Source organism: Aeromonas sp. 2MA4, from assembly GCF_029237305.1.
Taxonomy (GTDB): domain Bacteria; phylum Pseudomonadota; class Gammaproteobacteria; order Enterobacterales; family Aeromonadaceae; genus Aeromonas; species Aeromonas salmonicida.
Map to the genome: position 1 here is coordinate 55,173 of NZ_JAACFY010000018.1, position 42,365 is coordinate 97,537.

A 42,365-nucleotide genomic window follows, 5' to 3' on the forward strand; every position below is an offset into this window, starting at 1 on the left:
CCGTTACACCGAGTTGCTCTCCATGGTGAATGATGAGCTGGTGCGGGTACAAAGCGAGTTGAAAGCGCAGGGGGTCAAGCATCAGCTGGCAGCTGGTGTGGTCTTGACCGGCGGCGCTGCCCAGATCGAAGGCATTGTGGAGTGTGCAGAGCAGATCTTCCAAAGCCAGGTCCGGGTGGGAGAGCCCATGAATATACGGGGATTGAGTGATTATGTGCAGGCGCCTGTGTACTCGACCGCGGTCGGGTTGCTGCAGTACGGCCGCACCCATCAATCTTCAGGCAGTAGCAAGGAATATGCCGCCAAGGCAAGCGTAGGTGGGCTGGTCAAACGGGTCAGCAACTGGTTGCGTGGCGAGTTCTAAAAGATTTTGCTGAGTCAGGCAAATAAAGCGGAGAGACAACATGTTTGAATTTATGGATAGCCACACTGACGAAGCCGTCATTAAAGTGATTGGTGTGGGTGGCGGCGGCGGTAACGCAGTCGAGCACATGGTTCGTCAAAACATCGAAGGTGTCGAATTCATTACCGTCAACACCGACGCCCAGGCTCTGCGTAACTCCAGCGCCAACACAACTCTGCAGATCGGTGGTGGCATCACCAAGGGTCTGGGTGCCGGAGCCAATCCGGAAGTGGGTCGTGATGCGGCCATGGAAGACAGGGAAGCGCTGCGTGAGCTGCTGACCGGTTCCGACATGGTGTTCATCGCCGCCGGCATGGGTGGTGGTACCGGTACCGGTGCTGCACCGATCGTGGCCGAAGTGGCACGCGAGATGGGTATACTGACAGTTGCTGTCGTAACCAAGCCGTTCTCCTTCGAAGGGAAAAAACGGATGGGCTTCGCCGCCCACGGCATCGAAGAGCTGTCCAAGAACGTCGACTCCCTGATCACCATCCCCAACGACAAGTTGCTGAAGGTGCTGGGTCGTGGCATCTCCCTGCTGGACGCCTTCAAGGCAGCCAACGATGTGCTGCTGGGTGCGGTACAGGGGATCGCCGAGCTGATCACCCGTCCGGGCCTGATCAACGTCGACTTCGCGGACGTGCGTACCGTGATGCGTGAAATGGGTACCGCCATGATGGGTACTGGTTCCGCCTCCGGTGATGACCGTGCCGAAGAAGCGGCCGAGAAAGCCATCTCCAGCCCGCTGCTGGAAGACGTGGATCTGGCCGGTGCCCGTGGCATCCTGGTCAACATCACCGCCGGCATGGACATGACCATCGAAGAGTTCGAAACCGTGGGTAACGCGGTCAAGGCCTTCGCTTCCGAGAACGCCACTGTGGTGGTGGGTACCGTAATCGACCCGGAAATGCACGACGAACTGCGTGTGACCGTGGTGGCTACCGGTATCGGTGCCGAGCGCAAGCCCGACATCACGCTGGTCAAAAACAACATGGTACAAGAGCGTCCGGCCCGTCAGCCCCTGATCAGCGAAGCCCTGCAGTCTCGCGTGATGGAAGAGGCCCCGGCCAAGGTGGTCAACGCCGAGCCGCAAGCTCGTCGTGAACCGGATTATCTCGATATTCCTGCGTTCCTGCGCAAGCAAGCTGACTAAGCCTCTAATGGCACTAGTTTGTTTGTTGCTTAAGGAATGTGCTAAGATGGCCTGCCAACGACCATCTGGTCCGGAATATGAGCTGTTAAGCGGATACGCCCATGATTAGACAAAGAACCTTGAAAACGAGTGTCCAGGCCACTGGTGTTGGCCTGCATTCGGGCCGGAAAGTCACAATGACGTTCCGTCCGGCGCCTGTTAACACAGGGATCGTTTACTTGCGTACCGATCTTGATCCTGTGGTAGCGCTGCCAGCGAATGCCGATCAGGTGCGCGATACCGTGCTTTGTACCGCTTTGGTCAACGAAGCCGGTGTCCGTGTCTCTACCATTGAGCACCTCTCTGCCGCGCTGGCCGGGATGGGGATCGACAACCTCTATGTGGAGGTTGACGCACCCGAGATCCCGGTGATGGACGGCAGTGCGCACCCCTTTATCTACCTGCTGCAAGAAGTCGGTATCCGTGAGCAAAATGCTGCCAAGCAGTTTGTGAGGATCAAGCAGAGCATCCGGGTTGAAGACGGCGACAAGTGGGCGGAATTCCACCCCTATCGCAACGGCTTCAAAATGGATCTCGAGATCGACTTCCAGCATCCGGTATTTGAAGGACGCAATCAGCGTTGCGTGCTGGACTTCTCCGGTGCTTCTTTCGTGAAAGAGATCAGTCGTGCCCGTACTTTTGGCTTCATGCGTGACATCGAGTACCTGCGTTCCCAGAACCTGGCATTGGGCGGAAGCCTGGAAAATGCCGTTGTGCTGGATGACTACCGGGTACTGAACGAAGATGGCTTGCGTTATGAAGATGAATTCGTCAAACACAAAATGTTGGATGCGATCGGTGACCTTTATATGTGCAACCGCAGCATCATCGGCGAATTCCGTGCCTACAAGACCGGCCATGCTCTGAACAACAAGCTGCTGCGTGCCTTGCTGGCCAAGCAGGAGGCCTGGGAACTGGTGACCTTCGAGGGTGAGGGTGCGAAAGCGCCTATCGCTTACTACGATAACGGTCTGGTTCTGGCCTGATAGCTGTGCAACAGGACGTCGGTCATCTCTCCGCACCGACGTCCTGTCATTCATTTTTCCATCCTGATACCGATACCGATTATCTCCCGGTTTTATTTCCCGTGCAGGCTCCTGGCCTCACCTGACCGAGCAGACAGATTTCTATGAGCATTACCCTGATCCTCAACGGCAAGCAGCGACGCAAGTTGCATTTGCCCAAACAACGTCTGGCCTGGGTCGGCGGAATCCTCTTCTCTGTATTGGCCCTGGGTGGCGGCTGGCTCTGGCAGAGCTGGCACCAGAAAATGGATGCGCTCGAAGTGGCGCTGGCCATGGCCGAACAACAGACATCCACTCAAGGGGCAGATGAAGCCCGCGAACAGCTTGCCATGCTGGCCGCCCAGGTGGGCACCATGCAGGGGCAGTTGGGTCGTATCAATGCGCTCGGTGAACGCTTGACCGAGCAGGCAGACCTCGATCCCGAGGAGTTCAATTTCAAGGAACTGCCCCCTATGGGCGGTCCTTCCTATGATGTGGATCTGGAAGTCAACCTGAATGAATTGCAGGATTCCATGAAGCATCTCAGCCAGCAGCTCAGCAGTCGTGAAGAGCAGCTGTCGGTACTTGAATCTTTCATCATGAATCACCATATAGCCGATGCCGGCTTTATTTCAGGCTCGCCTGTCAAACAGGAGCGGGTCTGGATCTCGTCAGGCTTTGGTGGTCGGGTCGACCCGTTCAACGGTCGCGCCAAGATGCATAAAGGGGTCGATTTCCGTGGCAAGCCCGGTACCCCTATTTTGGCGACGGGCCCGGGCATCATCAGCTGGGCAGGCCGCCATCCGGAATTTGGCAACATGGTGGAAGTGAACCATGGCAATGGTTTGGTGACCCGCTATGCCCACAACTCCAAGTTGCTGGTTGAAGTGGGCACGCTAGTCGATCAGGGTCAGAAGATTGCCTTGATGGGACGCACCGGTCGCGCGACCGGGGTCCATTTGCATTACGAAGTATTGAAAGACGGTCGTCAGGTCAACCCCGCACGCTTTCTCAACGCCAGACGGGGTTAGGTTTTTTTCTCCAGGTTCCAGTGACGGAACACTTATATAACCAGAAATAGTTGGTACCCATGATTAGCACACTGCTTACCAAGATTATCGGCAGCCGGAACGACAGAACGCTCAAGGCTTTGCGCAAAATTGTAAAACAGATCAATGCGATGGAGCCTCAGTTCGAGGCTTTGTCCGATAGCGAGTTGCAGGCCAAGACAGCTGAATATCGTCAGCGTCTGGAGCAGGGTGAGACGCTGGATCAGTTGCTGCCGGAAGCATTCGCGACCGTGCGTGAGGCCTCCAAGCGGGTGTTTGGCATGCGTCACTTCGACGTCCAGCTGATTGGCGGCATGGTGCTTGACTCCAACCGCATCGCTGAAATGAAAACCGGTGAGGGCAAGACGCTGACTGCTACCTTGCCGGCCTATCTGAATGCCCTGAGCGGTCGTGGTGTGCACGTGGTGACGGTGAACGACTATCTGGCCAAGCGTGATGCCGAGGCTAACCGCCCCCTGTTCACCTTCCTCGGCATGACGGTCGATTGCAACGTGCCCGGTATGGATGCGTCCCAGAAGCGTGACGCTTATGCTGCAGATATTACCTACGGTACCAACAACGAATTCGGTTTTGATTACCTGCGTGACAACATGGCGTTCTCGCCCGAGCAGCGTGTCCAGCGTCCGCTCAACTACGCGCTGGTGGATGAAGTCGACTCCGTGCTCATCGATGAAGCTCGTACCCCGCTGATTATCTCAGGCCCGGCCGAAGACAGCTCCGCCCTCTACATCCAGGTCAACAAGCTGATCCCGCAACTGATCAAGCAGGACAAGGAAGATACCGAGGAGTACACAGGCGAGGGTCACTACACGGTTGACGAGAAGAACCGTCAGGCCCTGTTGACCGAAAATGGTCAGATCTTTGTGGAAGAGCTGCTCAAGCGAGAAGGGCTGCTGGCCGAAGAGGACTCTCTGTTCTCCGCGACCAACATCAGCCTGCTGCACCACGTCAACGCCGGTCTGCGTGCCCACACTCTGTTTGAGCGCAACGTCGACTATATAGTGCAAAAAGACGAGATCGTCATCGTTGACGAACACACCGGCCGTACCATGCCGGGTCGTCGCTGGTCTGATGGCCTGCACCAGGCCGTCGAGGCGAAGGAAGGGGTCAAGATCCAGAACGAGAACCAGACTCTGGCCTCTATCACCTTCCAGAACTACTTCCGTCTCTATGACAAGCTGGCGGGCATGACGGGCACGGCGGATACCGAAGCCTTTGAATTCCAGCAGATTTACGGCCTGGATACCGTGGTTATCCCGACTAACAAGCCGATGGTGCGCAAAGACATGGGCGATCTGGTCTATCTGACTGCCCAGGAGAAATACGCCGCCATCGTCGAAGACATTCGCGGTTGTGTCTCCCGTGGTCAGCCGGTACTGGTGGGTACAGTCTCCATCGAAAACTCCGAGCTGCTCTCCGGCATCCTGACCAAGGAGAATATTCCGCACAAGGTACTGAACGCCAAGTTCCACGCCATGGAAGCGGAAATCGTGGCTCAGGCAGGTCAGCTTGGCGCCGTTACTATCGCCACCAACATGGCCGGTCGTGGTACCGACATAGTGCTGGGTGGCAACTGGCAGGCCGAGATTGCCCAGCTGGATAACCCGACCGACGAGCAGATCGCCGAGCTGAAAGCGGCCTGGCAGGTGCGTCACGATGAAGTACTGGCCGCCGGTGGTCTGCACATTATTGGTACCGAGCGTCACGAATCCCGTCGTATCGACAACCAGCTGCGCGGCCGTTCCGGTCGTCAGGGTGACCCGGGCTCCTCCCGTTTCTATCTCTCCATGGAAGATACCCTGATGCGGATCTTCGCCTCCGATCGCGTGACCGGCATGATGAAGAAGCTGGGCATGGAAGAGGGCGAGGCCATCGAGCACCCCTGGGTAACCAAGGCCATCGAAAATGCCCAGCGCAAGGTGGAAGGCCGCAACTTCGACATCCGCAAGAGCTTGCTTGAGTTTGATGACGTGGCCAACGACCAGCGCAAGGTGGTCTATGAGCAGCGCAACGAGCTGCTGGATACCAACGACATCTCCGAGACCATTCACGTCATCCGTGACGACGTCTATGGCGCCGTGATCGACGAATACATTCCGCCCCAGTCTCTGGAAGAGATGTGGGATGTACCGGGTCTGGAAGCGCGTCTGAAAGCCGATTTCGGGCTGGATCTGCCATTGCAGCAGTGGCTGGCGGAAGATGACAAGCTGTATGAAGAGAAGCTGCGCGAGCGCATTCTGGACGAAGCCACCAAACTCTATGCCCACAAGCAGGAACTGGTCGGTGTCGAGGTGCTGCGCAACTTCGAGAAGGCGGTGATGCTGCAAACCCTGGATGGCTTGTGGAAGGAGCATCTGGCGGCCATGGATCACCTGCGTCAGGGCATCCATCTGCGCGGCTACGCCCAGAAGAACCCCAAGCAGGAGTACAAGCGCGAGTCTTTCGATCTGTTCACCCAGATGCTGGAAACCCTCAAGCGCGACGTGGTCAGCATACTGAGCCGTGTTCAGGTGCAGGAGCGTGACGTGGAAGCCCTGGAAGAGCAGCAGCGCCAGCAGTCCGAAGCAGCTCCCCGCACTTACACCCATGCCACCGCAGAGAGCCAGTTGGCCGATGAAGAGGCTGCTGCCGAAGAGGGTCACACCACCTTCGTGCGGGATGAGCAGAAGATCGGTCGCAACGATCCCTGCCCCTGCGGCTCCGGCAAAAAATACAAGCATTGCCACGGTCAGTTGACCTGATTGGATCGGGCGATGACAAGGCGGGCCCGGTGCCCGCCTTGTTTTTATGAAACAGGTGAAGACGATGAGGCGCTAGCCTCGGTTTGCAGGTTCGATGGGCGAAGTGTCATTGGATACCGGGCATCATCGAGTGGTCCGATCAAGCCGAGGGCGCAGGGGTAACAAGATGGAACAGAAAAAACGGATCTGGGTGGCGGTTGGCGTCATCGAGAATGAGCAGGGCGATATCTTCATCGCCAAGCGCTCTTCAGACCGCCATCAGGGCGATCGCTGGGAGTTCCCGGGTGGCAAGGTAGAGGCGGGGGAAGACCTGCTCACCGCGCTGGACAGGGAGTTGTGGGAAGAGATCGGTATCCGGGTGCTGGATTGCGCTCCCTTCATGGAGCTGCATCATGACTACCCCGAGAAGCAGGTGTTGCTGGATATCTGGAAGGTAACCCGCTTTAGCGGTGAGCCGTTTGGCAAGGAGGGGCAGGAGTGCCTGTGGGTGCCGCTGGCATCACTGCATGAATACCAGTTCCCGGATGCCAACGGTCCTATCGTGGGGCGGCTGCAAGCCTCTCTGGCGATCTGATTGACCCCGGCTAAGTCATTGCTACGGATTTGACAGCAATTAAAAAAGGGCCTTGTCGGCCCTTTTTTGTGTGCGGCTCACTGCCACTGCTCACCTTCATCCGGGTAAGGCAGCAGGTCCGGGTTGATGGGGCCCGGGATTCGCTTCTCTTCATCAGCCCATTCGCCAAGATCGATCAGCTGGCAGCGTTTGCTGCAGAAGGGGCGAAACGGGCTCTGCGGCCCCCATTCCAATTCGGTTTTACACGTCGGGCACTTTACTTTGGTGACCATGGTTACTCCTTAGCAGCAGGCGAGCTGGAAGGGAACGTCGCCAATCTGTTGCTCTGTAGTGGGCAGGAAGCGCAGCGCGAAACGGTTCTTGTGGCCGCTCAGCGTCGGATAGCACTGCTGGGCATCGGGCAGGCGGATGCGGATCAGTTCCGCATTCTCGGCAGTATCCTGGAAGAAACCATTGGTAGCGAGCTCGTTACTGAAGTTGCCGGATTCACGCCATAGCCGCAGCAATAGGGTAATGGCATTCATCAGCAGATTGATGTCGCTGAGCCAAAGTTGCATCTGCTGGTTGCGAACAATCGTCGGCGTACCTAGCCAGTGGTGCAGTTGCGGTACATCGAAGGCGCACAGACCCCCCGGAATGGAGAAGCGCTGACGGATGGAGCCGAGCAGTCTATCCTCTTTCAGCCGAGCGCCGGGGCGTGAGGCACTGAGCAGGTTGCGAGAGAGCTGGGTGCTCTCCTGCTGCATCTGTTTGATCTGTTCCAGATCGACATCCGGCAGACTGGCCCAGTGGCTCAGACGCTGGCCGAGACGCTCCAGATCCTTGATGAGATCGGCTCGCAGGTCTCCGCGCTCCAGCAATTCTTGCAGATCGAACAGCCCCTTGAAAAAGGCGATGTGTGCCCAGGACTGGTCACTGTCCAGATTGTCGCGGATCTGGGAAAAGAGAGACTCCAGACGAAGATAGGTCCGGCTTTTTTCATTGAGGGGAAAATCGTAAATCATGCCTAATCCTGGCCAGCCATAAACCGGCCTAGTGTACTCACACTTGACTGGCTTGTTGAGAGGCAAATGCCATATATGTCTCGTGCAGCGCTAAAATCCGGCGCTTTATGGTCTCGGCTGCGTCATTTTGGTTGTCCAGCACGTCATCGGCTGCCGCGAGCCGCTCGGCACGGCTTGCCTGTGCAGCGAGAATGGCCTCTGCTTGCGCCCGGCTAACGCCATCCCGGCGGCAGGTCCGCTCAATCTGGGTTGCCTCATCCACATCGATCACCAGCACCCGGTTGGCCAGCTGGGTCAGTCTGTTCTCGATCAGCAGCGGCACCACCAGCAGGCAATAGGGCGAGCGTGCGTTGGCGCACTGGCGCAGCATCTCCTGGCGGATCAGCGGATGGAGCAGGCCATTGAGCCAGGCCTTGGCGTCAGGATCGCTGAATACCCGCTCCCGCAGGCGGCGCCGATCGAGCTGCCCCTGCGGATCCAGCATCTCGGGGCCAAACTGGGCGGCGATGGCGGCTAGGGCCGGTGTGCCGGGCTCCACGACTTCGCGAGCGATGACGTCCGCATCCACTATGTCTATGCCAAGCTCGGCAAACTGGTTGGCAATGGTGGTTTTGCCGCTGCCAATACCACCTGTGATTGCAACGATATACATGGGTCAGTGCACCCTTTTTCAGAGGACAGTGGAGAGATACCAGCGGGTGATGCTATCGCCCCAGAGCAGTGCGATCCAGCCTGCGATGGCGAGATAGGGGCCAAAGGGGATGGGTTTACTCTGGTGATGGTTGCGCAGCAACATGAGGCCAATGCCGAAGACGGCGCCGACCAGAGAAGAGAGCAGCAGTACTATGGGCAGCGCCTGCCAGCCAAGCCAGGCTCCCAGCGCCGCCAGCAGTTTGAAGTCCCCATAGCCCATGCCCTCCTTGCCGGTAAGCAGCTTGAAGGCCCAGTAGAGGCTCCACAGCACCAGATAGCCTGCCATGGCGCCGATGACCGCATCGCCGAGAGGCACGTATCCGCCAAGCAGGTTGAACAGCAGCCCGCCCCACAGCAGCGGCAAGGTGAGCTGGTCCGGCAGCAGCATCTTGTCCAGATCGATAAAGGTGAGCGCCACCAGCACCCAGGTCAGCAGGAGGGCAGCCAGCGTGCCCCAGCCAGGGGTGAGCGTCATGGCAACCACCACAGAGAGCAGAGCGGTCAGCAGCTCCACCAGCGGATAGCGAGCCGAAATGGCGGCCTGGCAGCCCCGGCAGCGACCTTTGAGCCAGAGCCAGCTCAGCAAGGGAATGTTTTCCAGGGCCGTTATGGGGTGATTGCAGTGAGGGCAGCAGGAGCGCGGTACCATCAGATTGTAGCGTTCGTCATCTTCTGGCTGCGGCGTGTCTGAACTGAAATAGCTGCGATATTCGGCCTGCCACTCCCGTTCCAGCATGATGGGCAGGCGATGGATCACCACGTTGAGAAAGCTGCCGATCATCAGGGAGAAGAGAAATACCAGCGAGAAGTAGAGCCATGGCAAGCCGTGTGCCAGCTCGAGAAGAAGTGTCATAACCAACCGTCAGTGTTGAAAAACCATATATGTAGCGGCCGCAGGATACTTGCGGCGCAGCCTCGTAGGTTCGATTAGCGCAGCGTAATCGGACATAGGCGCCATCAGAGAGGCGTCTTTTGCCTCCTTAACCTACCACGTCACCCAGCTTGAAGATGGGCAGGTACATGGCAACGACCATGCCGCCGACCAGTACCCCCAGCACCACCATGATGAGAGGTTCCAGCAGGCTGGTGAGGCCGTCGACCAAGTCATCGACCTCTTGCTCGAAGATGGTCGCGACCTTGGAGAGCATATCATCGATGGCGCCTGACTCCTCACCGATCATCACCATCTGGATCACCATGTCGGGGAAGAGATCCACGGTGCGCATGGCCACGTTGATCTGCATGCCGGCTACCACCTCGTTGCGAATGGCCATGACGGCGGTGCGATAGACATAGTTGCCTGAGGCACCGGCGGCCGAGATCAGTGCATCCACCAGGGGTATGCCCGCCGAGAAGGTGGTGGAGAGGGTGCGGGCGAAGCGGGCCATGGCCGCCTTGTGCAGTATCATGCCCACCACGGGAATGGTGAGGATGAACTTGTCGGTGTTGTCTTTGACCTTCTGGGATGCGCGCCAGGCTCTTACATAAAGGAAAATGCCAAGCCCTATCCCGCCAAAGATCACATACCACCAATCCTGCATGAAGCGGGAGATGCCGATGACAAACTGGGTGAAGATGGGCAGCTCGGCGCCAAAGCTCTTGAAGATGTCCTCGAACTGCGGGATGACGAACAGCAGCAGTATGGAGGTGACGACGATGGCGACCAGGATGACCATGGCAGGATAGAACATCGCCTTCTTGATCTTGGACTTGAGCGCTTCCGACTTTTCTCTGTAGGTGGCGATGCGATCATAGATGGTTTCCAGGGCGCCGGATTGCTCGCCTGCTTCCACCAGATCGCAATAGAGTGCATCAAAGTGGCGAGGGTGGCGGCGCAGGGCATCTGACATCGGGGTGCCTGTCTCCACATCGGCAGCGATCTGGCCCATCAGCTCGCGCATCGCGGCTTTTTCATGGCTGCGGGCTATGATTTGCAGGCTTTGCACCAGGGGGACGCCGGCTGAAAGCATTGTGGTGATCTGACGGGAAACGATGGCGATATCCATCGGTTTGATCCTGGCGCCACCCTTGGAAAAAAGCCCCTGGTTCTTTTTGCTCACCCTGGTGACATTGACCCCCTGCTTGCGCAGTTCGGCCTTGACCGTATTGATGCTGTCGGCCTGCAGCTCGCCGGATACCTTCTGACCCTTGCGATTTACCCCGCTCCAGCGGAAGGCAAAGACTTTCTTGGGGGCATTCTGTTTTTGCGTTAGCGTTGCCATCACTGCATCCTGCAATTGGGCGCTGGCATCCGAGCCACTCTCTTGTTGCCTGGATGCCCTGGCCTGATGGGAATCGTCAAGGATGCCGGTTCGGCATCACCTGGATCAGTCAGTTTGATTGGAAATGGTCTGTCAGTTGGTGGTCACCCGGTTGATCTCTGCCAGGCTGGTCACCCCCAGGCGGGCCTTCTCCAGGCCCGAGACACGCAGGGTTCGCATCCCCTCTTTTTGAGCAATCGCTGCAATTTGCAGGGAGTTGGCCCCTTGCATGATCAATTTTGCAATGTTTTCAGACATTAGCATGATTTCGTAGATACCGACCCGACCCTTGTAGCCTCCCGAGCACTCTTTGCAGCCTACTGGCTTGAACAGGCGCAAGCCGGCGGCCAACTGCTGCTGGGTGAAGCCCAGCTCCAGCAGTTCAGCCTCGGGCACCACTTCCGGCGCCTTGCAGTGATCGCAGAGCTTGCGAGCGAGGCGCTGGGCCATGATGAGGGTTACCGAAGAGGCGATATTGAAGGCCGGAACCCCCATGTTCATCATCCGGGTCAGGGTTTCGGCAGCCGAGTTGGTGTGCAGGGTGGAGAGCACCAGGTGGCCGGTCTGGGCGGCTTTGATGGCAATCTCGGCGGTTTCCAGATCCCGGATTTCCCCCACCATCACCACATCGGGATCCTGGCGAAGAAAGGAGCGCAGGGCGCTGGCGAAGGTCAGCCCCGCCTTGGGATTGACTTGTACTTGGTTGACGCCGGGCAGGTTGATCTCCACCGGGTCTTCGGCGGTAGAGATGTTGACCTCTGTGGTGTTGAGAATATTGAGGCCGGTATAGAGAGAGACTGTCTTGCCAGAGCCTGTCGGGCCTGTCACCAATATCATGCCCTGGGGCTTGGAGAGGGCACGCAGATACTGTGCCTTCTGCCGGTCGTCGAAGCCGAGCTGTTCGATATTGAGCCGCGCTGCGGAAGAGTCCAGCAGACGGATAACGATCTTCTCGCCCCACATGGTGGGCAGGGTGTTGACCCGCATATCCATGGATTTGTTGCGCGACAGCTTTAACTTGATGCGACCATCCTGGGGCAGCCGTCGCTCTGCGATATCGAGTCGCGCCATCACCTTGAGGCGGGCCGAAAAGCGGTTGGCCAGATTGACCGGCGGCGTCGCTATTTCGTGCAGTATGCCGTCTATACGAAAGCGGATACGGTACTTGGTCTCATAGGGTTCGAAGTGCAGATCCGAGGCGCCGCGCTTGATGGCATCCATCATGATTTTATTGATGTATTTGACGATGGGGGCATCGTCATCGGCGGTATTGACGCTCTCATCGAGGCGGGAGTTTTCGTCCGAGACTTCCAGCTCGGAGATCTCCGACTCGTCGATCTCCTCCATGCCGAGGGCATCCTGCTCGCTTTCCAGCAGCTTGCCGATGGCGGCGGTGAGCTTGTTCTCTTCCACCAGCAGGGCTTCGGTATGGAGTCCGAAGCTGAAGCCAAAATCCTCCAGTGCCGACACATTGGTCGGGTCCGACATGGCGATATAGAGGGTGTGGCCCTGGGTGTAGATGGGCAGCACATGGTGTTTCTCAATCAGCTTCTGATTGAGGTACTTCTGCGGGATCTCGGCCAGGTCGAAGGCGGCAAGATCCAGCAGAGGTACCCCATATTCCAGCTCGCAAAAATCCGCCAGCGCCTTGCTGTCGAGGATCTCGTTTTCAATCAGAAATGTCACGAAGGGTTTGCGCTGGGCCTTGGCTTGGCTCAGGTAACGCTGTGAGTCGGACTCACTGAGCAGGGATGAGGCGGCCAGGCTTAACGCCAGGCCGCTATTGGGGCTAGAGGTCATAATAAATTGTTATGAGCAATTATTTGTGGCCCCAGAGGTGGGTCCCCATAATACACGGCCATTATCAAGAACTGGCGTTAAGCTAATAGAACAACCTGTTCCACCAGTTCCTGTATCCGCAGTTCCTGTTCCAGAAATAACACCATTTGTGACGCCCATCGTCGCTACTTTACTGGTTCCACTGGCTCCTGATATTGCAGCAGGTATCCCGTTTGTACCTGCATTACATCCCGTGAGGGTTTGAGTTGATTGTGCGCAAACTTCTACACCAGTTTTATATCCCCCAGTAGCGACGACAACTTCGGTAGCCCGAGCTCTGCGTGTGTAGTCCTGATACGCCGGCAGCGCGATGGCAGCCAGGATGGCGACGATCGCGACCACGATCATCAGTTCGATAAGGGTAAAGCCTGATTGCTTCTTCATGTCAAATATCCTTTTGTCCTTGGTTCCTGAGACGTGCTGGTGGAAAACTATCCACACGTCAGTATCTTATCCGAGCTGTTCGACTTGGCAACAGAGCGCATCGCCTTTGTTAACTACTTTCCTGTCATTTGCGAAGAACTTGATATAAATCATGGATGAAGAGCCTCTACTGGCTCTTTTGGACTGGCGGGATGGGGTCCATCATCACACTCCTTTGCTGAGGGATCCTGCATAAAGAAAAGGCGCCCGTGGCGCCTTTTGCAAGTCCTTCATCTTCTTATATGTCAGGCGAGCCATGATGAGATCGCGAGTCTTTCTCAGCTAGCCTTTTCAGCTAAACAAAGCGCATGGAGAGATCCAGTGCCCTCACATGCTTGGTCAGTGCCCCTACCGAGATAAAGTCGACGCCGGTGGCGGCATATTCTGCCAGCGTGTCCAGCGTCACATTGCCGGAGACCTCCAGCTTGGCACGGCCCTGATTGAGGGTCACGGCTTCGCGCATCATGGGTACATCGAAGTTGTCCAGCATCACTATATCGGCGTTGGCGGCCAGTGCCTGTGCCAGCTCGGCCAGGGATTCGACCTCCACCTCCACCGGTTTGCCCGGATTGAGGCGGCGGGCTTCTGTGATGGCTTCGCTTATGCCGCCGCAGGCAAGGATATGGTTCTCCTTGATGAGATAGGCGTCGAACAGGCCGATTCTGTGGTTCTTGCCACCGCCACAAGTGACTGCGTATTTTTGAGCGGTGCGCAGCCCCGGCAGGGTTTTGCGGGTATCGAGCAGACGGCAGTCGGTGCCCGCCAGTTCGGCCACGTAGCGGGCGGTGAGTGTGGCTACACCCGAAAGGGTCTGCACGAAGTTCAGTGCGTTGCGCTCGCCGGTCAGCAAGACGCGGGCCGGGCCGTGCAGGTGAAACAGCTCCTGATTGGGAGAGAGCTGTTCGCCATCTTGCACTTTCCACTCCACCTTGACCTCACCGCCGAGCTGGGCGAACACTTCATCCACCCAGGGTTGGCCACAGAAGACGCCCGCCTCCCGGGTGATGACCCGGGCGCTGGCAATGCGATCCGCCGGGATCAGCTGGGCCGTGATATCGGCGCTGGCATCCGGTTGATCGAGCGTGGTGAGGGCCTGACCTAGGTCTTCGAGTAGCGCGGCGCGCACGGCGCGGCTGATATCCTGTTGAAACATGCTTTTATTCCTGCAAGGGTCTGAGAAGCAACTGCCTGTCTTTTTGGCGCAATTCCAGCCGGCCGAGGGCATTCATGCCCACCAGGATTTCGTCCCCGCCGGCCGCTGGATTGATAAAGATGGGCAAATCGTACAAGGTCAGCGGACCCATCGCCAGGGTTTCGATCTGACCGGTCTGAACCTGGATGGTGCCGGCTGCCGTGTTGACACGGCTATGGCCGCTCGGGGTCAGTCCGATGCGCTCGGCCACATGCAGCGGCACTGTGACCCGGGTTGCGCCCGTGTCCAGCAGCAGTTGCACCGGTTGGCCGTTGATGGCACCCTCCAGACGATAATGGCCGCTGGCATCGGCTTTGAGCAGCAGGTCGCCGCTGGCGGTCACGGTCGGTTGCGAGCTGTGGTGGAAATAGAGGGTCAGCAGCCCCATCAGAGAGAGCCAGGCCAGCAACCAGAAGCGGCGTGCCATAGGGTGCATATCCTTTCCTGCGTTGGGCAACAGAGGGCTCAGCCTATCACAGTTGCCTGACTGGATTCAGGCGATTGCGGCGACCGTGAGAGGCGGATCATCTTGCTGCCCAGTCTCCCTTGTCAAATGCGCAATTCCATTGCAGAACGAGTAGATGATGACCCAGCCTAAAGCAGTTTTTTCCATTGATTCAGACGGTTGGTGTGAGCAGGCACGCAAGGTGCCGTCACCGCACCACAACGAGCGGGCCAGTGTGGACGATATCTCCCTGCTGGTGGTACACGGTATCAGCCTGCCGCCAGGGGAGTTCGGCGGTCCCTGGATTGACGATCTCTTTCTGGGCCGGCTCGATCCGACCGCGCATCCCTATTTCGCCGGCATTCATCAGCTGCGGGTCTCGGCCCACTGCCTGATCCGGCGGGACGGTGAGCTGGTGCAATACGTGCCGTTTGGCGCACGCGCCTGGCATGCCGGTGTATCGAGCTGGGAGGGGAGAGAGGCCTGCAACGATTTTTCCATCGGCATCGAGCTGGAGGGGACCGACGAGCAGCCCTACAGCGATGCGCAATATGAGGTACTGTCAGGGCTCAGTCGAACCATATCTCGCCATTATCCTGCCATTACTGCGCAACGGATTGTCGGTCATTGTGATATTGCCCCCGGGCGCAAGACGGATCCGGGTGACAGTTTCGAATGGCAGCGCTATCGGCAAATGCTCAACTTTAAGTAAATATTCTAAAGATAAGTTAGTGTTTTTAAAATCAATGGCTTGCCTTTGTGGCAGGCCGTTTTTTCCTGCTGTTGATCAAATGTTGCCTGTGAGCCAGCTCAAAAATATTGGTCAGACCAATTTCTATGAGCTAAATCATAAATCCCTCTTTTTACCCCTTAAGTGGCAAGGTTGAACCTTGATTCAGATCATCTTTTGGGTGGACTTTTTCCAAGCCCTCTGCTAATTTTCGCCCCATTCATGAAATTGGTAATACCAATTTAACAAAGCAGCCTCATGCCCTATCTCAAGATTACTCAACCCAAGCTGGCCGACGCCATTGTCGCCGAGTTGGAACAGATGATTCTGGAAGGCAGTTTGCAACCGGGCCAGAAGTTGCCGCCCGAGCGGGAACTCGCCATCCAGTTTCAGGTATCGCGCCCCTCCCTGCGCGAAGCCATCCAGCGCCTGGAAGCCAGAGGACTCTTGTATCGCCGTCAGGGCGGTGGCACTTACGTACAAAATGCCTTGAGCAAGGGGATCGCCGATCCCCTGTTCGAGCTGCTCAGCACCCACCCGGAAGCCCAGTATGACCTGCTGGAGTTTCGTCACGCGCTGGAAGGCATCTGTGCCTACTATGCTGCGTTGCGGGGAACCGATGCCGACTTCGAGCGGATACGCAATGCGCAGTCCGCCATCGAGGAGGCTGGCCAGCAAGGTTCGCTGGTCACCGAATCCGCCGCTGTTACCCAGTTTTATCTGGCGGTGGCCGAGGCGTCCCACAACGTGGTGCTGCTGCACCTGTTGCGGGCCATGGGCCCCATGCTTGAGCAGAACATTTTACGCAATAACGAAATTTTGAATCGCCGTCCGGGAGTGGTAGCCAAGATCCGTCGCCATCGTGCGCATCTGATCGAGGCTATCCTGTCGGGGGCTCCGGAGCGGGCCAGGGCTGCTTGTCATGAGCACCTGGCCTTTATCGAGGACACCTTGTTGGATATGCAGAGGGAAGACAGCCGGATCCAGCGATCCATGCGTCGGATCCGTCAGCAGGAAAACTAATCCCACAAGGCTTTATTGTCGAATGCTTGCGCCCTTCGCCGTGCAATGCCGTGCAATCACAACAAAATAGGAACCAGCCATGTCTGATATCCTGAAGAACGATGTGGACCCGATAGAAACGCTGGAGTGGCTTGCCTCTCTGGAATCCCTGCTGCGTGAAGAGGGTCCGCAACGCGCTCAGTTCATTCTTGAACAACTGGCCGAGAAAGCCCGCGTGAGCGGTGTGGACGTGGCTGCCAAGGCGAATCGCGACTACATCAACACCATCCCGTCCAGTGACGAACCGGCTTACCCGGGCGATCTGGAGATGGAACGTCGCATCCGCGCCATCATCCGCTGGAACGCCATGATGATAGTGCTGCGCGCCTCCAAGAAAGACCTGGACCTCGGCGGTCACATGTCTTCCTTCGCTTCCTCTGCGACCATCTACGAAGTTTGCTACAACCACTTCTTCCGCGCTCGCAGCGAGAAGGACGGTGGTGATCTGGTTTACTTCCAGGGTCACATCTCCCCGGGCATCTACGCCCGTGCGTTCGCTGAAGGTCGTCTGACCGAAGATCAGCTGGACAACTTCCGTCAGGAAGTGGACGGCAAGGGTATCCCTTCCTATCCGCACCCGAAACTGATGCCGGACTTCTGGCAGTTCCCGACCGTTTCCATGGGTCTGGGCCCTATCGCCGCCATCTATCAGGCCCGCTTCCTGAAGTACCTGACCGACCGTGGCATCAAGGATTGCTCCGAGCAGACCGTTTACGCCTTCCTGGGTGACGGCGAGATGGACGAGCCGGAAGCCAAGGGTGCCCTGACCGTTGCCGTGCGTGAAAAGCTCGACAACCTGGTCTTCGTGGTCAACTGCAACCTGCAGCGTCTGGATGGTCCGGTCGTAGGTAACGGCAAGGTCATCAACGAGCTGGAAGGCCTGTTCGCAGGTGCCGGCTGGGATGTCACCAAGGTTATCTGGGGTCGCAAGTGGGATGAGCTGCTGAAGAAAGACACTTCCGGCAAGCTGATCCAGCTGATGAACGAAACCGTGGACGGCGACTATCAGACCATGAAGTCCCGCGATGGCGGCTACGTGCGTGAGCACTTCTTCAACCGTTACCCGGAAACCGCCGCGCTGGTCAAAGACATGACCGACGAGGAGATCTTCGCCCTGAACCGCGGTGGTCACGACCCCCGCAAACTGTTCGCCGCTTTCTCCAAAGCCGCAGCGACCAAGGGCAAGCCGACCGTCATCCTGGCCAAGACCATCAAGGGTTACGGCATGGGCGACGCGGCCGAAGGCAAGAACATAGCTCACCAGGTCAAGAAGATGGATCTGGGCTCTGTGCGTCACCTGCGCGATCGTTTCAGCCTGCCGGTCACCGACGAGCAGCTGGAAAACCTGCCGTACCTGAAGATCGAAGAGGGTACCGAAGAGCACAAATACCTGCACGCCCGCCGTGCCGCGCTCAAAGGCTATGTACCGACCCGTCTGCGTGAGACCACCACCAAGCTGGACATCCCGGCGCTGGAGACCTTTGGTCCCCTGCTAGGCGAGCAGGCTCGCGAGATCTCCACCACAATGGCGTTCGTGCGTTCCCTGAACGTGCTGCTGAAAGACAAGTCCATCGGCAAGCGCATAGTGCCGATCCTGGCTGACGAAGCCCGTACCTTCGGTATGGAAGGTCTGTTCCGCCAGATCGGTATCTACAGCCCGCACGGTCAGCAGTACACCCCGCAAGACCGCGACATCGTCTCCTACTACAAGGAAGACAAGCAGGGTCAGGTTCTGCAAGACGGTATCAACGAGCTGGGCGCCATGTCCTCCTGGCTGGCTGCTGCGACCTCTTACAGCACCAACGATTGCCCGATGATCCCGTTCTACATCTACTACTCCATGTTCGGCTTCCAGCGCGTCGGCGACATGGCGTGGGCAGCCGGTGACCAGCAAGCCCGTGGCTTCCTGCTGGGCGCGACCTCGGGTCGTACCACCCTTAACGGTGAAGGTCTGCAGCACGAAGATGGTCACAGCCATATCCTGGCGAACACCATCCCGAACTGCATCTCCTATGACCCGTCCTACGCCTATGAAGTAGCGGTTATCGTCCAGGACGGCCTGCGTCGCATGTACGGTGAGAAGCCGGAGAACGTCTTCTACTACATCACTACCCTGAACGAAAACTATGCCATGCCGGCCATGCCGGAAGGTGCAGAAGAGGGTATTCGCAAGGGTATCTACAAGCTGGAAACCGTTGCCGGCACCAAGGGCAAGGTACAGCTGCTGGGTTGTGGTTCCATCCTGGGTCATGTGCGCACCGCCGCCCAGATCCTGGCCAGCGAATACGGCGTGGGTTCCGACGTGTTCAGCGTCACCTCCTTCAACGAACTGGCCCGTGACGGTCAGGACGTGGATCGCTGGAACATGCTGCACCCGACCGCCGAGGCTCGCGTACCCTACATCGCGACCGTACTGGGTTCTGAAGCCACCATAGCCGCGACCGACTACATGAAGTCCTTCGCTGATCAGGTGCGTGCCTTCGTACCGACCGAGCACTACCGTGTGCTGGGTACCGACGGTTACGGCCGTTCCGACAGCCGTGCCAACCTGCGTCGTCACTTCGAAGTGAACGAATTCTACGTGGTTGTTGCTGCCCTGACCGAACTGGCCAAGCGCGGCGAGATAGACAAGCAGGTTGTGGCTGACGCCATCGCCAAGTACGGCATCGATGCCGACAAGGTCAACCCGCTGTACGCGTAAGAGGATCGAGTGCAGTGCCGGGACACATTGCCCGGCACTGCCTTGCAAAGGTTAACGCGACAGACGCGTAAGAGGATAAAGCACTATGTCCAAACAGATTATGGTTCCGGATATCGGCGCCGATGAAGTTGAAGTCACCGAGATCATGGTGGCCGTGGGTGACAAGGTCGAGCTTGACCAGTCCCTGATTGCCGTGGAAGGTGACAAAGCCTCCATGGAAGTACCGGCACCGGCTGCCGGTATCGTCAAAGAGATCCTGATCAAGGTGGGTGACAAGGTTGCCACCGGTTCCCAGATCATGATCTTCGAAGCGGAAGGCGCTGCTGCGCCGGCGCCTGCCCAGGCTGCCGCCCCTGTTGCTGCTGCCGCTCCCGCTACCCCTGTGGCCGCCGCGCGCAAAGATGTGCACGTACCGGACATAGGTGACGACGAAGTGGACGTGACCGAAATCATGGTTGCCGTGGGCGACATGGTTGAAGCCGACCAGTCCATCATTGCCGTGGAAGGTGACAAGGCCTCCATGGAAGTGCCTGCGCCGTTCGCGGGCCGCGTGGTCGAGATCAAGGTTGCTGCTGGCGCCAAGGTGTCTACCGGTTCTCTGGTGATGGTATTTGAAGTGGCGGGTGCCGCGCCTGCCGCCGTTGCTGCGCCGGTTGAGACTGCTGCTCCCGTGGCTGCTGCCCCTGTGGCCGCCGCTGCCAAAGAGGTCAATGTACCTGACATCGGCGGTGACGAAGTCGAAGTGACCGAGATCATGGTCGCCGTGGGTGACAAGGTCGACGCCGACCAGTCCCTGATCGCCGTGGAAGGTGACAAGGCCTCCATGGAAGTGCCTGCACCGTTCGCCGGCATCGTCAAAGAGATCAAGGTGAAGGCGGGTGACAAGGTCTCCACCGGTTCCCTGATCATGGTATTCGAAGTGGCAGGTGCTGCTCCGGCCGCTGCCGCTCCGGTTGCTCAGGCCGCCGCCCCGGTCGCGGCTGCCCCTGTTGCCGCTGCTCCGGCTCCGGTTGCCCAAGCTGCTGCCGCTTCCGACTTCGTTGCCAATGACGCTTACGTACATGCCGCACCGGCCGTACGTCGCCTGGCCCGTGAGTTCGGTATCAACCTGGCCAAGGTGAAAGCCTCCGGTCGCAAGGGTCGCATCGTCAAAGAAGACGTGCAGGCCTATGTGAAGGATGCGGTCAAGCGTGCCGAGTCTGCCCCGGCAGCCGGTACCGGCACTGGCATGAGTGTCCTGCCATGGCCCAAGGTTGACTTCAGCAAGTTCGGTCCGGTCGAAGAGCTGGAACTGACCCGGATCCAGAAGATCTCCGGTCCTGCCCTGCATCGCAACTGGGCCATGATCCCGCACGTCACCCAGTTCGACGAAGCCGATACCACGGATCTGGAAGCGTTCCGCAAAGAGCAGAACCTGCTGGCCGAGAAGCAGAAGCTGGATGTGAAGATCACCCCGCTGGTGTTCATCCTGAAAGCCGCCGCCAAGGCCCTGGAAGCACACCCACGCTTCTGCAGCGCCCTGTCCGAAGACGGCAGCAAGCTGATCATGAAGAAGTACATCCACATCGGTGTGGCGGTAGACACTCCGGGGGGCCTGGTGGTTCCTGTGGTGCGTGACGTCAACAAGAAGGGTATCTACGAGCTGTCTCGCGATCTGGCCGAGATCTCCAAGAAGGCTCGTGCCGGCAAGTTGACTGCTGCCGACATGCAGGGCGGTTGCTTCACCATCTCCAGCCTGGGTGGCATCGGCGGTACCAGCTTTACCCCGATTGTCAACGCGCCGGAAGTGGCCATCCTCGGTGTTTCCAAGTCCGAGATGAAGCCGAAGTGGAATGGCAAGGAGTTCGTGCCTCGCCTGATGCTGCCGCTGGCCCTGAGCTATGACCACAGGGTCATAGACGGTGCTGACGGAGCCCGCTTCGTCACCACTTTGAGTGGTGTGTTGTCCGACATTCGTCGATTGGTCCTGTAAGTGAGAGGGCGGGCCCAGAGCCTGCCCTTTTTACTTCTCATTTCATTAACAGGATTGTAAACTTGCCCCGTTTTTTCACGGTTGCAGCCGCCTTGTTTGGCATTGAGTTGGCATAAGACTGCGCCGTCCGGGGATATATAAGAACGACAAAGAGGTCATGATGAGTAAAGAAATCAAAACTCAGGTCGTAGTACTGGGTGCTGGCCCTGCCGGTTATTCCGCTGCTTTCCGTGCCGCCGATCTGGGTCTGGATACCATTATCGTCGAGCGTTACTCCACCCTGGGTGGCGTCTGCCTGAACGTGGGTTGTATCCCGTCCAAGGCACTGCTGCACGTCGCCAAAGTCATTGAAGAAGCCAAGGCACTGTCCGAACACGGCATCATCTTCGGTGCCCCGCAGACCGACATCGACAAGGTTCGCCTGTGGAAAGAGAAGGTCATCAACCAGCTGACCGGCGGTCTGGCTGGTATGGCCAAGATGCGTAAAGTTCAGGTGGTCAACGGTTTCGGCAAGTTTACCGGCCCGAACACCCTCGAAGTGGAAGGTGCTGACGGCAAGACGACCGTGACCTTCGACAACGCCATCATAGCGGCCGGCTCCCGTCCGGTGAAACTGCCGTTCATCCCCCATGATGACCCGCGCGTATGGGATTCAACCGATGCGCTGGAACTGACTTCCGTACCGGGCAAGCTGCTGGTGATCGGTGGTGGCATCATAGGTCTGGAGATGGGTACCGTTTACTCCTCCCTGGGTTCCGAGATCGACGTGGTGGAATTTGCCGACCAGCTGGTACCGGCTGCCGATAAAGACATCGTCAAGATCTACACCAAGCGCGTTGCCAAGAAATTCAACATCATGCTGGAGACCAAGGTCACCGCAGTTGAAGCCCGTGCAGACGGCCTGTACGTCTCTTACGAAGGCAAGCATGCTCCCGCCGAGCCGGTACGTTACGACAACGTGCTGGTCGCCGTAGGCCGTGTGCCGAATGGCAAGCTGATGGATGCCGAGAAGGCCGGCGTTGCCGTGACCGAGCGCGGTTTCATCGAAGTGGACAAGCAGCTGCGTACCAACGTCGCTCACATCCACGCCATCGGTGACATCGTCGGTCAACCTATGCTGGCTCACAAGGGTGTTCATGAAGGTCACGTCGCGGCCGAAGTGATCGCCGGCAAGAAGCACTACTTCGACCCGAAAGTGATCCCGTCCATCGCCTATACCGAGCCAGAGATGGCCTGGGTTGGCCTGACCGAGAAGGAAGCCAAGCAACAGGGGCTGAACTTCGAAGTCGCCACTTTCCCGTGGGCTGCGTCCGGCCGTGCCATTGCGTCTGATTGCTCCGACGGCATGACCAAGCTGATCTTCGACAAGGAGAGCGGCCGCGTCATCGGTGGTGCCATCGTGGGTACCAACGGTGGTGAACTGCTGGGTGAAATCGGTCTGGCCATCGAAATGGGTGCTGACGCCGAAGACATCGCCCTGACCATCCACGCTCACCCGACTCTGCACGAGTCCGTGGGTCTGGCTGCCGAAGTGTTCGAAGGTTCCATCACCGACCTGCCGAATGCCAAGGCCAAAAAGAAGAAGTAATTTTCTTCTCGCAGCCAACATGAAAAAAGCCGCTCTCAGGAGCGGCTTTTTTGTTTTTGATGAATAAAGAGATTTGTTCGGGGCCGATTGCTATGCTGAGGGCTGTTACTTCACGCGATGGATCCTGCGATGCAAACACCGGCCACTCCTGACAACGAACGCCTGCGCCTCGATGTGCTGCGCCGTATGGCCATTCTGGATACCTCTGCCGAAGAAAGATTCGACCGGATAACACGTATGGCCCGCAACATGTTCGATGTGCCCATCTCGCTGGTGTCACTGGTGGATGAGGATCGGCAGTGGTTCAAATCCTGCTGTGGTTTGCCTGTGCCGGAGACGCCGCGGGACATCTCCTTCTGTGGTCATGCCATTCTCGGCGATGAGCTCTTCGTGGTGGAGGATGCGACCCGGGATCTGCGCTTCGCCGACAATCCGCTGGTATCCGGGGATCCCCACATACGTTTCTATGCGGGCAGCCCGTTGCAGATTGGGGAGGGGTACAAGTTGGGGACCCTGTGCATCATAGATCGCAAGCCGCGCCTGCTGGATGAGCGTCAGCGGGACTTGCTGACGGACCTGGCCGGCATGGTGGAGCGCGAACTCGCGGCGATCCAGCTGGCCACCATGGATGAGTTGACCGGCATCACCAACCGGTGCGGTTTCATGCTGCTGGCACACAAATGCCTGCAACTCGCCCATCGTCAGGGGAGAGCGGCGACCCTGCTGTTTCTCGACCTCAACTGGTTCAAGGAGATCAACGATCGGCTGGGGCACGACGTCGGTGACGATGCCCTGCGACAGATGGCGAGCCTCATGTGTGGCGTATTTCGTGATGCAGACATCTTTGCCCGGCTGGGCGGGGACGAGTTTGCGGTATTGCTGCCGGGTACTGGGCCGGCAGAGGTGCCACGGGTGCTGGCACGGCTCGATGAGGCCCTGGCCGGGTTCAATCGGGAGAGCGGCAAACCCTATCGGCTGAGCTGCTCGGTCGGGGTGGGGCACTATGATGCGCTCTCGCCACCGGCGCTGGACCTGCTGCTGCAACAGGCGGACAAGCAGATGTACGATTGTAAAAAAGGGCGCTAGCAGCGCCCTTTTTTGGCCTGACCTGGAGGGCAGAAGGTTCCATTGCCCCCATTGCTGCCATCACTGACCCGGATCCGGGTATCGTCCACGCTGACATCGGCCCCGTGCACCCGCACTGGCCCGCTGCTGCAGGCGCAGAGCAGACTCCCCAGCAACATAGTCACCACCAGCTTGCTCATGATACCTCCTGTTATTTCCCTGATTATGGGGCATTTCCAGGCAGGGGCGGAGGCGAGTTTGCGGGTGTGCGTCATGGCTTGCCGCTGATATGACGAGGAGCGCCGCGGCGCTCCTCGTGTGAGGGGAAGAAGGGGTTACAGCCGGAAATTGCCCACCAGCTTGTCGAGCTCGCCGGAGAGTTGTTGCAGGCTGCGGCTGGCGTCGGTCAGCTGGTGGGCTATGTCGGCAGTTTCCATGGTGAGCTGGTTGATGTCCTCCACGTTGCGATTGAGCTCGCCGACCACGCTCGACTGCTCTTCGGTGGCGGTGGCGACCTGGATGTTCATGTCGTTGATCTGGGTGATGTAAGCGGTGATCTGACCGAGTGCGCCATTGGCCTCGTCGGCCTGGGTCACTACCGCCAGGCTCTGGCTGCGGCCCTGAGTCATGGCGCTGACAGCACGGGCACTCTGATCCTGCAGCCGGTTGATCATGCCCTGAATTTCGGCGGTGGAGGCGGCGGAGCGGTTGGCGAGGTTGCGCACCTCGTCGGCCACCACGGCGAAGCCGCGGCCCTGTTCACCGGCGCGGGCTGCCTCGATGGCGGCGTTGAGGGCCAGCAGGTTGGTTTGCTCCGAGATGCTGCGAATGGTCTCCAGGATGCTTCCGATGGAGTCGGTCTGCGTCGCCAGCGACTCTATCACGCCCGCCACCTGTGCAATCTCGTCGGAGAGACCGACTATGCCGTGGCGGGCCTGGGCCACCACGCCAGCGCCTGCTTCAGCCTGGTCGTTGGCCTGTCTGGCCACCTCGGCGGCTTGGGAGGCGTTGCCCGCTATCTCGCTCACGGTTGCCCCCATCTCGTGGATGGCGGTGGCCACCTGCACAGTGCGGTCACGCTGGGCGGTGCAGTTTTGCTGGGTCAGCTGCGCCTTGCTGGCCACTTCGTCGGCGGTGGCGGCGAGCTGGTGGGAGTTTCTGGCGACCTGCTCGATGGCGCTGTGGATCTTGCTGACGAAGTGGTTGAAGCTCTCAGTGATCTCCGCCAGCTCGTCGTTGCCAGTGAGCTTGGCGCGGGAGTCCAGCGCCAGATGCTCGGCGGCATAGCCGATGTACTGTTGCAGGAAGCCGACCCGACGCTTGAGGTTGATCAGGATGAGCACCGAGACCAGCAGCGAGATGAGGATGGCGCCGCTGATGATGGTGATCATCTGCATTCGTCCGCTGGCATAGCTCTGCTCACCGCGCTGATGGCGCTGCTGTGCCTGCTGGATCAGGCCGTCGAGCAGGGCGTTGGCATCCTTGCGCATGGTGCCATAGGTGACCGTATAGCGATCCCGATAGATGCCTCTCGCCGCTTCCATGTCCCCTTTTTCCAGCGCCTGCAGCATGGGGTTCAGCTCGTTGCTCTCCATTCCTTCAAACTGGCTCAGCAGTTTTTGCGCATCCGCTCTGGCCGCCGGATCCGTCTGGGCGGTTACCGCTTGCTGCATGGCCTGACGCATCTCGGGAATGTCCTCGTCACGGGCATCTTTGACCCGACTGAGTACGCCTCGTTCATCCTTGAGGGACGTATCTTGCAGCAGCATCATGTCGATCCCTACCCGCATGCGGGGGATACGTGATACCACTTCCGCCATGGCGCGCATGGGGGTGGCCGTGTTCTGGTAGAGCTCGGTGGATTGCTGCTGGATGGAGCCCATGCTTCGCAGGCTGGCGCCACCCACGAGCAAGAGGGCGAGACAGGGCACTGTGACAGCCAGGATCAGCTGCAATTTGAGCGTCAGTTTACCTTCTAGCAAGGGAGTGCTCCTTCATGGCTGGCCATGATGTGGTCGATGAGGGTTGCTGCCAGTATAGATATGAATTGGCCGCCTCTCGGGCAAAGGCACGGGGAATGGGCCGCAAGCCGCATAAAAAGGAGCGCCATGGCGCTCCTTTTTAGGTGTGACTCCCGACGCCGCTTACAGGCGGAAGTTGCCGACCAGCTTGTCCAGCTCGCCTGAGAGTTGTTGCAGGCTGCGGCTCGACTCGGTCAGTTGGTGGGCTATGTCGGCCGTCTCCATGGTGAGCTGGTTGATGTCTTCCACGTTGCGATTGATCTCGCCCACCACGCTGGATTGCTCCTCGGTAGCGGTGGCGACCTGGATGTTCATGTCACTGATCTGGGTGATGTGGGCCGTGATATGGCCAAGGGCGGCATTGGCTTCATCAGCCTGAGCCACCACTTCCAGACTCTGGCTGCGACCCTGGGCCATGGCACTGACCGCGCGGGCGCTTTGTTCCTGCAGCCGGTTGATCATACCCTGGATCTCGGCGGTGGAGGCGGCGGATCGGCTCGCCAGATTGCGTACCTCGTCGGCTACCACGGCAAAGCCCCGGCCCTGTTCACCGGCCCGTGCCGCCTCGATGGCTGCGTTGAGGGCCAGCAGGTTGGTCTGCTCCGAGATGCTGCGGATGGTGTCGAGTATGCTGCCAATGGAGTCGGTCTGGTTGGCCAGGGATTCAATGACACCGGCGACCTGCTCAATCTCGCTGGAGAGGCCGACGATGCCGTGGCGGGCCTGGGCGACGACGACAGCACCCGCATCCGCCTGCTCGTTGGCCTGTCTGGCTACGTCCGCCGCCAGGGAGGCGTTGCCGGCGATCTCGCCTACCGTCGCCCCCATCTCGTGAATGGCGGTCGCCACCTGGACGGTACGGTCACGCTGGGCGGTACAGTTGTGCTGGGTCAGCTGCGCCTTGCTGGCCACCTCGTTGGCTGTAGCGGCCAGTTGGCGGGAGTTGCTGGCGACCTGCTCGATGGAGCCGTGGATCTTGGCGACGAAGTTGTTGAAGCCGGTGGCAACCTGGGTCAGCTCGTCGTGGCCTTCTACTTTGAGGCGCTGGGTGAGATCGCCATCGCCACTGCCCAGTTCACGGAACAGGCGGGCCAGCTCGTTGAGCGGGCGGCTGACGGAACCGGCCAGCAGCATGCCGAGCAAGCCCATGCCGGCGGCGATGGCCAGGCTCACCAGCACAATGTGCAGTCGTGCCTTGTCCAGCTCGGCATAGATCTCGGCTTCCGGCACCTGGGCCACCAGATACCAGTCGAGCATGGGGATGTAGCTGGTGGCCAGTATCACGGCCTGGCCATCGACCTCGGCCTGGGTGGCTGCGAACGCTTGCTTGGTCAGAAGGTTGGTTGTGGTGCCGCTGGCCAGTTGGGTCAGGTTGTCCCGATCGATGCGGGCGGCATCCGGGTGCAGCTTCACCTTGCCGCTGCCATCTGTCATGAACACGAAGCCGCTGTCACCGATCCGGAAGTTGGCGAGCATGCTGACCATGCTGTCGAGGGACTTGGCGAGCCCCGCCAGACCGCGGCCGTTGAGCTGCTGGAAGTTGACGAACAGCTTCACCTCGCCATTGGTCTCGCGAAAGATGCTGAGCATCAGGTCTTGCGGGCTCTTGGTATATCCGTAGAACCAGGCGTCCTGCTCCGGGGTCAGGTTGCGCAGGAAGCCATCCTGGTTGTAGTAGGCCGCGCTCTGCCGATCGGCGAAGGAGGCGGTCACCAAACCATACTGGGCCGTCATGTCCTTGAGCTGATCGATGAGGATGGACTCCTGCTCCCTGGGCATGCCGCGGGCGACCCAGTCCAGTACGAAGCGGTCGTTGGCCAGCTGTCTGGCGGCATTGGCGACCGAAGTCAGATCCTTCTCGATCTCCTTGCCGATACGCTGGGTCAGGTTGGGCAACTCCTGCTCGAACATGCGGGTTTCGATCAGTTGTTGCGCCGAGCGCTGGCTGAAGTAACCCACCAGCAGGCAGGAGAGCACTACGGCCAGGGTGACGGTGGCCAGAATTTTCTGTTTGAGTGTCAGGCGTGCAAGCATGGGAGTGACTCAGAAGTGTGGAGACGGGATTGAGCACATATTAACGGCAGTATGGTGATGCCCTTGAGGGGCTAACCGGTTTTATTGATGGATTGCGTTTGCGCTCACAGAGGCGCGCTGGTGCAGCTCCGGTTTATCAACGAACAGCGCCTCCATCGCAGCCCTATATTGCTGTCGTGGCTGTTGCGGTTAGCTTTTCGCACTTTATAGTAAGCGTCACTGCTTACTTGGCTCGTACTGGATTCAATGGAAAATCATATGCGCATCTTTCGTCGGGGATGGACCCACCTGTTTCTGATTTTGCTGGCCAGCTTGCCACTCATGGCGGCGGCCCAGTCCGAACGGCCCAGGATTGCCCTGGTGCTGAGCGGTGGCGGTGCCAAGGGGTCGGCTCATATCGGCATCCTCAAGGTGCTGGAGGAGAAACGCATTCCGGTGGATATCATAGTGGGCACCAGCATGGGCTCCTACGTGGCGGGCATGTACGCCATGGGGCTCAGCGCCGAGGAGGTGGAGCGCACCACCCTGGCCATCGACTGGAACAAGGGATATCAGGACAAGGTCGGTCGGGACGAGCTATCCCTGCGCAAGAAGCAGCAGAGCGAGAAGTATCAGCTGCGCACCGATATCGGTGTCAACGGTGATTCGGTTCAGTTCCCGGATGGATTCTTCCAGGGGCAATCCATGGCCAGCCTGCTGCGCCATGCTACCTCCAACCTGCCGGTGCAGAAGAGCTTTGACGACTTGCCTATTCCCTATCGCGCCGTTGCCACTGATATGGAGACTGTGACGCCCTTCGTACTGGAAGGGGGCAGCCTTGCCAAGGCGATGCAGGCATCCATGTCCATTCCTGGCGCCCTCAAACCGGTGGAGTGGGAGGGGCATATCCTGGCGGACGGCGGCACAGTCAATAACATGCCGGTCGATGTCGCCAAGGAGATGGGGGCTGATGTGGTGATAGCGGTGGACATAGGCGCCAGGTTGCGCACCCGGGAATCCCTCAAGTCCGGCCTCGCCATGATAGACCAGCTCACCACCTACATGACCCAGGTCGGCACCGACAAGCAGAAGGCACTGCTGGGGCCGAAAGACATATTGCTGACCCCTGAATTTGGCAACATGGGCATTGCCGACTTTGCCCTGATGCCGGAAGGGATCAAGCAGGGGGAGGCGGTGGCCTACCGTGCCGCTACCCAGCTCGATGCGCTCTCTCTCTCTCCCAGGGAGTACGCCGCTTATCGCAACCAGAAGCTGAGCCGCCGTGCCGAGCGCAGCGGTCAGTCCGCCTACTACATCGACAAGGTGGAGATCCTCAACAAGTCACGCCTTTCCGACGAGACGGTGCGCGCCATGTTGAAGGTGAAACCCGACAAGATACAGACCAACGAAAGCCTGGAGGCGGGCATTCGCCGCCTCTACGCACTGGAGTCGTTTGACCGCATCACCTATGAGGTGGAAGAGCGCGACGGAGAGAACGTGCTGGTGGTTGATGCCAGCGAGAAAAACTGGGGGCCGGGCTACCTCAACTTCCAGTTTGGCTTCTCCGACGACTTCGAGAGCAGCTCCAACTACAACGTCGGCATGTCCTACACACTCACCAACTTGAATGAGTGGGGCGCCGAGTGGCTGACTGAGGCTTCCCTGGGCACCGCCAAGCACCTCAAGACCAACTTCTATTCGCCGCTGGAGCCTTCCCAGACCTTCTACGGCGAGGCCAGCTTTGCGTATGACAAGACCCTGCGAAGCCTTTTCAACCCGGATCCGGAAGATCAGTCTTTTAACTATCTCGATACTGAGTACTCCTTCTTCAGTACCGATCTGGCTCTGGGCTGGAATCTGCAGCCCTGGAGTCGCCTCTCGCTGGGGGTGGACGGCAAGATGGGCAGTATCGATGTCAGGAACTTGAATGGCGTGAATTCGGATGCCATCTCTTGGGGGCCTTATGTCCGTTTCGAGCACGATACCCTCGACAGCCGCTACTTCCCCTATGAGGGGGTTTTCTGGGACATCAAGGGTGGCTATTCCCATGTCCGGCTGGATTATCACAATGATGATGAAGATAACGATAACGAGCGAAATGAAGGGGTCAATTATCACCTCTCTATGATCAAGCCCTGGTCCTGGGACAGACACAGCCTGAACTTGATACTGGAAGGGGGTGGCTCCACCTCCCAGGAAGAGGTGCCACTGTTGGTGCAGGATCTGGGCGGGCTGTTCCGTATGTCAGGTTTCCAGCGCTACCAGCTGAGCGGTCGCTACAGTCTGTTTGGCGGGCTGCGCTACATCTATCGGGTGGTTGACAACGACTTTGGTGCGCTCCGGGCGCCGCTCTATCTTGGGGGCTCCCTCGAGCAAGGAGGGGTGTGGGATAAGGGGGAAGACATCAGTATCGAGAGTTCCTTCACCGGAGGATCCGTCTACGTGGGGATAGAGAGCTTCCTCGGCCCCATCTTCCTCGGTTATGGCATAGCGGAGGGAGGCAACAACATGTTCTATCTGCAATTGGGCACCACATTCGAATAACGGCCAAATGATGCCTTTTTGTTAACTTATTTCTTGCCTGGCTTTTATGTGGCGACAAAATGTGAGCAAGTTTAATTGGTTAGCCTGGATTGTCGAATATCTGTACAGGGTTTGGATTTTAATTACTCGTTAAAACTTATATAGTGAGGGGCACCCTACGGGTGTCCCGCAAGGACGATCGCCGCGAGCCTGGGCGAACCCCAAAAAAAGACCAAAGAGGAATTAGTCGTGCTTGAAACATACCGTAAACACGTCGCAGAACGTGCCGCCGAGGGCGTGGTTGCCAAACCTCTGGATGCAGAGCAGGTCGCCGCCCTGGTTGAACTGATCAAGAACCCGCCCGCTGGCGAAGAAGACTTTCTGAAAGAGCTGTTATCCTCCCGAATTCCACCAGGTGTTGATGAAGCGGCTTATGTCAAAGCCGGTTTCCTCACCGCCATCGCCAAGGGCGAAGCCCATTCTCCCATCCTGACCGCCGCACAAGCCGTTGAGCTGCTGGGCACCATGCAGGGTGGTTACAACATTCAGCCGATGATCGACCTGCTGGACCATGCCACTCTGGCCCCTCTTGCTGCCAAGGGGCTGTCTCACACCCTGCTGATGTTTGACTCCTTCCACGACGTGGAAGAGAAGGCCAAGGCGGGCAATGCTCACGCCAAGCAGGTGATGCAATCCTGGGCCGATGCCGAGTGGTTCCTCTCTCGCCCCGAGCTGGCCGAGAAGATCACTGTGACCGTGTTCAAGGTGACCGGTGAAACCAACACCGATGACTTGTCCCCTGCGCCGGACGCCTGGTCCCGTCCCGATATTCCGCTCCATGCCCTGGCCATGCTGAAAAACGCCCGTCCCGGCATCACTCCGGACAACGACGGCACAGTCGGCCCCATCAAGACCATAGATGCCCTGAAAGAGAAGGGGTTCCCGCTGGCGTATGTCGGCGACGTGGTCGGTACCGGCTCTTCCCGCAAATCTGCCACCAACTCTGTGCTCTGGTTCATGGGTGACGACATTCCGTTCGTGCCGAACAAGCGCGCCGGCGGTGTCTGTCTCGGCGGCAAGATTGCCCCAATCTTCTTCAACACTATGGAAGATGCGGGCGCCCTGCCCATCGAAGTGGACGTCTCCAAGCTGGAGATGGGCGATGTCATCGACATCTACCCCTTTGCCGGCAAGATCTGCAAGCACGGCACCGATCAGGTGCTTGCCCAGTTTGAACTGAAAACCGAGGTGCTGATCGACGAAGTGCGCGCCGGTGGCCGTATTCCGCTGATCATAGGTCGTGGCCTGACCGACAAGGCCCGCGAAGCAATGGGTCTGCCGTTCTCCACCGTATTCCGTCGTCCTGTGCCTGTGGCCGATACCGGCAAGGGTTACACCCTGGCCCAGAAGATGGTGGGCAAGGCGTGTGGCGTGCAGGGCATTCGCCCCGGTACCTACTGCGAGCCCAGAATGACCACGGTCGGCTCCCAGGACACCACGGGCCCCATGACCCGCGATGAGCTCAAAGACCTGGCCTGCCTCGGCTTCTCCGCCGATCTGACCATGCAGTCCTTCTGCCACACAGCTGCCTATCCCAAGCCCATCGACGTGCAGACTCACCACACTCTGCCGGACTTCATCATGAATCGCGGTGGTGTGAGCTTGCGTCCGGGTGATGGCGTCATCCACTCCTGGCTGAACCGCATGTTGCTGCCGGATACCGTAGGTACCGGTGGTGACTCCCACACCCGTTTCCCCATCGGTATCTCCTTCCCGGCGGGCTCCGGTCTGGTGGCCTTTGCCGCCGCGACCGGCGTGATGCCGCTGGACATGCCGGAATCCGTGCTGGTGCGTTTCAAGGGCGAGTTGCAACCGGGCATCACCTTGCGTGACCTGGTTCATGCCATCCCTTATGCCGCCATCCAGAAAGGGCTGCTGACCGTCGAGAAAGCGGGCAAGAAGAACATCTTCTCCGGCCGTATCCTCGAGATCGAAGGTCTGCCGACTCTGAAGGTGGAGCAGGCGTTCGAGCTGGCTGACGCCAGCGCCGAGCGTTCCGCCGCCGGTTGCACCATCAAGCTGGATCAGGCGCCGATCACCGAGTACCTCAAGTCCAACATCGTCATGCTGAAATGGATGTTGTCCGAAGGCTACGGCGACCCGCGCACCATCACCCGCCGTATCCGGGGGATGGAGGAGTGGCTGGCTAACCCTGTGTTGATGGAAGCGGACAAGGATGCCGAGTACGCCGAAATCATCGAGATCGATCTGGCTACCATCAAGGAGCCCATCCTGTGTGCGCCGAACGATCCGGACGATGCCCGTTTGCTGAGCGACGTGGCTGGCAGCAAGATCGACGAAGTCTTCATCGGTTCCTGCATGACCAACATCGGCCACTTCCGTGCCGCCGGCAAACTGCTCGAGAAGTATCAGGGCGAACTGCCGACTCGCATGTGGATCGCACCGCCCACCAAGATGGACAAGGATCAGCTGACCGAAGAGGGCTACTACGGCATTTTCGGTCGCGTCGGTGCTCGTATCGAGATCCCGGGTTGTTCCCTGTGCATGGGCAACCAGGCGCGCGTGGCGGAAGGGGCTTCTGTGGTCTCTACCTCCACTCGTAACTTCCCGAACCGTCTGGGCAAGGGTGCCAACGTCTACCTGGCCTCTGCCGAGCTGGCTGCCGTTGCCGCCATCCTTGGCAAGATCCCGACCGTTGCCGAGTATCTGCAGTACGCCAAGGCGCTCGATGCCACTGCGGCAGATACTTACCGCTACCTCAACTTCAACGAGATCGCCTCCTACACCAAGAAGGCCGATGCGGTGATCCTGCAGCAAGCGGTATAAGATTCCGGCATTCGCCGTCATCTGATGCAACAGAGCCCCGGCAGTGCCGGGGCTCTTTTTATTGGGTAACAGGGCTGCATACGATGCATACAGACACAAATATTTATTCAGGATAAGTGGTTCGGATGGCAAGCTGAGGTAAGCTGCACCCCTCCTTTTGTCCTGCATTGCCAGAAAGAAGAGAGGGGGATCCCCGCGACAGTCACTGCGGGAAAGCAGGGGGAAGGCCCGGTCAGCGCAGACTGGTGGGGCTTGTCGTCATAACCACATTGCCGTTTGCCTGATGCTCACCTGATTCGGGCTGGCGGGCCGTTTCTTTGGATGAATCGGTTATGCATTTTTTTTATATCGATCTCTCCCGCCGCTGGCTTCGGCTCTGCTGCGCTTTCATGGTGTTCATCCTGCCGCTGCTGGTGGGAGGATGGGCAACACACAAAAACTACATGCAGGAGCTGGAATTCGGTTCCGCCGCCGCCGCCCACAAGGCGATGACGCTCATGGAAAACATGCTGGATCACGCCGAGCGGGCCAATCGTCAGGTGCTGCCGCTGGTGGGCGCGCCTTGTGACGAGATAGATTTTCAGCTGCGTGAGCAGGTCGCACTGGTGCCTTTTGTTCGCTCGGTCAATCTGATCAAGGAGGGGATGCTGTACTGCACCTCCCTGTTTGGCTCCGTGCGTGAGGTCGATGATGCCAGCCCCTATATAGCGCGCAAGTTGCTGCTGATGCGTGGCAATCAGGTGCGGGCCAATCATCCCTTGCTGATAGTGCGCAGTGAGCAGGGAGGGCATGCGGCCTTGAGCGCCATCGATGGGGAATACCTGAGCGTCATGCTGACCCTGAGCCATCACGCCGGCAATCTCTTCATGCGGGTGGGCAGCACCTGGTTTGATGAAGCAGGCCACTATCTGGACAAGGCCCCCGACCTGCATACTCTGGCCAGAACCGAGCTGACTTCACCACATTACCCCTTCTCCATTCATGCCGGTTACGTGACCCTGGCTTACTGGCATTCGCTGTGGGATCACAAATCTCTGATCCTCTCTCTGCTGTGCGGTCTCTCGTTAGCCTTTGCACTGCTGGTATGGTGGCTGCTGGGCCGCCCGGGTTCCCCGGTCGGCGAGTTGCGCAGAGCGCTGCGGGCCAAGGAGTTTGAACCCTATCTGCAACCTCTGGTTACCACGAGTGACACCAGGTTGATGGGGGTGGAAGTGCTGATGCGCTGGCAGCATCCCAATTCAGGTCTTATCCGTCCCGACCTCTTTATTCCCCAGGCGGAGGAGTCCGGGCTGATAGTGCCCATGACGACCCTGATCATGAAGAAGGTGGCCCAGGTGTTGAGCCGGGAGCAGGCACGCCTGCCCGATGGCTTTCACATCAGTTTCAATATCAGCGCGGCCCACTGTCGCGACCTGGCTTTGCTGCAGGAGTGTCGCACTTTTCTGGCGCAGTTTGCCCCCGGCAAGATAGTGCTGGTGCTGGAGCTGACCGAACGTGAGCTGCTGGTAGTGGATCCGAATACCCTCTCCCTGTTCCGGCAACTGGATCAGATGGGGGTCAAGCTGGCCATCGATGACTTCGGAACGGGTCACTCCAGCCTCTTCTATCTGCAGCAGTTCCACGTGGATTATCTGAAGATCGACCAATCCTTTATCGGCCGTATCGGTACAGAGTCACTCTCCGAGCACATAGTGGCGAATGTCATCGACCTGGGCGCCAGACTGGGCTTGTTACTGATAGCGGAAGGGGTCGAGAGCGAATTGCAGGCCGCCTATCTGAGAGCCAAGGGAGTCGACTACCTGCAAGGCTACCTGTTTGGTCGCCCCATGCCGCTCCAGCACTTCTGTGACGATTTGCCACAGGGAGAGGCCTTGGCCGGCAGCTTGCCCGAGCTGGCGGATCCTCATCTGGGCTGAGCGGCTCATGCTGTTGTAATCCCTATTCTTTAGAACAACAGAGTATCGGATTCATGTTGCCCAAGCAGGGAATGGGCGCTTTGAGTGACGATACCAGAAGGGCGGAACAGGTTTTTTCCCCACGAGCAGACTCGCGCAGCGGTATTGCTCAAAAAAAGACCCTCCTTTGAATCAAAGGGGGGTCTTTGGCTCAGCAATCGGCTCCCGGACCAGTGCAGAGACTACTTATGGCTACTGGGAGGCTGATCCACGTGGTCAGGCGGAGAAACCACCGTCTATGGTCAGGCTGGCGCCTGTGATATAGCCCGCTTCGGGCCCCGCCAAGTAGGCGACGAAGCTGGCGATCTCCTCATCTTTGCCGTAACGGGCCAGTGCCATCATCCCCTTGAGCTGCGCCGCCGATTCCCCGTCAGCCGGGTTCATGTCGGTATCGACCGGGCCTGGCTGGACGTTGTTCACCGTGATGCCCTTAGGGCCCAAATCCCGTGCCAGGCCTTTGGTCAAACCGACCAGGGCTGACTTGCTCATGGCGTAGACGGAACCCCCCGCCATGGGAATGCGGTCTGCGTTGGTGCTGCCGATGTTGATGATGCGCCCCCCCTTGCCCATGTGGTGTGCTGCTTCCTGGCAGGCCACGAACACGCTGCGGATGTTGACGGCCAGGGTGCGATCGAGATCGTCCAGGGTCAGCTCTTCAATGTTGCCCCATACCAGCACCCCGGCGTTGTTGACCAGGATGTCCAGCCGACCAAAGGTGGTGACTGTCTGGCGGATGGCGTGCTGTACGGCGATGGCATCTGCACTGTCGGCACGGATGGCCAGCGCCTTGCCACCTGTAGCCGTGATGGTCGCGACTATCTCTTCTGCCTTGCTGGCCGAGGAGACATAAGTGAAGGCAACTGCGGCACCGTCGCGGGCGAGGCGTTTTACAATGGCGGCACCAATGCCGCGTGAACCACCCTGTACGAAGGCAACTTGTCCACTGAGGGATTTAACGGTCAACATCTGGTCTCTCCTGTCTGGTCATGAAGTCATGTCTGAGCGAGTTGGGAACTCAAGGGCATCCAATCCATCACCTGCAAGATGCGGCGTTGAATGAGCCTGTAAACAGTGTGATTGATTCCTTGAAATTGATTAAGTGGCTATTATTCCAATCTCTATTTCCTTCAGGGACTGAATCCGTGGCACTACAAGACCCGTTTCTGAGTGTCAGACACTTTGTCGCCGTGGCGCAGTCGGGCAGCTTTACCGTGGCGGCATTGGCGCTGGGGCTGACCGGCTCGGCGTTGAGCAAGAGCATAGTGCGGCTGGAGGCGCGACTGGGGGTCAAGCTGTTGCACAGAACAACCCGTCGGGTGAGTTTGACCCAGGAGGGGGAGGCGTATCTGGCCAGTTGTCTCCAGGCGATCAGAGTTTTGGAGGAGACAGAGAGCAGTTTTGCATCGGAAAAGCAGAGTCCGTCGGGTCGCGTTCGTATCGATCTTCCTTCTGCGTTCGGCCGCCGGCATGTACTGCCGATCCTGCTGGATCTGGCTGGCAGCCATCCGCAGCTGGATCTGTCGGTGACCTTCAATGAGCGCAAGGTCGATCTCATTGAGGCCAACATCGATCTGGTGGTGCGCATAGGTGCGCTGGAGGATCAGGCCGATCTCGTTGCGCGTCGGCTGGGAGAGCAGAAGCTGGTCATCTGCGGGGCCCCTTCCTATCTGGCACGACGCGGGGTTCCCCTGACCCCGGATGAGTTGTCACGGCACGACTGCATCATTGACTGGCGCTCTGGGCATCGCCATAGCTGGCTGCTCCGAAATGGCGCAGGCCGGACTGAGGCTTACGACATCCCGGTACGCTATGAAATGGGGGATGGTGAGGCTGTGTTGGCAGCGGCGCTGGCTGGTCTTGGCCTGGTTCAGGTGCCGACCTGGCTGGTCAACGAACAGCTGGATTCGGGAGCGCTGGTCTGTGTGCTTCATGACCAGTCCGGTGGCGAGATGCCGATCAATGTCATCTGGGCCAGGAGCCAGCACATGCAGCCCAAGCTGCGCGTAGTGGTCGATGCTTTGTTGCTGGCGGCGCAAAAGAGTGGCAGTGGTTTCCGGGCCCGCTGAATCTGTGTCGTCACTGTCCGGCAGTCACATGCGAGCCAGGGAGGCATCTTGTGCCCGCCAGGTGTCGTGACCTGTCAGCGCAGAGCCGGCAGCTCTCCTTATCCACCCCCGACTGTAGGGGCTTGTTTTTCATGCCTTGTGGTCCACTTTTCGGTAGAATTGCCGCTCATTTAGAAGTCAGATGAGGCGCGGTATGACGGTCAAGTTCCAGGCATTTCACAGCATCAAGGCGATCAACAATCGGGAGGTGCTGTTCAACTGGTCCAAGACCAACCCCCTCGGCGCCCTGGATCAGGTGTGGCGCCCGAAGAACCGCGACGAGCTGCAGGCGCTGCTGCGTGAATACCCGGAGCGCAAGCTGCGGCTGATCGGCTCAGGCCTCTCCTTCGAGCCCATTCACAGCGTCTATGCCGAGGGCAGTCAGGCGCTGCTGGTGGATTTGTACCTGCTGCGCGGCCAGCTGGCGAAAACCGCCGATACCGTCACCTATCAGGCGGGCACGCCGCTCGATACCATCTACGCCGATCTCATCGCCATGGAGCGGATGCTGCCGGCATCCCCGGGCGTCATCGGCATCCAGACGCTGGGCGGTGCGCTCAGCACAGGCACCCACGGCCAGGGGCTGCACCAGTCCGCCCTGTGCGATGCCGTGGAGGCGATGACTGTGATGCTGGCCAATGGCGACATCATCCGGGTCGATCGCACCGATCCGCGCTTCGGTGCCTTCGTAATGGGGATGGGCATGCTCGGCATATTGCTCGACGTGCGCCTTCGCACCGTGCCTAACCGCATCATGCGCTGCACCAAGTTCACCACCGACTATCCCTTCCTGCTCGAGCACAACGAGCGGCTCAATCGCGAGCACGGCTTCGTGAAGAGCTGGTGGTTCGCCTGGACCGGCGAGAGCCACATCTGGCTGGTGGATCCCGCTTCCGAGGAAGAGGTGGCCCGTTACCGTGCCGCCGGCAGCGAGCCGCTGCTGCTGGAGGGCGACATCGATGCCCGCATGAACGCCACCATAGATGCCACCCTGCAGAAAATGGCGAAAGACACCAAGGATGAGGCGCTGGCGGGGGAGCACTTCGAGACGGTGCGCCGCTTCAAGGATGCCTCCGATCTGGTGGGCAACGTCTACCAGATCCTCTGCAAGGGGATTCCGGCTCCCCAGATCAACTGCGAGGTGGCGGTGCCGCTGCACCGCATGAATGAGGCGCTGGAGACCCTGCAAGCGTGGCAGCAGGCCAACCCGGGCGTATTGCACTACCCCTTTATCCTGCGTTGTACCGGTCCCTCCGAGGCCTGGCTCAGCGCCGCCTACGATAAATCGGTCTGCTGGGTCGGTTTTCTGGTCTATCTGGCGGCGGACGGCACCTTCGTCAACGGCTCCATGGAGCAGATGCGGGAGTTGCAGCAACTGCTGGTGCCCCTCGGCGGCATTCCCCACTTCGGTAAGCATCTGGCGATGGATCTCTACGACTTCCCGGCCCTGCTGCCGCGCTGGAACGACTTCCTGGCCCTCAAGGGCGAGCTCGATCCCCATGGCCGCTTCGAGAACCGCTGGCTCAGCGATCTGTTCGCCAACCGGTAAGGATTGAACATGACCCATATGCAAGATACCCGCGCGCTCATCACCCTGCCGACCAAGGGGGAGTCATCGATATGACAGATATGCAAGACACCCGGATCCCCGTAACCCTGCTGACCGGTTTTCTCGGCAGCGGCAAGACCACATTGCTCAACTACTGGGTCAAGCAGCCGGAACTCGGTGAGTGCGCCGTGCTCATCAATGAGTTCGGCTCTGTGGGGCTGGATCACCATCTGGTGCAGCAGGTTGACGAGCAGGTGGTGCTGCTCGACTCCGGCTGCATCTGCTGCTCGGTGCAGGGTTCCCTGGTGGAAGCGCTGCAGGGGCTGTTCATGCGCGCCATCCAGCGCAAGATCAAGCCGTTCAAAAGGCTCATCATAGAAACAACCGGTCTGGCCGATCCGGCGCCCGTGCTTTTTACCCTGCGCGAAGAGGGCTTTATCGCCCAGCGCTACCGCTTCGATGGCACAGTGACAGTGGTGGATGCTGGCCATATCGAGCAGCAGCTGGCGGCTCAGTATGAAGCGGTGAAACAGGTGGCGCTGGCGGATCTGCTGGTGGTGAGCAAGGGGGATCTGGTGGATGGCGATCAGCTGGAGCGCGTCGAGGCCCAGCTGGCCGCCCTCAACCCGGCGGCCCCCATCGAGCGGGTCACCAACGGCGAGCTGTCGCCTGCGGTGCTGGAGAAGCTGGGTGCCTACAACGAGGCGGCGGGGCGCGACGTGCGCCAGCTGCTGGCCTGGCTGCGCACCGAATCCCCCAAGCAGGGGCTGGCCTCGCCGATGCAGCCGAAGATGAAGCCGTTCGCCGCCAAGGTGGGCACGGCCGCGCCGACCCACTTCGAGCACGGCAACATAGAGAGCTTCTCCCTGCGCATCGGTGAGCCGCTCAAGCCATCCCGCCTGCTGGCCGCCATCGATGCGGTGCAGGTCCAATATGGCGATGCCCTGCTGCGGCTCAAGGGGATCTTGCAGCTGGAGGGAGAGAGCCAGCCCGTGGTGATCCACGGCGTCCACGGCCAGCTCTATCCGCTGCAGGCATTGGGAGATTGGCCGGAGGGCAAGGCCCAGTCCCGGCTGGTGTTTATCGTGAAAAGTCAGGACAAGGCGGGGATAGAGCGGTTGTTCCTGGATACGCTCAAGGCCCCCGAGCCCAGTCTGGAAGAGCAGCTCAGAGCCATGCTCGGCCAGCCGGATGCCTGACAGGCTGATATGACCCGCTTTCGTGCGGGTCTTTTTTTATCTGAAGAGGAGGTGGCTGCTCATGCCCGATAGCACACACATGGTTACGCCTGCCCAACGCAAGTGGCTGCCGCCGCTGGCGGCGGTCGGCTTCTTCATGCAAACCCTGGATGGCACCATCCTCAATACGGCCCTGCCCAGCATGGCCGAAACCCTGGGGGAGAGCCCGCTGCAGATGCAGTCGGTGATCATCGCCTACATGCTGACGGTGGCGTTGCTCATTCCCGCATCTGGCTGGTTGGCGGACCGATTCGGCACTCGCCGTATTTATCTGGCGGCTATCCTGCTGTTTACCCTGGGGTCTCTGGCCTGCGCCGCCGCCAATACGCTGCCCATGCTGGTGGCCGCACGGGTGTTGCAGGGCATAGGCGGCGCCCTGCTGATGCCGGTGGGGCGCCTCGCCGTGCTGAGGGTCTACAGCAAGCACGAGCTGTTGCGGGTGATGTCGTTCGTCACCATCCCCGGCCTGGTGGGGCCCTTGATCGGCCCGGCACTGGGCGGCTGGCTGGTGGAGGTGGCGAGCTGGCACTGGGTGTTTCTCATCAACCTGCCGGTGGGGATACTCGGCTTTATCGCCAGCTGGCACTTCATGCCCGACCTGCGTCAAGGCACGGCAAAGTTCGACTGGCAGGGCTTCGTGCTGTTCAGCGCCGGCATGGTGCTGGTGTCGGTGGGCTTGCAGGGGCTGGGTGAGCACAGCATCTCCACTGGTTGGGCGCTGTTTGCGTTGCTGTCCGGCCTGGCCGCCATGGCGAGCTACTGGCTCTATGCCGCCAATGCCGAGCAACCGCTGTTCAGTCTGGCGCTGTTCAAGACATCCACCTTCGCCATCGGTGTCTGGGGCAACCTGTTTGCCCGCCTCGGCAGCGGCGCCATGCCCTTCCTCACGCCGCTCTTTCTGCAACTGGGGCTGGGGTTCTCGCCGAGCAAGGCGGGGATGACCATGATCCCCACTGTACTCGGCGCCATGCTGACCAAGACGCTGGTGAACAAGCTGATTCCGCTCATCGGTTATCGCCGCATCCTGATCGGCAACACCCTGGCACTGGGGGCCATGATCGCCAGTTTTGCCCTCATCGATAACCAGCTTCCCTATGGGGTGCTGCTGGGCTGGCTGATGGTGTTTGGCGCCATCAACTCATTGCAGTTTTCCGCCATGAATACCCTGACCCTGCAGGATTTGAGCCCGGAACATGCCAGTAGCGGCAATGGACTGCTGTCTGTGGTGATGCAGCTCTCCATGAGCTTGGGGGTCGCCATCGCCGCCAGCCTGCTGGGGCTCTTCTCCGCCGGTTCGTCAGCCTCGGGTGGGCAGTGGCTGGCCGGTTTCCACCTCACCTATTTGTGCATCGGTCTCATGTCCATGCTGGCGGCTCTCATCTTTGCCCAACTGGCAAGCGACAAGGCGTGATCCGGTCGCTGTCGTCAGCAATCAGGCTTGAATCGTGGTGAGATAGCTGACCTGGCAGGGTAACTGGGCCAGCACTCGGGGCAGATGCTCGGTCGCCAGGATAAAGGTCTGCTCCGGGTGGCCCGGCGTCCAGGTGAAGGCATCATGGGTCAACAGGGCAGAGTCCACCAGCAAGGGAATATCAGCCCTCGGCAGGAAGGGGCAGACGGCTCCCGGCAGGCAGCCAATCTCTGCCTGCATTTCCTCGGCGGTGCAGATAGACGGCTTGGCACCGAGCGCGGCCTTGACCGCCTTGTTGTCGAGTCGCCCCCCTTGATGGGTCAGCAGCAGGGCGAAGCGGCCATCCTTGAATTTGAGAAACAAGGTCTTGCTGAACACCGCCTGCCAGCCAAAGCGGGCCCTGACTCTTTCATCGGTGGCGTAGTCGAGGATGGGTTCGTGCTGATAGCGCTGGTGAGGCAATTGGGCCAGTAGCTGGTAGTTGAAGTCGTGAATGGTATCGAGCGGCATGGGGGTCTCCTGTGGCGAGCCCGATCCTGCCAGCCATGGGGGGTCGGGCCCAATCACACTTTCTTATGGCGGATAAGCCGCCTTGCAAGATGCAACAAGGGCACCCTAGGGCTGTCTCTTGATCACATCTGTTGATGCTCAAGAGACAGTGCCAGTTCATAGCCTTCAAGGAGGGTCTGTAACCTAAACCAGCCCTCCCATAACACCGCTATCGAGGCTCGCCCCGTTCTCTTG

The 42,365-nt window shown here is 59.2% G+C and carries 33 protein-coding genes (1 of these 33 only partly in view); 19 read left to right on the top strand and 14 right to left on the bottom strand.

Annotation, left to right across the window (positions count from 1 at the left end):
- The 6 genes from ftsA to mutT all read left to right on the top strand — a co-directional run.
- Positions 1-364, top strand: the final stretch of a protein-coding gene (ftsA, locus tag GWQ31_RS17145; RefSeq protein ID WP_005314183.1) for a cell division protein FtsA. The gene continues 896 nt to the left of window position 1, outside the view; the window shows 364 of its 1,260 coding nt (coding positions 897-1,260); its start codon lies off the left edge, out of view; its stop codon occupies positions 362-364.
- A gap of 40 nt (positions 365-404) precedes the next feature.
- Positions 405-1,556 carry a cell division protein FtsZ gene (gene ftsZ / locus GWQ31_RS17150; protein ID WP_005305686.1) on the top strand — a complete coding sequence of 384 codons (1,152 nt, stop codon included), beginning with the start codon at positions 405-407 and terminating at the stop codon, positions 1,554-1,556.
- A 101-nt stretch (positions 1,557-1,657) separates the two neighbouring features.
- Complete coding sequence (gene lpxC / locus GWQ31_RS17155; protein WP_017412296.1) at positions 1,658-2,581, top strand: UDP-3-O-acyl-N-acetylglucosamine deacetylase; 924 nt, start codon at positions 1,658-1,660, stop codon at positions 2,579-2,581.
- A 143-nt stretch (positions 2,582-2,724) separates the two neighbouring features.
- Positions 2,725-3,630: a M23 family metallopeptidase gene (locus tag GWQ31_RS17160; RefSeq protein WP_021140334.1), complete on the top strand. Its 906-nt coding sequence runs from the start codon at positions 2,725-2,727 to the stop codon at positions 3,628-3,630.
- Positions 3,631-3,689: 59 nt separating this feature from the next.
- Positions 3,690-6,410 (top strand): preprotein translocase subunit SecA, encoded by a 2,721-nt coding sequence (gene secA / locus GWQ31_RS17165; protein ID WP_021140335.1) that lies wholly within the window; start codon positions 3,690-3,692, stop codon positions 6,408-6,410.
- Positions 6,411-6,576: 166 nt separating this feature from the next.
- The gene (mutT, locus tag GWQ31_RS17170) at positions 6,577-6,984 is read left to right on the top strand and encodes an 8-oxo-dGTP diphosphatase MutT (RefSeq protein WP_099994491.1); all 408 of its coding nucleotides are present in this window, start codon (positions 6,577-6,579) and stop codon (positions 6,982-6,984) included.
- A 77-nt stretch (positions 6,985-7,061) separates the two neighbouring features.
- Here mutT and yacG read toward each other — a convergent pair whose 3' ends face one another.
- The 9 genes from yacG to GWQ31_RS17215 form a co-directional block, all read right to left on the bottom strand.
- Positions 7,062-7,256, bottom strand: a complete 195-nt coding sequence (gene yacG / locus GWQ31_RS17175; protein ID WP_005314167.1) for a DNA gyrase inhibitor YacG — start codon at positions 7,254-7,256, stop codon at positions 7,062-7,064.
- A gap of 9 nt (positions 7,257-7,265) precedes the next feature.
- Positions 7,266-7,988, bottom strand: coding sequence for a cell division protein ZapD (zapD, locus tag GWQ31_RS17180; protein ID WP_162626251.1), 723 nt, complete (start codon positions 7,986-7,988; stop codon positions 7,266-7,268).
- A 37-nt stretch (positions 7,989-8,025) separates the two neighbouring features.
- Entirely contained in the window at positions 8,026-8,640 is a 615-nt protein-coding gene (gene coaE / locus GWQ31_RS17185) for a dephospho-CoA kinase (RefSeq protein WP_005314164.1), read from the bottom strand.
- A gap of 18 nt (positions 8,641-8,658) precedes the next feature.
- The gene (locus GWQ31_RS17190) at positions 8,659-9,534 is read right to left on the bottom strand and encodes an A24 family peptidase (protein WP_275909878.1); all 876 of its coding nucleotides are present in this window, start codon (positions 9,532-9,534) and stop codon (positions 8,659-8,661) included.
- A 127-nt stretch (positions 9,535-9,661) separates the two neighbouring features.
- The gene (locus tag GWQ31_RS17195; protein ID WP_275909879.1) at positions 9,662-10,903 is read right to left on the bottom strand and encodes a type II secretion system F family protein; all 1,242 of its coding nucleotides are present in this window, start codon (positions 10,901-10,903) and stop codon (positions 9,662-9,664) included.
- A 132-nt stretch (positions 10,904-11,035) separates the two neighbouring features.
- Entirely contained in the window at positions 11,036-12,742 is a 1,707-nt protein-coding gene (gene tapB, locus GWQ31_RS17200) for a PilB family type IVa pilus assembly ATPase TapB (protein ID WP_058394588.1), read from the bottom strand.
- Between the two features lie 9 nt (positions 12,743-12,751).
- Complete coding sequence (locus tag GWQ31_RS17205; protein ID WP_275909880.1) at positions 12,752-13,165, bottom strand: prepilin-type N-terminal cleavage/methylation domain-containing protein; 414 nt, start codon at positions 13,163-13,165, stop codon at positions 12,752-12,754.
- 334 nt (positions 13,166-13,499) lie between these two features.
- Positions 13,500-14,357, bottom strand: coding sequence for a carboxylating nicotinate-nucleotide diphosphorylase (gene nadC / locus GWQ31_RS17210; protein ID WP_275909881.1), 858 nt, complete (start codon positions 14,355-14,357; stop codon positions 13,500-13,502).
- 4 nt (positions 14,358-14,361) lie between these two features.
- On the bottom strand, positions 14,362-14,832 hold the full coding sequence (locus tag GWQ31_RS17215) for a retropepsin-like aspartic protease (RefSeq protein ID WP_275909882.1): 471 nt from the start codon (positions 14,830-14,832) through the stop codon (positions 14,362-14,364).
- A 148-nt stretch (positions 14,833-14,980) separates the two neighbouring features.
- On the opposite strand from GWQ31_RS17215, the gene ampD reads away from it, so the two are divergent.
- From ampD to GWQ31_RS17245, 6 genes are all read left to right on the top strand, one after another.
- Entirely contained in the window at positions 14,981-15,553 is a 573-nt protein-coding gene (ampD, locus tag GWQ31_RS17220; RefSeq protein ID WP_212539623.1) for a 1,6-anhydro-N-acetylmuramyl-L-alanine amidase AmpD, read from the top strand.
- Between the two features lie 276 nt (positions 15,554-15,829).
- Positions 15,830-16,594, top strand: a complete 765-nt coding sequence (gene pdhR / locus GWQ31_RS17225; RefSeq protein ID WP_005314150.1) for a pyruvate dehydrogenase complex transcriptional repressor PdhR — start codon at positions 15,830-15,832, stop codon at positions 16,592-16,594.
- 79 nt (positions 16,595-16,673) lie between these two features.
- Positions 16,674-19,334 carry a pyruvate dehydrogenase (acetyl-transferring), homodimeric type gene (aceE, locus tag GWQ31_RS17230; RefSeq protein WP_265420986.1) on the top strand — a complete coding sequence of 887 codons (2,661 nt, stop codon included), beginning with the start codon at positions 16,674-16,676 and terminating at the stop codon, positions 19,332-19,334.
- Between the two features lie 85 nt (positions 19,335-19,419).
- On the top strand, positions 19,420-21,306 hold the full coding sequence (aceF, locus tag GWQ31_RS17235) for a pyruvate dehydrogenase complex dihydrolipoyllysine-residue acetyltransferase (protein ID WP_275909883.1): 1,887 nt from the start codon (positions 19,420-19,422) through the stop codon (positions 21,304-21,306).
- Positions 21,307-21,466: 160 nt separating this feature from the next.
- Complete coding sequence (lpdA, locus tag GWQ31_RS17240; RefSeq protein WP_059113464.1) at positions 21,467-22,894, top strand: dihydrolipoyl dehydrogenase; 1,428 nt, start codon at positions 21,467-21,469, stop codon at positions 22,892-22,894.
- A gap of 129 nt (positions 22,895-23,023) precedes the next feature.
- The gene (locus tag GWQ31_RS17245; protein ID WP_275909884.1) at positions 23,024-23,980 is read left to right on the top strand and encodes a sensor domain-containing diguanylate cyclase; all 957 of its coding nucleotides are present in this window, start codon (positions 23,024-23,026) and stop codon (positions 23,978-23,980) included.
- On the opposite strand, the gene GWQ31_RS17250 is transcribed toward GWQ31_RS17245, so the two are convergent.
- The 3 genes from GWQ31_RS17250 to GWQ31_RS17260 form a co-directional block, all read right to left on the bottom strand.
- Positions 23,977-24,159: a hypothetical protein gene (locus GWQ31_RS17250; protein WP_005314145.1), complete on the bottom strand. Its 183-nt coding sequence runs from the start codon at positions 24,157-24,159 to the stop codon at positions 23,977-23,979. The genes GWQ31_RS17245 and GWQ31_RS17250 overlap by 4 nt on opposite strands.
- 135 nt (positions 24,160-24,294) lie before the next feature.
- A complete protein-coding gene (locus GWQ31_RS17255) occupies positions 24,295-25,941 on the bottom strand; it encodes a methyl-accepting chemotaxis protein (RefSeq protein ID WP_256685959.1) in 1,647 nt (548 codons plus the stop codon).
- Positions 25,942-26,103: 162 nt separating this feature from the next.
- Complete coding sequence (locus tag GWQ31_RS17260; protein ID WP_059169246.1) at positions 26,104-28,014, bottom strand: methyl-accepting chemotaxis protein; 1,911 nt, start codon at positions 28,012-28,014, stop codon at positions 26,104-26,106.
- A 258-nt stretch (positions 28,015-28,272) separates the two neighbouring features.
- Here GWQ31_RS17260 and GWQ31_RS17265 point away from each other — a divergent pair, with 258 nt between their 5' ends.
- The 3 genes from GWQ31_RS17265 to GWQ31_RS17275 all read left to right on the top strand — a co-directional run bounded on the left by GWQ31_RS17265 (position 28,273) and on the right by GWQ31_RS17275 (position 35,279).
- Positions 28,273-30,537: a patatin-like phospholipase family protein gene (locus GWQ31_RS17265; RefSeq protein WP_275909885.1), complete on the top strand. Its 2,265-nt coding sequence runs from the start codon at positions 28,273-28,275 to the stop codon at positions 30,535-30,537.
- Positions 30,538-30,765: 228 nt separating this feature from the next.
- Positions 30,766-33,363 carry a bifunctional aconitate hydratase 2/2-methylisocitrate dehydratase gene (gene acnB, locus GWQ31_RS17270; RefSeq protein ID WP_275909886.1) on the top strand — a complete coding sequence of 866 codons (2,598 nt, stop codon included), beginning with the start codon at positions 30,766-30,768 and terminating at the stop codon, positions 33,361-33,363.
- Positions 33,364-33,695: 332 nt separating this feature from the next.
- Positions 33,696-35,279 carry an EAL domain-containing protein gene (locus GWQ31_RS17275; RefSeq protein WP_275909887.1) on the top strand — a complete coding sequence of 528 codons (1,584 nt, stop codon included), beginning with the start codon at positions 33,696-33,698 and terminating at the stop codon, positions 35,277-35,279.
- A 255-nt stretch (positions 35,280-35,534) separates the two neighbouring features.
- Here GWQ31_RS17275 and GWQ31_RS17280 read toward each other — a convergent pair whose 3' ends face one another.
- Positions 35,535-36,284, bottom strand: coding sequence for a 3-oxoacyl-ACP reductase family protein (locus GWQ31_RS17280; protein ID WP_275909888.1), 750 nt, complete (start codon positions 36,282-36,284; stop codon positions 35,535-35,537).
- Between the two features lie 176 nt (positions 36,285-36,460).
- Here GWQ31_RS17280 and GWQ31_RS17285 point away from each other — a divergent pair, with 176 nt between their 5' ends.
- The 4 genes from GWQ31_RS17285 (at position 36,461) to mdtD (ending at position 41,621) form a co-directional block, all read left to right on the top strand.
- A complete protein-coding gene (locus GWQ31_RS17285) occupies positions 36,461-37,384 on the top strand; it encodes a LysR family transcriptional regulator (protein ID WP_275909889.1) in 924 nt (307 codons plus the stop codon).
- A gap of 193 nt (positions 37,385-37,577) precedes the next feature.
- A complete protein-coding gene (locus tag GWQ31_RS17290; protein WP_275909890.1) occupies positions 37,578-38,972 on the top strand; it encodes a D-arabinono-1,4-lactone oxidase in 1,395 nt (464 codons plus the stop codon).
- Between the two features lie 71 nt (positions 38,973-39,043).
- Entirely contained in the window at positions 39,044-40,171 is a 1,128-nt protein-coding gene (locus tag GWQ31_RS17295; protein WP_275909891.1) for a GTP-binding protein, read from the top strand.
- A 61-nt stretch (positions 40,172-40,232) separates the two neighbouring features.
- On the top strand, positions 40,233-41,621 hold the full coding sequence (mdtD, locus tag GWQ31_RS17300) for a multidrug transporter subunit MdtD (RefSeq protein ID WP_275909892.1): 1,389 nt from the start codon (positions 40,233-40,235) through the stop codon (positions 41,619-41,621).
- 21 nt (positions 41,622-41,642) lie between these two features.
- On the opposite strand, the gene GWQ31_RS17305 is transcribed toward mdtD, so the two are convergent.
- Positions 41,643-42,131 (bottom strand): YbaK/EbsC family protein, encoded by a 489-nt coding sequence (locus GWQ31_RS17305; RefSeq protein ID WP_275909893.1) that lies wholly within the window; start codon positions 42,129-42,131, stop codon positions 41,643-41,645.
- Positions 42,132-42,365: the final 234 nt, after the last annotated feature.

What these genes read in the sequence shown, in the direction of transcription:
- ftsZ (WP_005305686.1), top strand. Translation starts at nt 405, where the DNA reads ATGTTTGAATTTATGGATAGCCACACTGACGAAGCCGTCATTAAAGTG.
- lpxC (WP_017412296.1), top strand. Translation starts at nt 1,658, where the DNA reads ATGATTAGACAAAGAACCTTGAAAACGAGTGTCCAGGCCACTGGTGTT.
- GWQ31_RS17160 (WP_021140334.1), top strand. Translation starts at nt 2,725, where the DNA reads ATGAGCATTACCCTGATCCTCAACGGCAAGCAGCGACGCAAGTTGCAT.
- secA (WP_021140335.1), top strand. Translation starts at nt 3,690, where the DNA reads ATGATTAGCACACTGCTTACCAAGATTATCGGCAGCCGGAACGACAGA.
- mutT (WP_099994491.1), top strand. Translation starts at nt 6,577, where the DNA reads ATGGAACAGAAAAAACGGATCTGGGTGGCGGTTGGCGTCATCGAGAAT.
- yacG (WP_005314167.1), bottom strand. Translation starts at nt 7,256, where the DNA reads ATGGTCACCAAAGTAAAGTGCCCGACGTGTAAAACCGAATTGGAATGG.
- zapD (WP_162626251.1), bottom strand. Translation starts at nt 7,988, where the DNA reads ATGATTTACGATTTTCCCCTCAATGAAAAAAGCCGGACCTATCTTCGT.
- coaE (WP_005314164.1), bottom strand. Translation starts at nt 8,640, where the DNA reads ATGTATATCGTTGCAATCACAGGTGGTATTGGCAGCGGCAAAACCACC.
- GWQ31_RS17190 (WP_275909878.1), bottom strand. Translation starts at nt 9,534, where the DNA reads ATGACACTTCTTCTCGAGCTGGCACACGGCTTGCCATGGCTCTACTTC.
- GWQ31_RS17195 (WP_275909879.1), bottom strand. Translation starts at nt 10,903, where the DNA reads ATGGCAACGCTAACGCAAAAACAGAATGCCCCCAAGAAAGTCTTTGCC.
- tapB (WP_058394588.1), bottom strand. Translation starts at nt 12,742, where the DNA reads ATGACCTCTAGCCCCAATAGCGGCCTGGCGTTAAGCCTGGCCGCCTCA.
- GWQ31_RS17205 (WP_275909880.1), bottom strand. Translation starts at nt 13,165, where the DNA reads ATGAAGAAGCAATCAGGCTTTACCCTTATCGAACTGATGATCGTGGTC.
- nadC (WP_275909881.1), bottom strand. Translation starts at nt 14,357, where the DNA reads ATGTTTCAACAGGATATCAGCCGCGCCGTGCGCGCCGCGCTACTCGAA.
- GWQ31_RS17215 (WP_275909882.1), bottom strand. Translation starts at nt 14,832, where the DNA reads ATGCACCCTATGGCACGCCGCTTCTGGTTGCTGGCCTGGCTCTCTCTG.
- ampD (WP_212539623.1), top strand. Translation starts at nt 14,981, where the DNA reads ATGACCCAGCCTAAAGCAGTTTTTTCCATTGATTCAGACGGTTGGTGT.
- pdhR (WP_005314150.1), top strand. Translation starts at nt 15,830, where the DNA reads ATGCCCTATCTCAAGATTACTCAACCCAAGCTGGCCGACGCCATTGTC.
- aceE (WP_265420986.1), top strand. Translation starts at nt 16,674, where the DNA reads ATGTCTGATATCCTGAAGAACGATGTGGACCCGATAGAAACGCTGGAG.
- aceF (WP_275909883.1), top strand. Translation starts at nt 19,420, where the DNA reads ATGTCCAAACAGATTATGGTTCCGGATATCGGCGCCGATGAAGTTGAA.
- lpdA (WP_059113464.1), top strand. Translation starts at nt 21,467, where the DNA reads ATGAGTAAAGAAATCAAAACTCAGGTCGTAGTACTGGGTGCTGGCCCT.
- GWQ31_RS17245 (WP_275909884.1), top strand. Translation starts at nt 23,024, where the DNA reads ATGCAAACACCGGCCACTCCTGACAACGAACGCCTGCGCCTCGATGTG.
- GWQ31_RS17250 (WP_005314145.1), bottom strand. Translation starts at nt 24,159, where the DNA reads ATGAGCAAGCTGGTGGTGACTATGTTGCTGGGGAGTCTGCTCTGCGCC.
- GWQ31_RS17260 (WP_059169246.1), bottom strand. Translation starts at nt 28,014, where the DNA reads ATGCTTGCACGCCTGACACTCAAACAGAAAATTCTGGCCACCGTCACC.
- GWQ31_RS17265 (WP_275909885.1), top strand. Translation starts at nt 28,273, where the DNA reads ATGCGCATCTTTCGTCGGGGATGGACCCACCTGTTTCTGATTTTGCTG.
- GWQ31_RS17275 (WP_275909887.1), top strand. Translation starts at nt 33,696, where the DNA reads ATGCATTTTTTTTATATCGATCTCTCCCGCCGCTGGCTTCGGCTCTGC.
- GWQ31_RS17280 (WP_275909888.1), bottom strand. Translation starts at nt 36,284, where the DNA reads ATGTTGACCGTTAAATCCCTCAGTGGACAAGTTGCCTTCGTACAGGGT.
- GWQ31_RS17290 (WP_275909890.1), top strand. Translation starts at nt 37,578, where the DNA reads ATGACGGTCAAGTTCCAGGCATTTCACAGCATCAAGGCGATCAACAAT.
- GWQ31_RS17295 (WP_275909891.1), top strand. Translation starts at nt 39,044, where the DNA reads ATGACAGATATGCAAGACACCCGGATCCCCGTAACCCTGCTGACCGGT.
- mdtD (WP_275909892.1), top strand. Translation starts at nt 40,233, where the DNA reads ATGCCCGATAGCACACACATGGTTACGCCTGCCCAACGCAAGTGGCTG.
- GWQ31_RS17305 (WP_275909893.1), bottom strand. Translation starts at nt 42,131, where the DNA reads ATGCCGCTCGATACCATTCACGACTTCAACTACCAGCTACTGGCCCAA.